This window comes from Moritella dasanensis ArB 0140, assembly GCF_000276805.1.
Taxonomy (GTDB): Bacteria; Pseudomonadota; Gammaproteobacteria; order Enterobacterales; family Moritellaceae; genus Moritella; species Moritella dasanensis.
Genome location: NZ_AKXQ01000032.1, coordinates 1 through 55,155 on the forward strand (window position 1 = coordinate 1; position 55,155 = coordinate 55,155).

Below are 55,155 nucleotides of genomic sequence, written 5' to 3' on the forward strand. Positions count from 1 at the left end.
CATTGATATAATATTTGGTCATTATATCTCTGCAAGTGCTCACACAGATTGCTTGAATAAATTGTTAAAGAGCGTACTGAGCGGCTGTTGCCGTGTCAGTGAGAGCGATTATAGAGAATTCGATCATATAGGCAAGTGTTATTAGGAAATAAGACAACAAACGGCAAGTGCTGTACGCATTTAGTACTAAAGTGTTTTTTTTCGATCTTAATCGTATGTAAATACCGCAGTATAGCGAATCGATACGTTATAAAAGTCTCCATTAGCGAACCTGATAACTAGTAATGTCAATTTATCGCGATACAATAACGTTAACCAAGGAGATAAACCTATGACTGAACTTAAAAAACAGATTATTGCAGAGATGAAAGTTAAACCGAGTATCGATATCGACGATGAGATCCATAGTCGCATTGGCTTTATCAAACAACAATTAGCTAACTCAGGATTAAAAAGTTTGGTATTAGGTATAAGTGGTGGTGTTGACTCATCAACTTGTGGCCGACTTTGCCAATTAGCTATTGAAGAGTTGAATGCAGAACAAAGCAGTGATGATTATAATTTTATTGCGGTACGCTTACCTTACTCTGTACAAGCAGATGAAGATGATGCACAAAAAGCACTTCGTTTTATTAATCCAAAAACATCAGTTACCGTGAATATTCAATCGGGCACAGACAGTATTCATGCTGAAGTTCTTCAATCCGTTAGAAATGCAGGCTTAGCTGAAACAACTGCATTTAATCAAGATTTCAATAAAGGCAATGTAAAAGCCAGAATGCGGATGATTGCTCAGTATGAAATCGCAGGCTTATATAGAGGGTTAGTTCCCGGCACAGATCATAGTGCAGAGAATATCTCAGGCTTCTTTACCAAACATGGCGATGGTGCTTGCGATCTCGCGCCTTTATTTGGATTGAATAAACGTCAAGTTCGAGCATTAGCTGAATATTTAGGCGCAGCACAAGATGTTTATCTCAAAATACCCACAGCTGATCTAGAAGAAGATCGTCCACAATTGGAAGATGAAATAGCGCTTGGGGTCACTTACGACCAAATAGATGATTTCTTAGAAGGAAAAAACATTGATGCTAGGGCTGAAGCTAAAATCATCGATACTTACAATAAAACGACGCATAAACGAAATCCAGTACCAACGCCCACTTAATTGAATTGTTATTGATGAAATGAAAGAAGCAGAAATATGATATCTCTGCTTCTGGCTCTGTAAATAATTCAGTGTAATTATTTACTTGATGATTTTAATTGGTTTCGGCCAATTCTTGATATGACGTTGTTTCACTCGCGTAATCACAAGTTCATCTGCAGCGACGTCTTTTGCGATAGTCGAACCAGCACCAACAGTGGCATTTTTTCCAATCGTCACGGGTGCAATTAACTGGCTATCAGAACCAATAAATGCACCGTCTTCAATAACAGTCTGGAATTTATTTACGCCATCATAATTACAAGTAATAGTACCTGCACCAATATTTACTTTTTCACCAATAATACTATCACCAAGATACGCAAGATGGCCGGCTTTAGAGCCTTTACCTAATGTTGTTTTTTTCAATTCAACAAAATTACCTACATGTGCATCATCTTTCAATACTGTACCAGGACGTAAACGTGCAAACGGACCGGCACTGCAATCAACACCTATTGTTGTTGATTCAATAATTGAATTTGGTTTAATTTCTGAGTTATCACCAATATGGCAATCTTTCAAAATACAGTTCGCACCAATAGTAACACCGCTACCAATAGTTACCTTACCTTCAATAATGACATTGATATCAAAAGTAACATCATTACCAACGCTTACTTCACCACGTAAATCAAAGCGGCGAGGATCAAGCATGGTAACGCCTTGCTCCATCAGTTTATAGGCTTGTAATTCTTGGTATGCGCGCTCAAGTTCAGCTAACTGCATACGATTATTCACGCCTTCAACTTCAATGTTCGCAATTGGGTGAACAGCGTTAATCTTACGACCAGCTTTATGTGCCAGTGCAATCACGTCAGTTAAGTAATACTCCGCTTGCGCATTATTGTTATCTAACAGTGACAGCCAATGTTGAAAGTCAGCGCCATTGGCAACTAAAATACCGGAGTTCACTTCATTAATCTTAAGTTGTTCGGCTGATGCGTCTTTCTGCTCAATAATACCAACAACGGTTTCTCCGTCACGAACAATACGACCATAGCCCATCGGATTCGCTAATTTCACCGTGAGCAAACCAATACCACCTTCAGGCTGTGATTGGCATAGATGCGTCAGTGTTTCTTGGCTAATCAATGGCACATCACCATACAGTACCAACACTTGTTCATCTGCTTTAAATCGATCAGCTGCTTGCTGTACAGCATGACCTGTTCCCAACTGTTCTGCTTGTAGTACCCAATCTAATTTGTCATCTTTGATTCGTGATTTCAGTAATTCAGCGCCATGACCATAAACTAAATGGATATCGTTAACATCTAACTGCTTAACGGTATCAATAACATGCTGAACCATTGGTTTTTTAGCGATTGGGTGAAGAACTTTTGGAAGCTCAGAACGCATTCGCGTTCCTTTTCCAGCGGCAAGAATAACAACACTAATAGGCATAATGGGCTCTTATCAAAAGATGAATAATTAAAATAAATAGTAGTTAGATTATAGGGAATAAAGTGGTTTAACAATATGAATAATTAAACGAAGATATAAAAAAAGCGACCCTAAGGTCGCTTTTTGACAACTACATGTGTTCGATTAAAACTTCAATTAATCTAACTAAGTTAAATTAATTGAATTTTTTAACCAATTTAAGCACACGAAGTTGAGCAATAGCATCAGCCAGTTGAATAGCTACTTGAGTGTAATCCACATCTTGATTAGTTGCAGAGTTATTAAGTAGTTCTTCAGCTTGTCTTTTGGCTTCTTGCGCTTTGGCTAAATCTAGATCTTCTGCACGAATTGCAGTATCAGCCAGCACGGTAACTTCGCCAGGTTGTACTTCACAAGTACCGCCTGAAACAAAGATAACTTCTTCTTTACCGTATTGTTTAACCAAGCGCACCATGCCAGGTACTATTCCAGTTAATAGTGGTGTATGTCCAGCTAAAATGCCGAACTCACCGCCAGAACCGGTAACTTGAATGCTTTCAACACGCCCAGAAAATAAAATCCCTTCAGCGCTCACAACATTCAAATCAAAAGTCATAGCCATAGTGCCCTCGCTTAGTTACATTTTCTTCGCAGCTTCAACAGCATCGTCGATTGAACCACAATACATGAACGCTTGCTCAGGAAGATCATCATAATCGCCCTCTAGTAAGCCTTTAAAGCCACGTAGAGTTTCTTTTAATGATACTAAAACACCTGGGTCACCAGTAAATACTTCAGCAACATGGTATGGCTGAGTTAAGAAACGTTGGATCTTACGAGCACGAGATACGATTTGCTTATCTTCTTCAGATAGCTCATCCATACCTAGGATCGCAATAATGTCTTTTAACTCAGTATAACGCTGTAGTACACCTTGAACGCCACGAGCGATGTCGTAATGTTCTTGACCAACTACTAGAGGATCTAACTGACGAGAAGTAGAATCTAGTGGGTCGATCGCAGGGTACATACCCATTGAAGCAATATTACGGTTCAGTACAACAGTTGCATCTAAGTGAGCAAATGTTGTTGCTGGAGATGGATCCGTTAAATCATCCGCAGGTACGTATACCGCTTGGATAGATGTAATTGAACCACTCTTAGTTGAAGTAATACGCTCTTGTAGGATACCCATTTCTTCAGCTAGTGTAGGCTGGTAGCCTACCGCTGATGGCATACGACCTAACAATGCAGATACTTCAGTTCCCGCAAGTGTATAACGATAGATGTTATCGATGAATAGTAATACATCTTTACCTTCGTCACGGAAGCGTTCAGCCATTGATAAACCAGTCAAAGCAACACGTAAACGGTTACCTGGAGGCTCATTCATTTGGCCGTAAACCATTGCTACTTTATCAAGTACGCCGGCTTCTTCCATCTCGTAGTAGAAATCGTTACCTTCACGAGTACGCTCACCAACACCAGCAAACACAGATAAACCTGAGTGAGCTTTAGCAATGTTGTTGATCAGTTCCATCATGTTTACGGTTTTACCAACACCGGCACCACCGAATAGACCGACTTTACCACCTTTAGCAAATGGGCAAATCAGATCGATAACTTTAACACCTGTTTCTAGCAATTCGCTAGAAAGTGACTGCTCTTCATAAGTAGGAGCTGTACGGTGAATTTCATAACGCACATCTGTTGGGATAGCGCCTTTACCATCAATTGGATTACCAAGAACGTTTACAATACGACCAAGACATTCGTCACCAACAGGCACGCTAATTGCGCTACCAGTGTTAGTTACTTTAAGGCCTCGGCGTAAGCCGTCACTTGAACCCATAACGATACAACGAACAACACCACCACCAATTTGTTGCTGAACTTCTAGCACCAATTCAGATAAGCTAGCGTCGTCAAACGTCAGTGCATCGTACACTTGAGGTACGGATTTCTGAGGGAACTCAACGTCCACAACAGCACCGATGATCTGGACAATAATACCAGTACTCATTTTAAATCCTCTAATCTTTACAAGTTTGCCTAAACCGCTGAAGCACCAGCACAAATTTCAGAAATCTCTTGTGTAATGGCAGATTGACGGGCTTTGTTAAAAATTAACTGCAGCTCATCAATAATGTCACCAGCATTGTCTGTTGCATTTTTCATTGCAAACATACGTGCTGCTTGTTCAGATGCTGCATTTTCTACAACACCTTGATACACTTGAGATTCAATAAATCTAACTAATAATTTAGTTAGAAGCTCAGCTGGTTCACCTTCATAAAGGTAATCCCAACCATGCTTTGGTAATGCTTCGTTTTCTTCCGATGCAGGCAACGGCAGTAGTTGATCGATAGTTGGTTCTTGCGTCATTGTATTAACAAATTTGTTATATACAACGAATAAGCGATCCAACTTCCCGTTATCGTATGCTTCTAGCATAACTTGAACAGAACCAATCAAATCTTCTAGCGTAGGTTCTTCACCGAGGTTTGCTGTATTAGCAACCACGTTTCCGCCTACGTTAGCGAAAAATGTACCCGCTTTAGCACCAATAAGGCCTAAATCGATCTCTACATTTTTCTCAGACCATCCCTTCATATCAGAGAGAGTCTTTTTGAAAAGATTGATGTTCAAGCCGCCACATAGACCACGGTCTGTTGAAATCACAATATAACCAACACGTTTCACGTCACGTTCTTCTAGGTACGGATGAGAGTACTCTAAAGAACCTTCGGCGAGATGACCGATCACTCTGCGCATTGTGTTAGCGTATGGGCGGCTAGCTGCCATGCGATCTTGTGCTTTACGCATTTTACTCGCGGCAACCATCTCCATTGCGCTGGTGATCTTCTGAGTATTAGTAATACTCCCGATCTTGTTTTTAATTTCTTTAGCGCCGGCCATTTGCTTCTCCTATTAAGCTAGCTGTGGCAGCAAAGGCTGCCACCGCTCTTACCAGGTTTGTGTAGACTTAAAGCTTTCAATTAAGCTTGATAGCTTAGCTTGAATATCTTTGTCGTACGCGCCTGTTTCATTAATAGAAGCAAGAAAATCAGCGTGTTCCGCTTTAGCATAAGCCTGCAAAGACGCTTCAAAGCTAACAATTTTGTTAACTGCAACATCTTCTAATGCACCAATTTCTGCTGCATATAAAGATAGCGCTTGTTCAGCTACGCTCATCGGCGCATATTGACCTTGCTTCATTAGCTCAGTAACTTTTGCACCATGATCAAGCTGCTTGCGCGTTGCATCATCAAGGTCAGAAGAGAATTGAGCAAATGCTGCTAATTCACGATACTGTGCTAGTGCGGTACGAATACCACCAGATAGTTTCTTAATGATCTTCGTTTGTGCTGAACCACCAACACGCGATACAGAGATACCTGGATCAACAGCAGGACGTGTGCCTGAGTTAAACAGTTCTGTAGTCAAGAAGATCTGACCATCGGTAATAGAAATTACGTTCGTTGGTACGAACGCAGATACGTCACCACCTTGAGTTTCAATGATTGGAAGAGCAGTTAAAGAACCAGTCTTACCTTTCACTTCACCTTTAGTGAACGCTTCTACGTAATCAGCGTTTACACGAGCGGCACGCTCTAGTAGACGTGAATGTAGATAGAAAACATCACCAGGGTATGCTTCACGGCCCGGCGGACGACGTAAAAGTAATGAAATTTGACGGTAAGCAACTGCTTGCTTAGACAAATCATCATATACGATTAGTGCATCTTCACCACGGTCACGGAAGTATTCACCCATAGCACAACCAGCGTATGGTGCTAAGTATTGTAGTGCCGCAGCTTCAGAAGCTGTTGCAACAACAAGAATAGTGTTTTCCATTGCGCCATGTTCTTCAAGCTTACGTACAACACTAGCAACGGTAGAAGCTTTCTGACCGATTGCTACGTATACACATTTGATGCCCGAGTCTTTTTGGTTGATGATTGCATCGATAGCGATAGCACTCTTACCAACCTGACGGTCACCAATAATAAGCTCACGTTGACCACGACCGATTGGGATCATAGCGTCAATAGCTTTGATACCGATCTGTACAGGTTGATCAACAGATTTACGTTCCATTACACCAGGTGCAATTACTTCAACAGGAGAGAAACCATCGTTGTCGATTGGTCCTTTACCGTCGATAGGCTCACCAAGTGTGTTTAAAACACGACCTAATAAGTTGCGACCTACTGGCACTTCAAAAATACGTCCAGTTGAACGTACTTTTTGGCCTTCTGCAAGACCCATGTAAGAACCCATTACTACCGCACCAACAGAGTCACGCTCTAGGTTAAGTGCGATACCAAAACGGTTGCCAGGTAATTCAATCATTTCGCCTTGCATACAGTCTGCAAGGCCATGAATACGAATAATACCATCGCTTACTGAAACGATCGTACCTTCATTTCTTGCTTCACTAACAACGCTGAATTTTTCAATACGTTGTTTGATCAGATCACTGATTTCTGTAGAATTCAGTTGCATGCTATTCCCCAATTACGATTGTAGCGCTTCCGCAAGTTTATTTAACTTACCGCGTACAGAGCCATCAATAACTAAATCACCTGTCTGAATAATCAAACCTGCAATTAAAGTGTTATCAACGTTGCAATTTAACTTAACTTTGCGTGCTAAACGTTTTTCCAACGCGATTACAATGTTTGCTTCTTGCTCTGCCGTTAATGGCATTGCAGAAGTTACATCAGCTTCAACAGATTTCTCATGTTCCGCTTTGTAGTGTGCAAATAAAGTAACAACGTATGGTAATACGCTTAAACGAGCGTTCTCGGCCAATATTTTAATAAAGTTTTGACCAGATTCGTTAAGTTGCTCATCAGCTACGTTGATAAAAATATCAGCAATAGTGTGTGCACTCACAGCGCCATTTAATAAGGTAGAAATATCTTTATTCACCGCGATTTCCGCCGTAAACGCTAACATTTCTTGCCATTTATCAATAGCCTGTTCCTTAACGGCAAAATCAAATGCAGCTTTAGCATATGGACGAGCAATAGTAGTCAAATCAGACATAAGCCCCCCAGTTGTTAAAGTTCTGCAACGATTTTGTCTACGATGTCGCTGTTTGCAGCTGCATCGATAGAACGTTCGATAATTTTTTCAGCACCGGCAATAGCTAAACCAGCTACTTGTTTGCGTAACTCTTCTTTTAGACGATTACGTTCTGCTTCAACTTCCGCTTCTGCTTGAGCAAGAATTTTAACTCGCTCTGCATGTGCTTCATCTTTAGCTTCATCGACAATTTGAGATTTACGCTTATTTGCTGCATCAATGATAGTTGCAGCTTGCGCTTTAGCATCTTTCAATTGATCTGTCGCTTTAGCTTCCGCCAGCTTCAGATCTTTAGCAGCTTTATCCGCACTTGCAAGACCATCTGCGATTTTCTTTTGACGTTCTTCGATGGCCGCAATTAACGGTGGCCATACATATTTCATACAAAATAGTACGAATAACGTAAATGAAATCGCTTGTCCTAAAAGAGTTGCGTTGATATTCACAACGAACCTCCTGGTTAGTGGTGGACCAAAAGCCGATTAAGCGATGAATGGGTTCGCGAATAATAGGAATAATGCGATACCAACTGCAATCATAGAGATCGCATCAAGAAGACCAGCAACAATGAACATTTTAGTTTGTAATGCTGGTGCCATCTCTGGTTGACGAGCAGAAGACTCTAGGAATTTGCCGCCTAAGATAGCGAAGCCAATTGCTGTACCGAATGCAGCAAAACCTAGTAAGATAGCAACAGCGAAAATAGTAGCTGATACAGTTTCCATTTTATTCTCCAATAAGATAAAAAATTTTAATTAAAATTTGTGTTTATAAATTAATGATCTTCACATGCACTGCTTAGGTAAACCATAGACAGCATCATGAAGATAAACCCTTGTAGAACGATTACCAAAATATGGAAAATCGCCCATGGCACACTTAGTCCCCACTGAAGGTACCAAGGCATAAGCGCGATCAAAATAAAGATCAGCTCACCTGCGTACATATTACCAAACAAACGTAGCGCTAATGAGATAGGCTTCGCCAGTAAAGTAACCATTTCCAGTGCAAAGTTAAAAGGAATAAATACCCAATGGTTAAATGGATTCATAGTCAGTTCACGAGTGAACCCACGAAAACCTTTAACCTTGATGCTGAAACCAACAATTAGCGCAAAAATACTTAACGACATAGCGAAAGTAGTATTTAAGTCTGTTGTTGGAACAACTTTCATGTAGTCGATTCCAATTGCTTTTGCTGCTTCAGGAATAAAATCTACAGGAATCAAATCCATTGTGTTCATCAGAATAACCATCATAAAGATAGTTAATGACAGCGGCGCTATTAATGCATTACGACCATGGAAAGATTCTTTCACAATGTCGTTTACAAACTCGATGCACATTTCAACGAAACATTGAAATTTACCCGGTACGCCCGTTGTCGCTTTCTGACCAACTCGATAGAATGTCCCTAAGAATAAAATCCCTAAAGCGAGGGTTACGAAAAGTGTGTCTAGGTGCCAAGTCCAAAATCCTTCACCAACCGCTAAATTAGTTAAGTGATGTTGGATATATTGGGTCGACGTTAGTGCTTCACCTGTTGCAGACATTTTTCATCCCAGTTTTTTGTTCATAAAATAAGGAGCAAATAATTGTGAACCTATCGCTAATGAAAATGTAACGTAAAGAGGAAGATAATTCACCTTAACGAAACCTAACACAACAATAAAGAATACAACTGTCAGTACCAATTTTAACGATTCACCCAATGCGAATGATGCGACTACATCTTTCATTTGTCTGGCGCCCATAAAACGGAAAGCCAAACGCGTAAAAATATAATTTGGTAACACATAAATGATGCCACCAAATACTGCAGAACGAGCAGAAAGCTCACCATCAATCAACAAAAAGGTTAACGCACAAATGGCCACTAATAGCACCTGAAACACAATCAACTTAATAGCTTGATTGAACGCATTCATTGCTAATTTATTTGACAAAATAAACCCCTAAAACAATCTTTTTGAAGCATTCAAAAAAAATATACAAAAACGCTTCTAAAAGCAGGATAAATTATACGTTGAAGTGGTGCTAATGCAACTGATTGCAAGCCGGATAAGGAAAGCTAAGTAGAATATTCTGAAAAATGAGATATAGCAGGCGTTACCCACTAATGAGTACCGCCCTTATAATATTAAATTCTAAACAAGGCCGTTATTATGAAATAAAGTTATTTTGATATATTAAGAAATATAAGCCTTTGATATTTCAAATGAAGATAATTATAAAGAAAAGCGAAAATCCCTGACCGAAGTGCATTTCAAGACTCATAAGTTCACTTTTAAAAATCTTAACTTAATTTGATCTTTATCACTTGAAGATTAAAATTTAACCTAATGTTGCAATTATATCATCCAATTCTGAGAGGCTAGTATAGTCAATTGTTAACTTTCCACAGCCATTTATACCTTGTTTAATGATAACTTTGGCTTTTAACCGTTCAGACAAGCGATATTCAAGGCTGACAACATCAGGATCTTTACCCTTTTCAGATGTGATCTCAGCCTTAGGTTCGAGTAATTTTCTGACTAATTTTTCGGTATCTCTCACCGTTAAACCACGTTGGGCAATGTTACTTGCCGCTTGTGATTGTAGCTCGCCTTCTAAGCCCAATAAAGCCCGTCCATGACCCATCTCAATGTCGCCATGCTCAAGCAAAATTTTCACGTCATTATTAAGGCTATTTAAACGTAATAAATTGGATACTGAAGCGCGTGATTTACCCACCGCATCAGCGACCTGTTGATGCGTTAATGAGAACTCTTCGATGAGACGCAGTAATGCTGTTGATTGTTCCATCGCGTTTAAATCTTCACGCTGGATATTCTCAATTAAAGCCATCGCCATTACCGCTTCATCAGCAGCATTTTTGACAATACAAGGGACTTGGCTTAAACCGGCGAGTTGTGCTGCGCGCCATCGGCGTTCACCAGCAATAATTTCATATTGTTGTGCACAGAGCTCACGCACAACGATAGGTTGAATAATACCTTGAGCGGTAATTGATGCAGCTAATTCATCTAGCGCATCTGTTGCCATGTCTTTTCGTGGTTGATATTTACCTGGGTATAACCATTCAACCGGTAATTTCTTCAGTTCATTTTCGACGACAGGGATCGCTTTAGATTGCTCATCAGCCGTTTGTTCTTTGGTTCTTGCCATAGCACTGGTACCAAGCAATGCATCCAGACCTTTACCTAAACCTCGTTTTTTCGTATTCATGCTTGTTCCTTTGCCTGTACGCTCTGTTCATTGGCTAATTCTTGACGACGAATGATTTCTCCAGCCAACGCTAAATAAGCTTTAGCCCCGCTCGAAGATTTATCATAATACATGGCAGGTGCGCCAAAGCTTGGCGCTTCCGCTAAGCGGACATTACGGGGGATCACAGTACGATAGACTTTATCGCCAAAATGTTGCTTAAGTTGTTCAGATACATCACACGCTAAGCGATTACGTGGGTCATACATAGTGCGAAGTATGCCTTCAATTTTCAGTTCTGGATTAACAGCTGCCGCCAATTTAGTGGTGGTATCCATTAATGCAGTAAGACCTTCAAGGGCATAATACTCACATTGCATTGGCACAATAATAGAGTCAGCTGCAGCCATCGCGTTAATTGTGAGTAAATTTAATGATGGTGGGCAATCAATAAAAATATAATCATAATAATCTTTCACTGTTGCTAATGCATTTTTTAAGCGTAACTCACGCGCAAAAAATGCCATTAATTTAATTTCAGCCGCGGTGACATCTTGATTCGCTGCGATCAGGTGATATTTACCTGATGTTTCAGTGATGACAACCTCATTAACCGGTTTTTCATCAACCAATAAGTCATAGGCAGAATACTCGACAGCATATTTGTCGACTCCACTGCCCATGGTAGCGTTACCTTGTGGATCAAGATCAATTAGCAATACCTTACGTTTAGTCGCCGACATTGAGGCTGCTAAATTGACACAAGTAGTTGTTTTTCCTACGCCACCTTTTTGGTTAGCTATTGCTATGATTTTGCCCACAAATGTTCCCTATTATTTAATCTCAGACATGACGATTAGATGACGTTCGCCTTCTAATCCTGGCACTGTTAGTTTATGTGCAACTTCCAGCTTAAATTTAGTATTCAATGTTTTGATTTCACCCGTTGGTCTTACTCCTTTCAACGCATAAAACAATCCATCTTGTTTTGGTAGATGCTTACACCAATGTAACATATCTTCTAATGAAGCAAACGCACGACTTAATACGCCATCAAATTTAATTTCAGGCTGATATTCTTCAACTCGTGATTGTACCGATGTCACGTTGGTTAATTTTAATTCGTGCACCGCCTGGGTGATAAAACGCATACGTTTACCCAAACTATCGAGCAATACAAATTCTTTATCTGGATTCAAGATCGCTAACGGTAATCCCGGTAAACCAGGTCCAGTACCTACATCAATAAAACGCTCGCCCTCTAGATAAGGACTTACCACAAGACTGTCCATAATATGTTTGACTAACATGTCGTCAGGATCACGTACTGACGTCAGGTTGTATGCTTTATTCCACTTATGTAACAAATTCACTAATGCCACTAATTGCTGCTTTTGGGTATCAGTAACAACCAAAGATGTTTGGGCTAATAATGCGTCGAGGCGGTTGATCATAGGTAGATTTACTCCGGTAAAACCCGATTATGTAAGTTAATATTAAATCGTAGAAAAAAAGAAAAAGACAACCTACTAAATAAGGTAAAGGTACCTTAGCTAAATAGTAGCATTGCAAATTAGGGAATGATGTCAAAAATGAGGATATATAGCCACCGATAAATGCGTTAACGGTGGCTATCGTAACTTATTATTTATTTATTGAGTAAGTTTTGCTTTTTCAAATAAATCAGTAGAATTGAGATTGCAGCAGGTGTGATACCTGAAATTCGTGATGCCATGCCAATTGTTTGCGGTTTAACGTCAATTAACTTAGCAACAACCTCATTAGATAGACCTTTAATTGAGGCGTAATCTAAATCCGTTGGTAACAAAGTATTCTCATGACGCAGTTGCTTTTCAATCTCCGCTTTCTGACGGTTAATATAACCTTCATACTTAATGGTGATTTCAACTTGTTCCGCAGCCGCTTCATGTTCTAGCTTAGGACCCAACTCTTCAATTGTCATCAACGCGTCGTAAGTTACTTCTGGACGACGAATAAGATCTTCTAGGGTATGTTCACGTGATAGTGGCGTCGCTAATAATGTATTGATCTTATCTGCAAACGCTTTTGTTGGATTGATCCAAGTTGAACGTAAGCGTTGTTGCTCGAGTTCAATGGCTTCCATTTTCTCGTTAAATATCGCCCAACGATGATCATCAACCAAACCAAGTTCACGACCTTGCTCGGTTAAACGTGCGTCAGCATTATCTTCACGTAACAATAAACGGTATTCGGCACGGCTGGTAAACATGCGGTACGGTTCTTTAGTACCTAGCGTAGCTAAGTCATCAACCAATACACCTAAGTAAGCCTGATCACGGCGTGGATACCACGTATCTTCTTCTCGGGCTGTGCGAGCGGCATTTAAACCAGCAAGTAGACCTTGGGCTGCAGCTTCTTCATAACCCGTTGTACCGTTGATTTGACCCGCAAGGAACAAACCTTCGATAAATTTACTTTCTAGCGTTAACTTAAGATCGCGGGGATCAAAGTAATCATACTCGATCGCATAACCCGGACGCGTAATATGCGCGTTCTCTAAACCGCGGATCGAACGTACAAGATCAACTTGCACATCGTAAGGTAAACTCGTTGAAATACCATTAGGGTAAACTTCATGTGTTGTTAAACCTTCTGGCTCGATAAAAATCTGATGAGATTCTTTATCTGAAAAACGCGTGATCTTATCTTCGATCGAGGGGCAATAACGTGGGCCAATACCTTCGATCATACCAGTATACATAGGACTACGATCCATACCGCTGCGGATCACATCATGCGTATTATTATTGGTATGGGTAATATAACAAGGAACCTGTTGGGGATGATCTTTACGGCTACCAATAAAAGAGAATACCGGCGTTGGATCATCTCCGTGTTGCTCTTCCATTACTGAAAAATCAATTGTGCGACCATCGATACGTGGTGGCGTACCAGTTTTTAAACGACCAGTACGAATTGGTAATTCACGTAGACGTGCAGCCAATGATACTGATGCAGGATCACCTGCGCGACCACCTGGATAGTTTTTCAAACCAATGTGGATAAGTCCGTCAAGGAAAGTACCGACGGTTAATACCACTGACTTGGCTCTAAACGATAAACCTGCTTGCGTCATCACACCGACAACTCGATCGTTTTCAATAATAAGATCGTCAACAGATTGTTGGAATATCGTTAGGTTTTGTTGATTTTCAAGTTTTTGTCGTACTGCTGATTTGTATAACAGACGATCCGCTTGTGCTCTAGTTGCGCGAACAGCAGGGCCTTTACTTGAATTTAATGTTCTAAATTGAATACCGCCGAGGTCGGTTGCTTGACCCATGATACCGCCAAGCGCGTCAATTTCTTTAACGAGATGGCCTTTACCGATACCACCAATAGCAGGATTACACGACATGTGGCCTAGCGTATCGATGTTATGGGTTAATAATAATGTCTTTCGACCCATACGAGCAGCAGCTGCAGCAGCTTCGGTGCCAGCATGTCCGCCACCTACGACGATAACTTCAAATTGTTCATGGTATGCCATGTATCACCTCGGTTTTGTTTAGCGGAAATATTCAGAGCGGCACAGTCTACGGTTTTCTCTAACAGATGCAAATGATCTTAATTATATTTTTATTTAGATCCAACTGTTGATCTTAAGATCTTAAAAGAGATCTTATAAGATCTATTATTAGGATCGCCTTGATCTGTTGATAACTCACTTTGATCTAGCAAGATCATGTATTTAGCGTCGATCACTTACTGTTAGTAAGGCTTGGGCTTGTTACGTATAAGCTGGGTGTAAATAGCCTAGTTATACACAGGGCTTCGAATGTAGTATTTATTCTACAAGGATAACTATAGGTTGATCACAAGAAAGATCTATAGTTATCCACAGAAAAATAAAAAAAATAAATTCGATCATGCTTATATTATAGCCAGTTATTCACCCATTGCGGATACCATCCGTCGATCGCATCTTCAGGGATCTGCGTTTCTACTGAGCAAATTTCAAAGGTTTCTGCGACCTTTTTAGCGTTCAATTTTGCTAGTTGAAGATCGATCATATGGCCAGCATGACAGAATTGATCATATGATTTTGAGCCTAGGGCGATCACACTGTACTTAATGAGGTTTAAATCGGGGCTAGATTGTTGCAGTTGTAGTGCGAAAGGGGCGATATTATCAGGGTAATCACCCGCACCATGGGTTGCTGTGCAAACGATCCAGGCGTGTTTGCTGTCGATCGGAAGACTTTCTAGCTTAGGATCGAGATGGATATTGACCTGAAAGCCTTGATCAATGAGTTTTTCTGCTAAATGATCGGCGGCATATTCAGCCGATCCCAACGTTGTGCCGACAATTATTTCGAATGTATACATAGTTTCCTCTTCTTTAAAAATTTGTTTGACTATTTTTGCTGTAAAATGTAGCACATAACTATATCAATTCAGGCTTATTAAGGCACTTATGGCTTCATTATTTCAACGTTTTCTTACTCTATTTAGTCGAACTCAAGCGACTAAAAAGATAACGTATACGTCTCTTAAACCGGTTATTAATAACGTTGCGACGATAAAAGTGAGTATACCTGATGTCGGTGTCGCGGATGAGATCATTGATACCAGCTCATTATTTTATGATTTGCTGTTTAATAATAAGGACGTTGCAACAGAGGTGAATGCTGGATTAAACCCGTTAGAGAAAAGCATCTTACTGAAAGTCGAAGGAAGTGTTAGCCGACCTGAAAACATTGCGTTAAATGTGGTGCGATTGCCTGAGGTGTTGCATAAGGTCTCGGCGTTAATTGACAGTGATAATTATACTGCAGAGCAATTAGCGGCATTGATTACCCAGGACCCGGTGCTCGCAGCTGATGTGATCAAGTTAGTGAACTCGGTGGGTTATCAGTTAGGGACTCAAGAAATCACCAGTCTACCAGAAGCGGTGGTCCGTTTAGGTGGCTTGCAGATTAAATCAATTGTATTGACGATCGTGATGCAAAATATGACCGACATCAAACCTATTTACTTTAAGTTATTTGGTCAGCATTTATGGCAGCACTCATTAACAACGGCCTTGTGGGCAAAAAAACTGGCGAAGAGTAGGGGAGAGGATCCTGAATTAGCTTATTTTTTAGGGTTAATTCATGATGTGGGTAAAATCGCGCTGTTTAAATTAATTGTGGATGAAATGAATATCAGTGACCCACAATTTAGACCCAGTTCTAAGGTTTTTCGACAGATGATGACCAAGCATTCATTACGCTTGTCTGCGTTGATAGCGCAATCTTGGTTATTGCCCGGCGTTGTGGTGAAAGCCTTGTATGAACAGTCTGAAACGGCCTTTATGCTGCATCAGACCGCTCCCGGTAAGTTATTGGTGGAAGCTAACTTATACAGTGAAATACACCTATTGCTGGCACAAGGCTATATTTCTCAGCAGCAGGCGGCTGCGTTCTGTACTGATCATGAATTAGATATTCAGGCGTGTATCGCAGGAGTATAAAGCAGCGATTATAGTCCGCTTATCAGGAGTTATGTACTGATAATATAGCGCAAATTGCAGGCTTATCCACACGTGTTTGGTCGTCTTTAAAGTTATCATTTATTGGGATTAAGTTGTGGGTAACTCTGTGGATGGGTTTGTAACGTGAATCTTATTGGATCGTTGCCGAAGTGTTTTAAATGTGGCTATTATGATCTGGCGTTGTCAGGTTGTGTTTAAGCTCGGTTGTTAATAAGGCACGATCCAAACTCGGATCGTGTCTTATTATAGACGTATTATTTACCGATACAGAATGAAGTGAAAATACGGCCGAGAAGATCGTCTGAACTAAACTCACCGGTAATTTCCGAGAGTTGTTCTTGGGCTAAACGTAATTCTTCTGCAAGCAATTCTCCCGCCATATAAACTTCAAGCTGTAGTTTGCCTGTCTGTAAGTGCTCATCGGCCTTCTCGATAGCGTCTAAGTGACGGCGACGGGCGATGAAGCCACCTTCGGTATTGCTTTGATAACCCATGCATTGTTTTAAATGATCTTTTAGTTCATCTAAACCAAGATTCTCTTTTGCTGATATTTTAAAGATCGAATGACCTTGATCTTCAACCGCGATTGGCGATTCACCAGTAAGATCCATTTTATTTCTGATCACAGTCAGTCCGATCGAGCTTGGTAGACGATCAATGAAGTCTGGCCAGATTTCGGCAGGATCCGTTGCATCTGTTGTGGTGCCATCAACCATGAAGAGTACTTGATCCGCGTTATTGATCTCTTCCCAAGCGCGTTCGATACCAATTTGTTCAACACGGTCTGGGCTGTCACGTAAACCTGCAGTATCGATAATATGCAGTGGCATACCATCAATGTGGATATGTTCGCGTAATACATCACGCGTGGTACCGGCGATGTCGGTAACAATAGCCGATTCTTTACCGGCTAATGCATTGAGCAAACTCGACTTACCTGCATTAGGACGACCGGCAATCACCACTTTCATACCTTCACGAATAATGGCGCCTTGCTTGGCTTCTTTTTGCACCGCGCTAAGATTATCCATGATGCTGTACAGCGCTTGGGCTATTTTACCGTCAGCCAGAAAGTCGACTTCTTCTTCAGGAAAATCAATTGCAGCTTCAACGTAAATACGTAAGTGAATTAAACTTTCGGTTAGAGTATTAATTTTTTTCGAAAACTCACCTTGCAGTGAATTCATTGCTGATTTTACTGCGCGCTCTGACGTTGCATCGATCAGATCGGCTATCGCTTCGGCTTGGGTTAAATCCATTTTATCATTGAGGAATGCGCGTTCTGAGAATTCACCCGGACGGGCCATTCTGATGCCGTCAATTTTTAGAATACGGCGCATCAACATGTCCATGATCACGGGACCACCATGACCTTGTAACTCTAAAACATCTTCACCGGTAAATGAATGCGGTGCTTTGAACAAGATGGCAATGCCTTGGTCTATTGTCTGCTGTTCTTCATCCAAGAAAGATAAGTAATCGGCCTTACGCACGGTCGGAATTTTATTTAAAACGATTTGTGCGACTAACTCTGTTTTTGCTCCAGAGATACGAATAATACCAACACCACCTCGTCCTGGCGGTGTGGCTTGTGCAATGATAGTTTCATTAGTTAGCATGTGATTACCCGAAGATAGTATATTTTTTAGATGAAAAAAGGCGGCACAAGGGCCGCCTTGATAAGATTAGCAAGCTTATTTCTTACTGTGCAAACCTTGTTTTTCCAACGCTCGGAAAATAATAGTTTGTTGGATAATTGTAACTACGTTACTCATTAACCAATATAGAACTAGACCTGCAGGGAACCACAAGAAGAAGAATGTAAACATGACTGGCATGAATTGCATCACTTTTTGTTGCATTGGATCCTGAACTTGTGTCGGAGACATTTTCTGGATCATGTACATAGTAACACCCATTAATAGCGGTAATACGTAGTACGGGTCTTGTGCTGATAAATCATTAATCCACAATGCGAATGGTGCGTGACGTAATTCCACACTTTCCATTAATGCCCAGTATAATGAGATGAAAATAGGCATTTGAATGATCATTGGGAAACAACCACCTAATGGATTTACTTTCTCTTCTTTATACAATGCCATCATTGATTGCGACATTTTTTGTTTGTCGTCACCACATTTTTCACGCAATGCAGTTAATTTTGGTTGTAGTAAACGCATTTTCGCCATTGACGTGTATTGCGCTTTTGTTAGCGGATACATTGCACCACGTACGGTAAACGTGATCATGATTACCGCAATACCCCAGTTACCCACTAAACCATGGAAGAACTGTAGTAATTTAAAGAGCGGTTGCGCAATGAACCATAACCAGCTGTAATCAACAGTAAGGTCAAGACCTTCAACTAATTCACCCATCTGATCTTGCAGTTTTGGACCAACCCAAAGTTTCGCTGAGATAGTTGCTTCGCTGTTTGCTGCAATCGCTTCAACAGGTTGTTTGAAACCGATAATCGCTTGACCTTGAGTAAAGTCAGTACGGCCAATATTCAAACTATAGAACTGGTTTTGGCTATTGCCTGGGATCCAAGCTGTTACAAAGTAATGCTGTAACATGCCAACCCAACCAGCAGTGGTTGTGCGGCTTAGGTTTGCATCGCTAATATCACTGAAATCGTATTTTTCATAGCGTTTATCAGTCGTACCAAGTGCGGCACCACGATAAGCTTTCATCATCATGCTGCTGCCTTCGTCAGTGCTAAGATCAATATTTTGTTTCAATTGACCGTACATTTGCACCGAAATTGCGTTAGCAGATTGGTTGTTTACTTGATAGCTTACTTCAACGTCATAACTGCCACGTGTAAGGGTAAATACTTTCGTAAATTTAACCCCATTTGCATCTGTATATGACAGTGGGATACTTAATGTATCACCTGAAATAGTGAAGTCTTGCGCTGTCGTCGTATATTGAGGACGACCATTCACGTTTGCATCTGGACCGTTCGCGCCAATAAGACCACTTTGTGCAACGTAAACATTTGTTGCATCATTTTGTAATAAAGTGAAACGTTCTTCAGAATCTAACTCTGTTGCATGCTCAAGTAAGTCTGCATGAACAATATCACCACCTAATGTATCGACAGTTAGTTCAAGTACGTCTGAACTGATGATAATCAGATTGTTTGATTGCTCGCTGATTGGTGCGTCAGTTGATGAGTCACGGCCTGCTGGTACATCGCCAGTTAAACCATTGGTGATCGCTTGAATCGTTGTTGGTACTGCAACCGGGTTGTCTTTATTTTGCCATTCAGTGAATAGCAAAAAGCTGACAAACAATAATCCGATGACAAGTAAATTACGTTGGGATTCCATAATCTAATTAATCTCTTTGTTTGGGGTCAGGTACAGGATCGTAACCATGTTTATTACTAAAAGGATGACATATTAATAGACGTTTGGCTGTGAGCCAACAACCTTTTGTAAATCCGTGGAGTTTTATTGATTCTATCGCGTATTGAGAACACGTTGGAGTGAAGCGACAGCGAGGACCAATCATCGGACTAATGAATAATTGGTAACCTCGTATTAATTTGGTGCCTAACCATTGCAACGGCGACAGAGTTTGCGCCATAACTTCTCCAATAATGCATCGATTTCTGCATTTTCCAAGTTTGCAATACCAGATTTAGCAATAACCACGATATCAACATTCGGAAAATCATGATGGCGTGTCCGAAAACTTTCTCTAATTAGACGTTTAACTCGGTTACGGCCGACAGCAAGTTTAATTGCTTTTTTAGGTACCGCTAAACCAAGACGAGTATGTCCAAGTGAGTTATTTTTGGCAAGTATAGTTATATGAGGTGAGGCTGATCGCACAGGGTCTGCGAATACGTTTTTGAAGTGTTCGGGAGTTAACAAACGTAACTCCCGAGGAAAGCTCTTATCTATCACGTCTGATGATTAAGCGCTTAAAGTCTTACGACCTTTTGCACGGCGACGTGCAAGAACCTTACGGCCACCTACAGTTGCTTTACGTGCGCGGAAACCGTGTGAACGTTTACGCTTAAGGTTACTTGGTTGAAAAGTACGTTTCATAGCTTTATCCGTTATAAATTAACTGTACAGTTATGTTGAGTCAGTCAAGAAATAATGACCGGTCGTCAACTTGACTAACACAAAAAGAGGCGGAATTTTAATCATTGTTGTAAAACAAGTCAATAATTAATCAGCTTTCGCCTCGTGAAAATAGCAATATCATACTTAAATTCGATATTCTCGACCGATTATGATGCGATTGGATACATGACATAATTGGCTAAATTCTTATCAGTATAGATAAAAATTATAATTCGGTTTAATAATTGCTGTTATTCCAATCTGATCACAAGGGATCAAGCGGGGAATTATACAGGCTATTTACTAACTAACAAGTCAGCGCTGCTAATTTATCCACTTTATAGCGCCTGATTATTGATTTACTCGCTGTAAAAATGTACGAGTACGGGGATCTTGCGGGTTATTAAAGATCATATCCGCGGATCCTTGTTCAATAATCTGACCTTGATCCATAAAAATCACCCGGTCTGCGATCTCTTTTGCAAATTGCATTTCGTGCGTCACTATCAGCATTGTTTGCTTTTGTTTGGCTAGTTGGCGCATTAATCCAAGTACTTCACCGACCCACTCAGGGTCTAACGCAGACGTTGGTTCATCAAACAAAATGACTTTACTTTGTGCCGCCATTGCGCGTGCAATGCCGATACGTTGTTGCTGACCGCCTGACAATGCAGAAGGGTAGTAGTCTTGCTTATCGGCTAAACCAATGCTTTTCAGGATTGCTTGTGCCTCTTGTTTGGCTATGACTGCTGATTTACCTCTGACGGTAATTAAACCTTCGGTAATATTCTCAAGTGCCGTTTTATTGGCAAACAGGGCATAGTTTTGAAACACGAACGCGGTTTTTTTTCGTAGCGCGGTGATTTGTTTTTTAGTCGCACTATTGGCATCAACAACTAAGTCATCAATGGTAATTGTAGCGCTTGTTGGGTGTTCTAGAAAGTTAAGGCAGCGTAACAGTGTCGATTTACCTGTGCCTGAGGGGCCGATAATAACCGTTGTCTCGCCTTCTTTGATATCCAAATCAATTTGGCGTAATACCACGTTATCACCAAAATGCTTACTTAAATTAGCCACTTTGATCATGTTAATACGCCTTATTGAGGTAACGTTCTAAGTGTACTTGTAGTTGGGTAAATATTAGCACCACACCCCAATAAATAAGAGCAACAGCAAGGTAACTTTCGAAAAAATAAAAACTTGATGAAGCTTCCATTTGGGTTTTTGCCATTATTTCCGTCACACCCAAGGTAAACGCTAACGAAGTACTTTTAATCATATCGATAAAGTAATTCATCAACGATGGCGTCGCGATACGTGCTGCTTGTGGCAGGATGATACGGCGCATTGCTTGACTAGAGGTCATACCGGTACTTAATGCGGCTTCCATCTGCGATTTATCGACAGCCATGATCGCGGCGCGAATACTTTCTGCTTTGTAAGCGGCAAAGTGCAGTGTTAAGCCAATCACAGACGCGGTAAACGCGTCCATATTAATCAATATTGGGAACACCCGAGGCAAACCGTAATACAGCAAAAATAGCTGCACAAGGAGCGGGGTACCACGGAAAAATGAAATAAATAACATCGCTAATTGATTGAGCACAGGTACTTTGAATGTGCGTACAACCGCTAAGCCGATGGCTAATATCAGGGCAAAGACGACACCTATTAGTGCCATCTGCATGGTTGTTCCCAAATACTTAAACAGTATTGGGAACAGGTTTAGCATGTACTCAAAATTAAATGGCATTTATTTTACTGTGATATCCGTTTTGAACCATTTTTCTGAAATTGTCGCAAGTGTGCCATCGGCACGCATGTTATCCAGCGTTGTATTTACTTTTAGGCGCAATACTTCTTGTTTTTCTGTTTTCAAAAATGGCATCGCATTTTCGATTGTTTCAAACGTTGGGCCTGCAAGTTGCAACGGTAATGGTGATTTGTTAATTAGTTCAAGTGATGATAAACGATCCATCACAAACGCATCTGTACGACCTAATGCTACATCACGTTCGATACCTGTGTCGTAAGTTTTAATCGTAATATTTTTGTCGGTATCGTATTTGCGTAATAAATCAGCAAAATTTGAGCCTAAATTTACACCAACCGTTTTGTTTGCTAAGTCGCTAATACCGTTAATGTCTTTATTACCTTTTTTAACGACAACTTGCGCACCGTCATAAACATAAGTTTGGCTAAATGCGTATTTAGCCGTACGTGCTGGGGTGATCGTTACTTGATTTGAAATAGTATCAATTCGGCCTGTTTCTAGCATACCAAACAGACCTGAAAAATTAACTGTGATGAATTCTACTTTTGCATCATTACGTTTCGCGATCTCTTTCCATAAATCAACTTCAAAGCCTTGTAGCTGATCATTTTTTGAAAAGGTAAACGGGAAGTAGTTGCCTGACATACCGACTTTAATGGTTTCTTGTGCTTGTGCAAAGGTCGTTAATGTTGAGCTCACAAGTACTGCAGCTGCTAATAATAGTTTTTTCATGGTCCATCCTGTTGACGCGAATTATAAGTTTAATGCGTGCATGATATTCTAATGTAAATTGAATTATAAATAGCGTTTAGTTATAAGTAATTGCTAAAAGATAGTGTGATTAATTATATTGACCGGTTTTATTGTTCGTATTGACACGTTATCGGTTTTTATTTTACTTTTGTGTGGATAACTGTTTATTCATGCTAGCGCTTATGCACAATTAGCAGTAAAATAATGCCTTATTCTTTATTATTAATCTGGAGTGTGGAGAGTGTCAGTTTCTCTTTGGCAACAATGTCTTTCGCGCTTACAAAATGAGCTTTCCGCTACTGAGTTCAGTATGTGGTTACGCCCTCTGAAAGCCGAACTTACCGATAGTACTCTCACCTTGTATGCTCCGAACCGTTTTGTCCTTGATTGGGTTCGTGATAAGTACCTCAATTCAATTACTGCATTATTCGATGAGTTTTGTGGTGCTGACGCGCCAATTTTACGTTTTGATATTGGTGGTAAACCAACGACTATCACGCAGCCGACAACGAGAATTGATCGCGTCGTGACAGCCAAAGTGGTTTCAAGACCACAACTGGACCCGTGGGAATCAAGCTCACTACAGCAACCCGCGATTAATCATCGCAGCAATGTTAATTTAACCTACACCTTTGAAAACTTTGTTGAAGGTAAATCTAACCAATTAGCACGTGCAGCTGCTCAGCAAGTCGCGAGTAATCCTGGTGGTGCTTATAATCCATTGTTTTTATATGGTGGTACCGGTTTAGGTAAAACGCATTTATTACACGCGGTTGGTAACGGCATTAAAGCGCAAAAAGCCAATGCGAAAGTAATTTATATGCATTCTGAGCGTTTTGTTCAGGATATGGTGAAAGCCCTGCAAAATAATGCCATTGAAGCGTTTAAAAATTATTACCGCAGTGTTGATGCATTATTGATTGATGATATTCAATTCTTTGCGAAGAAAGAACGTTCACAAGAAGAGTTTTTTCATACCTTCAATGCGCTACTCGAAGGTAATCAACAAATTATTCTTACGTCAGATCGTTATCCAAAAGAAATCGATGGCGTAGAAGATCGATTGAAATCGCGCTTTGGTTGGGGCTTAACGATTGCCATCGAACCACCTGAACTGGAAACGCGTGTTGCGATCCTAATGCGTAAAGCAGTAGAAAGTAATATTCATTTACCGGATGAAGTGGCGTTCTTCATTGCCAAACGTTTACGTTCAAATGTACGTGAGTTGGAAGGGGCATTGAATCGCGTGATCGCCAATGCTAACTTTACTGGCCGTGCGATTAATATTGATTTTGTTCGTGAAGCATTACGTGACTTATTAGCGTTGCAAGAGAAGTTAGTAACGATTGATAATATTCAGAAGACAGTTGCTGAGTATTATAAGATTAAAATGGCGGATTTATTATCCAAGCGCCGTAGTCGTTCTGTGGCAAGACCACGTCAAGTTGCAATGGCATTAGCAAAAGAATTAACCAACCACAGTTTACCTGAAATCGGTGATGCGTTTGGTGGTCGTGACCATACGACGGTACTTCATGCTTGCCGTAAGATCGTACAACTTAAAGAAGAAAGTCACGATATTAAAGAAGATTATTCAAACTTGATTAGAACACTGTCGTCGTAAAACGTCGTCGTAAAAAAGGTTATATTAAATGCAGTTTACAATTAATCGCGAAGCGTTATTACGACCGTTACAGTTAGTATCGGGTGCGTTGGGTAATCGCCCAACTTTGCCAATCTTAGGTAATGTGTTGCTTGACGCCAAAGAAGGTAAGTTATCGTTAACCGGTACTGATCTGGAAGTTGAGTTAATTGGTCAGGTTAATCTTGAAGGCGACTATAGCGAAGGGCGTACCACGGTACCGGCGAAGAAATTTCTCGATATCTGCCGTGGTTTACCTGACGGTGCACAAATTCAAGTAACGTACGCTGCAGATCGTATTGTGGTTAAATCTGGACGTAGTCGTTTTTCGTTATCGACATTACCGGCCACTGAATTCCCAAATATTGAAGATTGGGAAAACAACATTGAATTTGACCTGCTGCAAGGCTCTTTACGTCGATTGATTGATAACACCCAATTTTCGATGGCGAGTCAAGATGTGCGTTATTACCTTAACGGCATGTTGTTTGAAACTGAAGGCAATATGTTACGTACCGTGGCAACCGATGGACACCGTCTGGCTGTCGCAAGTTGCGAACACGATGCTAACTTAGCGCAGCAACAAGTGATTGTGCCGCGCAAAGGGGTGCTAGAATTAGTGCGCTTGTTAGACAGTGAAGAAGACATGGTTAAGATTCAAATTGGCAGTAATAACATTCGCGCTATCACTAGCGGTTTTGTTTTTACCTGTAAATTGGTCGATGGTCGTTTTCCTGATTACCGTCGGGTATTACCAAAGAATGCCGATAAGATGTTAATATCGGGTCGTGAAGAATTGAAACAAGCATTCTCACGCGCGGCTATTTTATCGAATGAAAAATTCCGCGGTGTACGTCTCAATATGAATCAAGGTCTGTTAAAGATCACGGCAAATAACCCAGAGCAAGAAGAAGCTGAAGAACTACTTGATGTTGAATTTGGTTATGATGAACTTGAGATCAGTTTCAACGTTAGCTATGTATTGGATGTATTGAACACGCTTAAGTGTGACAAGGTTAAAATGTCATTATTGGATGCCAACAGCAGTGCGTTGATTGAAGATGAGCAATCTGATCAAGCCTTGTATGTTGTTATGCCAATGCGGTTATAAGTTTAAGATGGCACTGGTTAAGTTAAATCTCACTGATTTTCGTAATATAAAACAAGCATCCATGCTACCGAGCAAGGGCGTTAATATTATTTTGGGTGAGAATGGTAGTGGTAAGTCAAGTGTACTTGAAGCAATTCATTACCTTGGCTTAGGGCGATCTTTTCGCACCCATTTAACCAGTCGTGTTGTGCAACATGGTGAGAAAGACTTTACGCTCTTCTCGCAATGTCAGCAGCGTTTAAACGATGAGCAAATTACTACGATTGGTTTAAAGAAATCAAAAAATAGTGATACAGAATTAAAAATTGCCGGACAACGAGCTGAACGACTGGCTGAGTTACCCGGTATATTACCGTTACAATTAATTCACCCTGAGAGTTTTACCTTACTTTCAAGCGGCCCTAAATTACGTCGACAATTTATTGATTGGGGCGTGTTCCACGTGGAACCAGAGTTTTTTGCAACATGGGCAAAGTTAACCCGATTATTAAAACAGCGTAATGCGATTTTAAAATCAGGTAAGCGTTATGCCGAGCTAGCATATTGGGATAAGGAGTTTGCAGTCCAGGGGACTATTATTGCGCAAATGCGTCGTCGTTACCTTGAACAGCTTAATCCGATAATTAAATCTGCCTTGGCAGACTTCTTACCCGAGTATGACTTTGATATTCGCTACCATCCTGGATGGGATAGTGATATTGAGTTAGCCGAATTACTAAAACAAAATTTTATGCGTGATCAACAGTTAGGTTATACTAGCCTTGGTCCGCAAAAAGCGGATATCCGAATTAGAGCGAACGGAGTACCGGCACACGATATTTTATCAAGAGGTCAATTGAAATTGGCCGTGTGCGCAATGCGATTAAGTCAGGGACTTTTTTTAAGTCAGCATAGCAATAAGCGATGCACTTTTTTAATCGATGACTTTTCTTCAGAACTTGATGGCAGTAAACGGAAGTTGCTGGCGCAGTATCTGATTGAAAGTAAGGCTCAAGTATTTGTTACGGCTATTGATAAAAGTCAGGTAACAGCACTTCTTACAGAAGGCTGTAAAATGTTTCACGTGGAACATGGCAAATTAATTGAATTTTAAATATAAAGGCGCGAGAGCTAACTATGTCTGAAAATAACTACGACTCTTCAAGTATTAAAGTACTGAAAGGCTTGGACGCGGTGCGTAAGCGCCCCGGTATGTATATTGGTGATACGGATGATGGTTCTGGTTTACACCACATGGTATTTGAGGTTGTAGATAACTCTATCGATGAAGCATTAGCGGGTCACTGTACTGATGTTGTGGTCACGATACACGAAGATGGTTCTGTATCAGTTAGTGATGACGGCCGTGGTATTCCTGTTGATATTCACGAAGAAGAGGGTGTCTCTGCTGCCGAAGTTATTTTAACGGTACTGCATGCCGGTGGTAAGTTCGATGATAACTCATATAAAGTATCAGGTGGTCTGCACGGTGTTGGTGTTTCTGTTGTAAATGCATTATCAGAAAAATTAGAATTAACCATTTATCGTCACGGTCATATTCATCAGCAAATTTATCGTCATGGTGTACCACAAGCACCGATCGGTGTGATTGGTGATATTGATACAACGGGTACGGTATTACGTTTCTGGCCTAGTCATGACACGTTCACCAATACATTATTCCATTACGATATTTTAGCAAAACGTTTACGTGAGTTGTCTTTCTTAAACTCAGGCGTATCAATTAAACTAATTGATGAACGTGAAGACGGTAAATCTGATCACTTTGTGTATAAAGGTGGTATTAAGGCATTTGTTGATTACTTAAACGTAAACAAAACGCCAATTAATAAAGAGGCTTTCCACTTCTCTACAGAACGTGAAGATGGCATTACCGTAGAAGTTGCTATGCAATGGAACGATGGTTTCCAAGAAGGCATTTATTGTTTTACCAATAACATCCCGCAACGCGATGGTGGTACTCACCTTGCTGGTTTCCGTGGTGCATTAACGCGTACGTTAAATAACTACATGGAAAAAGAAGGCTTCTTGAAAAAAGCCAAGTCTAGCACTGCGTCAGGTGATGATGCGCGTGAAGGTCTAACTGCGGTTATTTCAGTGAAAGTACCTGATCCTAAGTTCTCTTCACAGACCAAAGATAAACTGGTTTCTTCAGAAGTTAAATCTGCTGTAGAACAATCAATGGGTGAAAAACTAGCAGAGTATTTGTTAGAAAATCCAAAAGAAGCGGCTACGGTTGTGACTAAAATCATTGATGCATCGCGCGCACGTGAAGCTGCACGTAAAGCACGTGACATGACTCGTCGTAAAGGTGCATTAGATTTAGCTGGTCTGCCAGGTAAACTTGCGGATTGTCAGGAAAAAGATCCTGCACTTTCTGAACTGTACATCGTGGAAGGTGACTCCGCTGGCGGCTCTGCTAAGCAGGGGCGTAATCGTAAAAACCAAGCAATTCTACCGTTGAAAGGTAAAATTCTAAACGTAGAAAAAGCACGTTTTGATAAGATGTTATCTTCACAGGAAGTTGCAACGCTGATCACTGCAATGGGCTGTGGTATTGGCCGCGATGAATATAACCCGGATAAAACGCGTTATCATCAAATCATTATCATGACCGATGCCGATGTGGATGGTTCACACATTCGTACGTTATTATTAACTTTCTTCTTCCGTCAAATGCCTGAATTGATTGAACGTGGTTATATTTATATTGCTCAACCACCACTCTATAAAATGAAGAAAGGTAAACAAGAACGTTACCTCAAAGATGATGCAGACTTAACTCAATACCTTACTACTATTGCGTTAGATGGTGCAGGCTTGTTTGTGAATAAAGATGCGCCTGCTATTCAAGGTGCAGGATTAGAAGATTTAGTGAATGGTTACCGTAAAATTGAAACATTAATGGCGAAGCTAAATCGTAGTTTACCAAAAGTGTTCACTAACGAAATGATTTATCAATCACCGTTAACCGCTGAAATGCTGACTGATGAAGCGCTAACGATGGATTGGGCTGAAGAACTCGTTGCTACGTTAATCGCGAAAGAAATGTCGGGTACCTTGTACTCTGCACGTATTGCACAAGATGAAGAAAGTCAGTTATTCTATCCAGTGTTGTCTATCCGTCAACATGGTTTAGATACGAACTATGACTTCACGCCTGGCTTCTTTAAGTCAAAAGAATACGCGACGCTTACTGGTTTAGGTATCGCCAATTTACTTGAAGATGGCGCTTATATTAAACGTGGTGAGAAGAGTCGTGAAGTAACTGATTTTGTTGAAGCGCTTAACTGGTTAATGGCTGAATCGAAACGTGGTAGTTATATCCAACGTTATAAAGGACTGGGTGAGATGAACCCGAGTCAGTTATGGGAAACAACCATGGATCCTGAAACACGTCGCATGTTACAAGTACGTATTGAAGATGCTGTTGCAGCCGATCAATTGTTCTCTACCTTAATGGGTGATCATGTTGAACCACGTCGTGAGTTCATCGAAGAGAATGCATTGAAAGTAGCTAACTTAGATTTCTAATTTTGCTAGAAATGATTAGTTTTTGAATATGAAAAAAGGAGCTTAACAGCTCCTTTTTTGTATCTGCAATTTAGCTTTTGTGTTTTAGATACTCAGTAAATCTATTAAGCTGTCGCGGTACTGATAACCACTATTTCAGCGTAAGCTTTTTGTACTTCTTCTGCAATGATCACAATACCACGTTGTACTGCATCATCGGGTTGCGAATAGTTCATGCGGATACATTCATCGGTATGACGCCATTCTTCATCGAGACCTGGGAAGAAGTGATGACCCGATACGATGAGCACACCACGGGCCTTTAAACGTTCATACAACTCTTGGCTGCTGATTGGCAAGTCTTTAAACCATAACCATAAGAAGATTGCGCCTTCAGGTTTATGGATACGGAAGCGTTCATCAGTGATACTTTGTTGTAACCAGTTTACCGCTTGCAGCGCTTTGCCATGATAGTAAGGTTTTATCACGTCTTCACTTAAGCTAATGATGTCACCTGACTCGACTAGATTTTGTGCCAGCATAGGCCCTAAACTACCCGGTGCTAAATTAATAATTCCGCTTAGATTCGAGATAGCAGAAATAACTTCCTCATTACCAATGACGATACCGCAACGCGTGCCGGGTAAACCGAGCTTCGACAGACTCATGCATAAAATAGTATTGTCGTTATAAATCGGTTCTACCGGCTCAAATATAATATTTGGGAACGGTGTGCCGTAAGCATTATCGATCAGTAGGGGAATTTTATGTTCTCTGGCTAGTACATCAAGACGCTGCATTTCTTCATCGGTTAATACATTACCGGTCGGATTCGTTGGACGTGAGACACAAATTAAACCAATATCTTCGGTAATATGTAGGTTGTCAAAATCAACATGGTATTTAAATAAACCATCATCGAGTAATTCTATTTTTGGTTTTACCGTTTCAAAGAAATCATCACTGAGTGCGGTATCGGTATAACCGATATATTCTGGTGCTAATGGGAATAGTACCTTCTTTTTCTTATTGTCGGCGAAGTCACCTGCAAATAAGTTGAATAGATAGAAGAAAGCGTTTTGGCTACCATTGGTCAGAGCGATGTTTTTATCGGTTAATTCCCAGCCATAAGTTTTGTTTAATAAGGTGGCAAGTGCTGTTGTGAAACTGTTCTTTCCTTGTGGGCCATCGTAATTCGACATAGCTGCCACGAGATCACCACTGCTTAATAATTGTTGTGCTTCACTGTTGAATCGTGCCAGCATTTCAGGGATCTGAGCGGGATTACCACCACCTAACATGATGACATCATCACCGCTGCGGATACCTTCATTTAGATCATGCATTAACTGCGTGATCCCCGAGAATTGAGTAAATCTTTGACCAAACAATGAGAATTCCATATCAGCACTTCTTGTAATTATTTAAAGGGTAAACAACCAACATAGCGGAACTTTCCCCTGTTGTCGATAGCACTAGAGAGGCAAATTAAGTTTTCTTAATGGTGATGTTTCACGTGAAACAAATGTGCTTTTACTGTTGGCGATTTAGATGATGTTCCACGTGGAACATCATCTAAAAGAGGTATTATCATCCTCTGCTTATAGCAAAAAGTACTGAATATCAAAGCTGTAATAACAAAAGAAATAGACTAGGCATTATGTATTTATTGTCCGGGATAGATAAGGTAAGGTTGAAGTCCAACATTACAATAATAGCCTTTTAAAAAGGCATGAAGAGTTTATTACTATGCAAAGAAATTTGTTGTCAGAACGTATTGAAACACTAATAGATCATCTTTCTTATGGTATTTATGAACGCCGAGATGCCATAAGATTATGTTTATTAGCTGCTTTGAGTGGCGAGAGTGTGTTTTTATTAGGCCCACCTGGTATTGCTAAAAGTTTGATCGCTAAACGTATGATTGAAATTTTTGAGGATGAAAGTTACTTCGAATATTTAATGACACGATTCTCAACGCCAGAAGAGATTTTTGGTCCGCTATCAATTAAAGCCCTAAAAGATGAAGGTAAATATGTCCGTCTAACGAAAGGCTACTTACCAGAAGCAGAAGTGGTTTTTCTGGATGAGATCTGGAAAGCTGGTCCGGCAATTTTAAATACGTTATTAACCGTGATTAACGAGCGTACCTTCCATAACGGTATTGATCATCAGAAAGTGCCGATGCGCGTTATTGTCTCGGCATCGAATGAATTACCCAGTGCCGACTCTGGTTTAGAAGCCTTGTATGATCGGATGTTATTACGTTTGTATTTAGAGCCGATTCAAGACAAACGTAATTTCAAAGCCATGTTAATTCAAAAACCATTACGCCAAGTAAACGATAATATCGTTAAGGTGAGTAATGATGAGTTCGAACTTTGGCAGCAAGAGATTAATCAGGTACGCCTGAGTGAGCATTGTTTTGAAATCATCTACGAGCTTAAATTGTTTTTAGAGCAGCGTAATACCAGCGGTGACATGATAGAAAACGTTGTGTATGTATCAGATCGTCGTTGGAAAAAATCGATGCGCCTGTTACAAGCCTGTGCTTACTTCAATGGTCGAGATGAAGTCACCGAGACTGATTTATTCATTCTTAAAGACTGTATTTGGCACGATCTAGAATCACGTGATGTAATTATTGAAGCCACACATCAATTTGCCAGTAAGCGATTCTGCGACCAAGATGAAGTGAACTTGGCATTGGCGAGTATCAAGAGTCGGCTGATTAAACTTGATGGTGAGTTTATCGATCGCTTTGCGACACGGTTAACCTCGGATGTATTATTGACTAAGTTACGCTATAAATTAGATCGTGAATATGTACGCACATCTAGCCTTAATGGTATCCCTGGTTTATGTAAGATTGCACTATTGGGTGAGTACGATGTATTAGAGCAGGGCTCACAAGAAACGGCAAAATGGGTACATGTTGGCCTCGATGATTTCCAAAAACAGATAAAGTCAGGTTCTTGTTTGGTCAAAGGGTATGTGAATGACCATCGTAACGATGTGTGGTTAAATTTTTCAGTCGATGCTAATCAGCATTTACAGGTGCAAAACTTTGCCAATAAGAGCATTCCTGTTGCTGTTATCATCGCTGATGCAGCCCTGAACATTGACGTAAATTGGTTACAGCCGTTAGCAGAAATTGATAAAGAGATCACGGTGATCGCGGATAAACTGAAAAAAAGTCAGCGTGAATTTAGCCTAACCAACCATAATATTTTTGTTAGTGATGACTTTATGGATGATGTCGCAAGCAGTCTAGGGTCATTATCATTAGAGCTAAATAATTTAGTGCAGCATAAAGCGTCATTATTAAATCGTTTAAATGCTATTGCGCATTTATTTGAACAAGGCTAATTGGCATGGCTCATCCTCATAATAACAGTACGGTAACCATGGCTATGCGTCAGCTGGTTGATGATGCCGTGTTGGATATTACTGCGCATGATCGAGTAACTAGTGATATTAAGTCGGCGTACATTAATGACTGGAAACAGCTGGTCACGAGTTTATTAGCGGACATGCCATTACCGCCTGGCTTAAGTAATGAGATACATTTATGTGAAACGGCTCGGCTATTGAGCCCTATTAATTTTAGAAATAAAGTTGAAGGGATCCTCAATAAAATAAAAATCGATTCGGCATTTTATGATACTGGCTTAAATATCTATCAGCAAAATAGGGCTATGTCGGATGATGTGTTCTTTGCGGTTTTTTTAGATAATTGGCAGCAAGCTATTGAGTTGCAATTATATCAGCAACAAAGCCTGTTAATCGAGGAGCAACGTGAACAACTATTGATTGAACTTGCAGAGCGCGAGGAAACGATAGAGCAGTTAGAAGATGTGCTTGATAGTGATTTGTTATGTAGCGGTGAGCGTTTATGGGATTTAGCCAAAGGTAAGTTGACACATCTGGATACTAAGTTATTACAACGTTATGCGACTAATTTACGCAAGAATAAAGAAGTAAAACAAATAGCCTCTGAGCTTGGGCGTATGGCACTGGCGCATATTAATCCTGAAGAAACCCCCAACAGTTATGAAACCTGGGTGCTGGATAATAGCTATCAAGACAACGTGCCTGATGACATGCAGGGCGTAACTTACAGTGATGAAATATCACGTATGTTGCAAACTGAAGCGGTTAATTTAACGTTCCCAGAATTGGAAATCATCTTCTATAAACGCTATCTTGAACGGCATTTATTAACGTATCAGTATCAAGGTGCATTGCAGCAGTATAAAAAAGTGACTCAGTATCGCGATATTACCGATGCTGATGAGCAAACGGGAGGGCCTTTTATTATCTGTGTTGATAGTTCAACTTCGATGCAGGGCTTTCCGGAACTGACGGCTAAATCGATTTGTTATGCACTATTGCAAGTCGCTTTCCAACAGGATCGCCAGTGCTACTTGATGATGTTTTCCAATGAAGTGGTTACTTTCCCGGTGACTAAAAGTACCAGCTTATCGACTATGCTTACATTTTTATCGTCGAGCTTTCGTGGGGGAACTGATCTGCAACCTGTGATTGAAAAATCGCTTGAGCTAATGAGTTCTGCACAATATAAAAATGCTGATACCTTGGTTATTTCTGATTTTATTGCCCAAAAACTACCAACCCATGTGGCTGATAAAGTCAGAGCGATTAAGACGAAGCAAAATCGTTATCATGCTATTTCATTATCCTCACAAGGTAACCCGGAGTTAATGAAAATATTTGATCATGTTTGGCGTTATTCAGCTGGTTTAACAGGGCGCTTGAAGAAAATAAAATAACCGATGTTCCACGTGGAACATCTATTTATGCAATATTATGTGGATAGATTATTTGCTAATAAAAAATTTGCTCATAAAAAGTTAGATAATAAAAAAGCCAGTATCAATGATACTGGCTTTTTTGATCGTACAATTTTAAATTAACAATTACTTCTGTAGAACACGTTACTTTTGTAGAACAGAGATATCAGCTACATTTAAGAATTGATTACGCAGCGTATTAAGTAATGTTAAGCGGTTAATTTTAAGCGCTTCATCATCAGCCATTACCATTACGTTGTCGAAGAATGTATCTACAACATCACGTAATTCAGATAACTCTGTTAGTGCTTGCTGATAATCACCAGCAGCAAATAATGGCGCAAGTAATTCAACTTTAGCTGCTACTGCAGAAGCTAATGCTTTTTCAGCATCTTCTTGAAGTAGTGAAGCATCAACTGTCGCGTTTAGTTCACCTTCAAATTTAGCCAGGATATTACCAACACGTTTGTTTGCTGCTGCTAGCGTTGCTGAAGCATCTAAACCACGGAAGTGATTTACTGCTTTAACACGCTTGTCAAAATCAGCTGGTTTAGTTGGGCGACGAGCAAGTACTGCTTGGATAACATCAACGCTGATACCAGCATCTCTGTACCATGCAGGGAAACGACCAAGTACAAACGCAACAACATCCGTTGATACATTTTGGTTTGATAGTTTGTCACCGAATAATGCTTTCGCAGTATCAACTAAATCAACAAGATCTAACGGTAAGTCTTTTTCGATAATGATACGTAGTGTACCAATCGCAGCACGACGAAGTGCAAACGGGTCTTTATCACCTTTAGGGATTTGACCAATACCGAAGATACCAACGAGCGTATCAAGTTTGTCTGCAAGTGCTACTGAGCAAGCAACTAATGATTCAGGTAGGCGGTCACCAGCATAACGAGGCATGTACTGCTCGTTAAGTGCAACAGCCACTTCTTCTGCTTCACCGTCGTTGCGTGCATAGTGCATGCCCATAACACCTTGAACGTCAGGGAATTCTACAACCATGTCTGACATTAAGTCAGCTTTAGCTAATAGACCTGCGCGCTGTGCGTGCTCGGTATTTGCTGAGATTTTACCGGCAATAGCGGCGGCTAAATCTGCAATACGTTGTGATTTTTCTTTTAATGTACCTAGCTGTTTTTGGAATAAAACAGACTCTAGGTCAGCAAGACGACTTTCTAACGTACGTTTCTTATCTGTATTAAAGAAGAATTCAGCATCTGCTAAACGTGGACGAACAACTTTTTCGTTACCTTCAATTACTTGTCGAACATCTTTACTGATGATGTTTGAAACAAAGATAAATTTAGGTAAAAGCTCGCCGTCAGTGCTTAACATTGGGAAGTACTTTTGGTTGTCTTTCATCGTATAGATCAAAGCTTCCGCTGGTACGTCTAGGTAACGTTCTTCAAAGTTACCGACTAATGTTACTGGCCATTCTACTAGAGACGTTACTTCTTCAAGTAAGTCTTCTTCGATTTCAGCAACACCGCCGTGCTCGCTTGCAGCAGCAATAACTTGCTTACGGATAACATCTTTACGACGTTCGTAATCAACCATTACCATGCCGTGATCTTCAAGCATATCAACATAGTTGTCAGCGTGTAGTAATTCAAAATCACCTTTACCTAGGAAACGGTGACCGCGAATAGTACGCGCCGCTTTAATACCTAAGATTTCGCCTGCAAGCGCTTCAGCACCAAATAACATGGTAATTGTATGCACTGGGCGGATGAATTGAATCGGGCTATCGCCCCAACGCATTGGCTTGCTAACTGGCAGTTTAGCTAAAGAGGTTGCAACCATATCAGCAACAAGTGCTTGAGTGGCTTTACCTTTAACTTCAGACTTATGCAGTAACCATTCGCCTTTATCTGTTTTGACTCGGCCAGCTTGTTCAACAGTAATACCGTTGCCGCGTGCCCAGCCTTGAGCCGCTTTCGTTGCGTTACCGTCAGCATCAAATGCAACAGAAACAGCAGGACCGCGTTTTTCAATGACTTTATCAGCTTGTGCATCAGCAAGTGCTGTGATTGTTAACGCTAAACGGCGAGGTGCAGCCATCCAGTTAACATCAGCAAATTCTAAACCAGCTTTTTCTAGCTCTGCTTGGAAGTTTGCTGCAAATGCTTCAGCTAAAGTACGTAACGATTTTGGTGGTAACTCTTCAGTACCAATCTCGATTAATAAGTTTTCAGTTGCCATGCTACTTCCTATTTGTCTTTTTTACATAACGGGAAGCCTAGCGCTTCACGAGATGCGTAATACGCTTCAGCAACACCTTTAGAAAGGGTACGAATACGTAAAATATAACGTTGACGCTCAGTCACTGAGATTGCGTGACGCGCATCTAGCATATTAAATGCATGGCCAGCATCAAGAATACGTTCGTATGCTGGTAGTGGTAGCGGCACTTCTAAATCTAGCAGTTTTTGCGCTTCTTTTTCACTTTCATCGAATAGAGTGAATAGGAAATCAACATTAGCATGTTCGAAGTTATAAGTTGATTGCTCAACCTCATTTTGGTGGAAAATGTCACCGTATTTAACAACACCCAGTGGACCATCAGTCCATACTAGATCGTATACGCTGTCTACTTCTTGGATATACATCGCAAGACGTTCAAGACCGTAAGTCATTTCGCCAGTAACAGGTGTACATTCAAGGCCACCAACTGCTTGGAAGTAAGTAAACTGTGATACTTCCATACCGTTTAGCCAGATTTCCCAACCTAGACCCCAGGCACCCAATGTTGGGTTTTCCCAGTTATCTTCTACGAAGCGAATATCGTGAACCAATGGATCAAGGCCAACTTCTTTCAGTGAGTTCAAGTATAATTCTTGGATGTTCGCTGGAGACGGTTTGATCACTACTTGGAACTGATAGTAGTGTTGTAAACGGTTTGGATTTTCACCATAACGGCCATCGGTAGGACGACGTGATGGTTGCACGTAAGCATAAGCCATTGGCTCTGGACCTAATGAACGTAAAAACGTCATTGGGTGAGAGGTGCCGGCACCTACTTCCATATCGAATGGTTGTACGATCGCACAACCTTGACGAGCCCAGTAATCCTGCAGTGCTAGGATCAGCCCTTGAAAAGTTTTAACGTTATAATTTGACATGATATCTGCACAATAAAGCAAAGAAATAATAGCTAAAGTATACCTGTTGAGCAGATATGAATATAGGATAAATTACAAAATTTGACTTGGTTAGTGCGGTTTTTTCAGCTATTTGGGTTAGTGCGGTAATTTAAGGTGAAAAAAGTGGCTGCAGAGGAGGTGAATACGCGAATATATTATCTTTATATTCGCGCCTTAAAGCGGACTAATTAACGCCTTTTTTTATCAGATATTGATACGGTAATTGCTCGGTTTGGCTCGCCACTAATGTGTGATCCATAAACTGACAAAAGCTAGGAATGTCACGCACCGTTGCTGGATCGTCGGCAATAATCAGTAATGTCTGGCCATCATCGAGTTTTCTTACTGTTTTTCGTACCATCATCACAGGTTCTGGACAGCGTAAACCAAGGGCATCTAGTTCATGTTCTGGATTCGAAAATAATGGGTTCATCAGGTTTTCTCTATGTGGTCAATATACGTAAATAGACTAGTATTAATGAGTAGCGGTAATTATATATTGGATAATCACCATTATGTTGTTAAATTGTTAATAACCGCGTGATACTTATCTTGCGCCGTTAAGTAACCATCAACAAGGAGTGTGTATGTTACTACAAGCCAGTGGCAGACTAAAAGTATATTCTTCAATCGCTTTTTTTTCTTTGCTAATCATGCTTATGGAAGTCCCTATTGCCGATACAGGTACTTGGCTCGGGGTATTAAGCATTGTTGGGATCGCAGTTTGGGTTGAATTAAGTGATTACTTTGTCGAAGAAGACAGTTCTGAACATAAAGCTGAAAAAACCGAACACAAAGACGATACTAAATAATAAATATGACGTAATAACAGAGGGGATATCACCCTCTGCTTTACTTTCTGTGTCGTTATCTCGCCTGCAATACCTCACCTTGAAATTGTAAAACTGTAATTGTTATCTAAGCTTAATTCTACTACCTGTATATTGGAGTTAATTATGAAAGGTAACACTCAGGTTATCGCCAGCTTAAATGGTTTATTACACAATGAGCTAGCTGCGATAGATCAATATTTTACCCATTCTCGGATGTATCAAGATTGGGGGTTAGAAAAACTCTACCAACAAATGAATCATGAAATGGAAGAAGAGATCACCCATGCAGATGCATTAATCAAACGAATTTTATTTCTGGAAGGTATTCCTAACTTAAAAGATCGTCGAGACCTGCTCATCGGTGATGATGTCCCAAGTATGTTAAAAAATGATTTAGTGTTAGAAATAGAAGTCGTTGCCGCGCTTAAAGCGAGTATTAAGTTGTGTGAAAATGAAGGCGATTATCAAACGCGTGAAGTGCTTTTACCCTTGCTTGCTGATACCGAAGAAGACCATGTTTATTGGTTAGAAAAACAACTCGGCCTGATCCATAAAGTTAGTTTAGAAAACTATATCCAATCCCATATCGATATCTAAATAATAGTTAACGTCGTTACAGATAAACCATGATTAAGGAACTGTTTATGCAAGGCGAACATCATATTTTGACCTTATTAAATAAAGCGCTGGCCTGTAAGTTAGTCGCGATTAATCAATATTTTTTGCATGCGCGTATGTACCGAAATTGGGGATTGGAACAGCTTGATAAGGCTGACTACAAACAATCTATTTTAAAAATGAAACAAGCGGATAAATTTATTAATCGGATCCTATTTTTACAAGGTTTGCCTAATTTACAAGATTTAGGGCGGCTGGCGATTGGCGAGGATGCGCCGGAAATGTTACACCTTAATATGGAACTTGAGTTGAATATAAGGGGGGTATTACAAACCCTTATTGCCGAATGTGAAAAAAGTCAGGATTATATTAGTCGAGATTTGGCTGCTGACATATTGGAAGAAGTCGAAGAACAAATTGATTGGATTGAAAGCCAAGAATATTTGATCCGTCATGCTGGTTTAGATAACTACTTACAGTCTCAGATGTCGTGAATAATGGTTGATGTGTTTAAGCGACCATTGGCTGTTGTTGTGCTTGTTTGATTAAGGTTTGGTTTAAAATTTTTTTCGCACACTGACAGCATTTACCACATTGACTGCCGATACCATGCTTAGTACTTAGCGCTTTCATCGTGGTAGCCCCTTCATCAATGCTATTAATTAATTGCTTATCGGTAATTCCGCGACAAATGCATACGTACATAAATAACCACTCCGTTTTGAATTTACGCCGATGTTAATATGAATGAGAATGATTATCAAGCCGCTAAACGGCAAAAACTTTGGCTTTTACCATGTCGCGGTATTGTTTTGGAGCCATATCAAAGTGTTGTTCGAATTTCTTTTTGAAATAATAAGCATCACGAAAACCCACTTGCTCGGCTACATCGCACATCGTCAGACCAAAGTCGCGTAATAATACTTGTGCGGTTTCTAATCTCAGCGTTAACAAAAACTGATTTGGGGTTTGTCCTACCTGTTCTTTGAAGCGACGGTTGAAAGTACGCAGTGGTAATTGGCATACATCAGCCACCATTTGATTGGTGATCACTTTCGCCATGTTGCGTTGCATCCAATCTTGCGCGAGGGCAATCGATTCATCAAATTGTATTTGCCCGCCTATTTGGTAGAAAGGTTGTTGCTCAGTCCGTGATATTTCATGAGAAAAATGATTTTCAATGACGCTGGCGATCTTCTTGCCAAACATTTCGTTAATCAAGAACAACATCATTTCTGACTGTGAGTTAATACTACCTGCACAATATAAGCCATTTGCAGCCGTGATGGAGGCTTGGCGATTTAGTTTTACTTGTGGATAGTGTTGGCTAAATTGGTCGTAAAAATACCAATGAGTGGTTGCGGGCAATCCATCAAGTAATCCCGCTTCAGCTAACCAACAAACGCCAGTACCTGTTGATAGAATTTTGGCTCCCTTATTATATTGCTGATGTAACCAAGGAATAACTTCAGGGTGTTTAATAATTGATACTAAAGGGTTTCCCCACATTGGTGGAAAGATAACAAGATCAAAATCTTGTTCACACTCAAAGGTGAGGTCGGGTTGTAAGCGTAATCCGGCCGTGAGCGACTTAGCGTCTAAACTGGTCGAAATTAATTTTATCTCTAACGGATCTTGATGCTGCGTTTTTCGATCGCGTAAACGTGATGCACCCGACAGCATTTCAGCCGCTAAGGAGATGCCAGTGACTAACGCTTTATCATATAGTACAAATCCAATTTTCACATCAAGCTCCGATTCTGGGTGTTGTAAATTGAGTCTATTTATTTGTTTATGGTTCTAGGCTTTGTTTTTATAGGCTTAAAAACTGTGTTGGCATGTTAGTCAGGGTTATTGGCACAGTTGAAAGTGTATTGTTAGTATAACTTGCTAGACTAGCTAGCAATAGCTTAGATTCGAATGAGATGTAATAAAATGGCAAAGTTACCGTTAATTGTTGGTTTGGGTGGTATTAATGCAGCTGGACGTAGTTCTGGTTTCCACAGTTATAAACGTTTAGTGTGTGATGCGCTGCAAGATGATGTCATGGCTAGTACGTGGCAAGATCTCGCTCAGCGTATGGGACTTGATGCGAGCGATATTAATGCTGATGTTATTGCGCAAATTAAAGCGGGTACCTTAGTGCGACGTACCACCACATTTGATCCAAAAGCGGTGCCTTTTCAGCGTAAAGCCAAGTTAACGGCAGGTGCTGAGCCAATTACATTTCAATTAAAAAAATCGAAATTGCCACATACAATCCCAGCGAATTGGTCACTTACTGATATTGATAATAAAACCGTGATGGTGACTGTAGAAGGTGACTTTGATGTGTTAATTAATGATGCTATCGATTATCCGGTATCAAGTGCGGGTAATATTCCCACCGGTTTTGATTTAGATAAATTATATAATTCTCGCTCACATCCACGTGGTTTAAAGCTAACGGTATACGGCGCGTCAGATGCGCTTAACTCATTGGGTGTCGATTGGGATTCAATCCTTAAATTAATTAATCCAGATGAAGTCTCTGTTTATGCTGGTAGTGCGCTTGGTCAAGTGGATGAAAACTCATTTGGCGGTATGCTGTCTGCTTATTTCAAAGGTGGTCGTGTTAGTACCAAAATGATGGCGATGGCGTTAGCAGAAATGCCTGCTGACTTTATTAATAGCTACGTGATCAACAGTGCGGGTACGACGGGAACGAATATGGGCGCTTGTGCTAGCTTCCTGTATAACTTGCGTCAAGGTATGTTAGATATCCAATCTGGCAAGTCAAAAGTTGCTATCGTGGGTAACGCTGAAGCACCTGTTGAAACGGGGGTGATGGAAGGTTTCCGCGTGATGGGTGCATTAGCTGAAGATGATCAACTTAAAGCATTGGATAGCAGTGATAGCGTGGACAATCGCCGTGCTTGTCGTCCATTTTCATCTAACGCTGGCTTTACCATGGCGGAATCAGCACAATTTGTGGTGTTGATGGATGATGAATTGGCCTTAGAGTTAGGCGTGACCATTTACGGTTCTGTTGCCGATGTATTCATTAATGCCGACGCCAATAAAAAATCAATTTCAGCACCGGGTATCGGTAACTACGTGACAGTGGCGAAAGCGACGGCATTAGCGAAAGCGATTTTAGGCGAAGGTGGTTTACAGCATACTTTTGTTCAAGCGCACGGCACGGGCACACCACAAAACCGCGTTACTGAAAGTCATATTTTGAGTGAAGTTGCGGCTAGCTTTAATATTACCAATTGGCCTGTTACGGCAATTAAATCATATGTTGGTCATTCAATGGGCGCTGCAGCGGGCGATCAATTAGTTGCATCGCTTGGTGTATGGCAGCATGGTTGGATCCCGGGTATTAAAACCATCGATCATATTGCCGATGATGTTCATCAAGCTCACCTTAATATTTTAACTGACCATCAGTTTGTTGGCGATAAAGGCCAAGAGATGAAAGCGGTATTGTTGAATGCGAAAGGGTTTGGCGGTAATAACGCGACTGGCTTGGTATTATCTCCTCAACAAACCTTGCTGATGCTTGAAGCTAAGTACGGTGCGTCAGTAGTGAATGCTTACCAAGAAAAGAACAACCAAATCCAACAAACGGCAGCAACAGCTGATCGCAATGCTTGCGCGGGTGATGAAAAAATCCGTTATGCATTTGGTAATGCGGTGATTGATGAAACTGGCGTTAACATCAGTACAGAAGAAGTGCGTTTACAAGGTTTTGCAAACGCCATCAAGTTAGCACAAAGTAATCCATATCAAGATTATAGCTAGTACGATTAAACTCACGATTATCGCTGAACCGCTATAATCGTGAGTTGGTTTATCCCCTTATGCATGGGGATATACGACTAGATTCATATCATCTGCCATCACTTGTAATTCTTCCGTTATCTCTACTATTTGCTTCAGCTTCTGAATTAATAATAATGTATGTTTATGGCCATCATTTTCATAGCGTTTCAGTAATGCTTCGATCTCACTAATATAAGCTTTATCGACGTTAACTGGCGATAAAATTGTACTTTGTGTTTGTTCTAGCGCACTGCTAATGAGTTGTGCTACCAAGGCTAAATCCTGCTGTAATTGCGGATCAATAATTTTATTTCTGTGTACGCCTAACGCGGACAATGCCGATAACATGGCATGGTTACGACGTGAAATATCGTAAACGTGATTTAGTTTATGGCGTTTATCGTTGGGTTCAACTTGCATGTCTTTCCACGACGCGATCAAGTGACTGTCGGCAACATAGGCTTGACGACGAGAGACTCGGTAGGGTAAATCATTATTTTTACCTGACTCGTATTGCTTAATGATCTCGTGGAAATAGTTTTGGTTAGCGGTAATTGCTTCGACTAAGTATTTAGGGAATTGCTTATACTGCCAGTTAGGGAGTACTAACTTAGCGAGTAAGAACGCAATACTACAACCGGTTAAGGTATCTATGATCCGCGGTATCGTAACGACGTAACCTTGTTGGTAGAGTACATTAAATGCCAATAATACCAGTAAGGTAATATAGGTCACTGCTCGACTGTAATTTTGACGTAAATAGTAAAAGAACAGAAATGCCGATATCGCTAATAAAAATAATTGGCTGCGCTCTGTTGGGAACAGGTACAGCAAGGTTGCCCCTATAATAATGCCCATCAGTGTGCCACTTATACGTTGTTTTAGTTTTACTCGCGTGGCGCTGTAACTCGGCTGTAGTACAAATAATGTTGTTAATACCACCCAGTAACCATGCAAATCAGACGCTAAAATAATACCAATGCCTAAGGCTATACCTAAGGTTAAACGGATCGCGTGACGAAGTACTGGACTCGATAAGTGTAAGGCATTACTGAGGCGCTGTATTACCGGCAGTTGTTCACGTGGTGCCATGACTAAGAACGCTTGATCGTTTTGCGGTTCGCTGTTAATTAATAATTCATCGGCTTTACGTAAATTCCGAAATAACAGTTTTAAAGGGCCAAAGAGTTGCCATTCCAACGATGTTTCTAATGTCAGTAATTCTTGTTTTAAAATGGCTAATGACCAAGTTAAGCCATGATCATGTTGATAAGCTTGCTTGTATAACGTTGCGTGACCACGTTGGGTACAGGCGCTGGCAAGTTGTTTTAGTACTTGTTCGAAACCAGCAATAATTAAATCATTATTCAAATTACGTTTTAACGACCCATAATGAAAATGGCTCGAGGTCATTTTTTCATGCAGTTCTTGGGCTTCTTGATAAAGATGGATCAAGTGCTGGAGTTCATGAGAAATATCTTTTTCACCGACATGGTAATCGATATTGGTTCGACACTCGGACATTGCATTGACTATATTAATATTCAAGGTCGATAAGGTATGGCGAATGGTTTTATGATCATCGTTAGCTTGAGAAAAAAACTTCGATTTTTCTTGTTGATATAAGCCTAAAGAAAAATAAATATCGGCTAATCGTTCGCGGATCGGATTATATAAAGTGACCTTAAGCAGTACCGTCGAGATGATGAAGTACCATGCTGCACCCGCAATAAGTAACAATGAGTTGAGATTAAAATCATTGCCGCTAAGTGCCGTTGCCGATTCAGCATCATGGCTTAAGCTGAGCATGGTATAAACGGCAATCATCAACGTCGCAAAACTGATGGTGACATAACGCTTACCTAACGAGCCTAAAATAATGATCGCAAAGCTAAACAGGCAGCTGCCCAGTAAAAATAGCAGTGGGTAGGGGAATAATAAACTGACTAATAACGAGGATAAAGTAAAACAAACAAGCGCTAACAAGCTATTGATAATACGCTGCTTAATACTGTCGTCACCCTCAGAAATAACAGCCGCTACAATACCCAGTACTGCGGTCACTGCAAGTTCAGAAAAACCCAGGAAGTAACCCGGGATCAGTAATGTAATTGAAGCTAGAAATGCTTTTAAGGCAATAAAGAAATTACTGTTGGCGGTCAAATAAGTCAGCTTTTGCCATAATATCAGCATGTGTAAGGCGCTCCAAATAAGGTGAGGTAAATCATCATGGCTATTGTGCTGCTTTTATCGCGTTAGTTAATTGGACAACAGCGGCTTCATTGCTGATGCTTTTGTCATAAATGAAATTACTAATAACCTGGGTTATTGCTGATTGCACATAGGTTGTGGTTGCCATTGCTTGTGAGAATGTCGGCACTAACGTATGGTTTTTTGTGGCTTGTTGATAGTCGTTATATGCTTGCTTGCTGCAGGTATTTAAGTTGTTATTATCCATCGTGTTGACTATCGGTAATGACCCTTTCTTGGCATTGAAATCACGTTGTAACTCGGGGGTTAAGATGATGCTTGCTAAGGTATTCTGCGCTTTTTTAACGTCTGGAGAGACACTTTTTAATTTGAAAAAAGCAAAACTATCGACGTTGTAGCTAAATATACCTTCACTGCCTGGAAATTCGATACAGCGGATCTTGGTATTTAACTGCTGCTTTTCTTGCAGTAATTTACCAGCAACCCAATCTCCCATTATTTGTATTGCAGCTTGGTCGTCAATAAGCAGTTTGGTTGATTGTTCCCAAGTGCGATTTTTGGCATTTTTATCAATATATAACGATACTTTTCGTAGTTGAGCAAAGGCGTTGATCATAGCTGGTGAAGTGAGTACTTGCGGATTGAGTTCGACAAAGGCTTGCTTGTATTGCTCTGCCCCCAGTATGGATAAACTAATGGACTCAAATAAGATCGCATCAGCCCATGGCTCTGAGGTGTGAGCTATTGGTAAATATCCAGCGGCTTCCAATAGTGGTAGTGCAGTGATCAGTTCATTTAAATCGGTCGGTATCGCAATTTTGGCTTGCTCGAATACTGCTTGGTTCAGCCATAACCAATTAATGCGATGTATATTAATCGGCACCGCAACATAGTGACCTTTATATTTCATCACTGGTTTAATGAACTCAGGCAGTTTACTGTCCCATTCTTCACGCTTGGCAATATCGTCGAGCGAAGTAAGGAAACCTAATTTGGCCCACTCTTGAATATTGTGGCCCTTAATTAACGCGGCTGTTGGCGGATTACCAGACACAGCTCGCGAGCGTAATACCGTTAAGGCACTGTTACCACCGCCACCTTTAATCGCAAAGTCTAGCCAGGTATTATCGGTTTCTTCGACTTTCTCTTGTAACTCACTGAGGGCATCAAGTTCTCCCCCTGAAGTCCACCAATGTAATACTTCTACTTGGCTTGCTGAGGCGGGAAATATGAATAAAATATTCAATAATATAAACAGTCGTGGGATGCGATTACGGATGATGATATTCATGACTGTGCTCGTGATGAAGGTTTATGCGGGAGTCGTAAGATAACTTTAAGTCCTGAATTTTCTCGATTATGTAAGGTCAATGTACCTCCATGGGCACTGGCAATATTACGGGCAATGCTTAAGCCTAAACCGGAACCATCAGTGTCCTGGGCAATGCGCGTATAGGGCGTAAATATATCTTCTAACATGTCTTCTGGAATACCGGGTCCGGAATCAATCAAACAAATAACGATATGTTCTTGTTGCTGCTCGATAATTAGATGTAAAAAATCACCATATTTGATCGCGTTCTCAACCAAGTTGGTTAAGCAGCGTTTAATCGCTAACGGTTTACCGTGATAGTGGATCTCAATTTTAGGGAATTCAAACGTGACTTTTTCTTCATTGAGATTATGGTGTTCGGTAATTTCATAAAGCAGTTCTTGGATGTCTATTTGTGCATTGTTCTCATGAATGTCAGTATCTTTTACACATTGTAACGCTCCCTTGACCATCATTTCTAATTGGTCGAGGTCATTATTAAACTTGGCTGTCTTGGCATCATCATTAAGTAATTCTGCGCGTAAACGTAATCGAGTGATGGGAGTTTTTAAATCGTGAGAGATGGAACGAAATAAGCGTTCGCGATCGTCGATATAGCGTTTAATACGTAAATGCATGCGGTTAAATGCTTTGGTGGCGATGACTAATTCCGATGCTCCTTTTTCTGCGAGTAAGGGCTGGTCTAAATCTTGACTTAATGTTGCAGCCGCAGCGGCCAATTTTTTAAGCGGTTTGGTTTGCCAGCTTACTAATACGTAAATCATCCACATTAAATTGGCGGTGATTAAAAAGATAAAAAATAGTTGTTCATTACTGACTAAATTGTCATTAAGTGAGACGTAAGGGCTGGGTAACAATGCCGCAATGTATAGCCATTCATCTGGTGCTAGCATCATTTGTATTACTAATACTGGCGGATTTAGCGGTTCTAAGGTCAATGAATAATGTGCCCAAGAGCGGGGTAATTCCGATAGTAGGGTATCGTTGTTAAGTACGTGTAAGGTTTTAGGATGTGAAAACTCGGTTTTAATCACGATATTATTGCCCAGTTTGTCACCTAGCACACGTTGAAACTCATCGAGTACTACGCGTTTCATTTCGCTATTTTCAACTGGGTCGATATCAATTTCGACTTCATTTAATGATACAAAATAGCGACTGCCACCAAAATCGCGTAATTGTTCTAGGACGATGTGGCGATATTGCAAGGGTAAAGAATTAAAGAAGGTTGCGGTTGAGGCGATATTTTGCGCCATACCTTCTGAGGTGTTTTTTAAGCCTTCTAGTTCCTGATCTTTACTGAAGTTATACCAAATACTGGTTGAGATTAATTGCGCTGTTACGATTGATAACAGCGTTAGTAATAACATTCTCGAGACCAAAGAACTGGGTAATTGGCGATAAATATGTTCTTTAATCGTCATAAGAGACTTCGGTGATCAACACATAACCACGTCCGCGAATGGTTTTTATTAACGTTGGACTTTTACTGTTATCGCCGAGCTTTTGGCGTAAACGACTAAGCTGAATATCAATACCGCGCTCCAATGGTAATGCTTCACGACCTCGGGTTGCATCCGAAAGCGCATCTCGATCGAGTACTTGATTGGGATTGGTCACAAACAGTTTTAGCATATTAAATTCACTGCCAGATAATTCCGTCGCATTGTTATCGGTTAAGCTAATTAATTGGCGTGTTAAGGTATCGAGTTTCCAATTGGCAAAAATAAAATAGCGGCCTTGCGTTGGTTTGGTATAACTTGAACGGCGTAATAAAGCTTTGATACGTGCGAGTAACTCTCGAGGACTAAAGGGTTTCGCCATGTAATCATCAGCGCCAATTTCGAGCCCGACAATACGGTCGGCTTCATCGGAGTTTGCGGTGAGCATTATGATCGGCACTTGCGAGGTGCGACGAATTTTTTGGCATAAGGTAAACCCATCATCGCCAGGCATCATCACATCTAAGACGATAAGATCGGGCGTATTGGTGGCTAATACGCGTTGCATTTCTTTGCCTTCGCCAGCGGTTAGCACTGAGAATCCAGCTTGGTCGAGATATTCACTGAGTAACTCTTTGATCTCAACATCATCGTCAACGACTAATATTTGCTTTTTTGTGCTCATGCCCAATCCATTATTTACATTGCGTAACGTGTATTGAACAGCTTGGAGCGGGAAATTTCAAGAAGAACATTTTAAGAAGACATAAAAAAGCCAACTATCGTCATAGTTGGCTTGATATAGATTAAATAACCGTATTTTTTGTACAGTCTTTATTAGTCTTCGATACGCTCAAAGATAGTCGCAATACCTTGACCAAGACCGATACACATAGTCGCTAGACCGTATCTGCCGCCTTGCACTTCAAGTTCGTTGACTAGTGTTGTTGAAATACGAGAACCAGAACAACCGAGTGGGTGACCTAATGAAATAGCACCACCGTTAAGGTTGATTTTAGTCTCAACAACATCTTCTAAGCCAAGATCTTTAACACAAGGTAAAGATTGGGCTGCGAATGCTTCGTTTAATTCGAATACATCGATATCGTTAATCGTTAGACCTGCACGCTTAAGCGCTTTCTTCGTTGCAGGTACAGGACCGTAGCCCATGATTGATGGATCACAGCCAGCAACAGCCATAGACACAACTCGAGCACGAGGCTTAAGGCCCAGTTCTTTGGCTTTGTCTGCAGACATCAGCAACATTGCAGAAGCACCATCTGATAATGCAGATGAAGTACCCGCAGTTACAGTACCGTTTACTGGATCAAATACGGGACGTAAACCTGCGAGGCTTTCCATTGTTGTTTCTGGACGAATTACTTCATCGAAATCATACAATTTTAAAATACCATCAGCATCGTGACCTTCAATAGGTAGAATTTCACGTTTGAAACGGCCTGAAACAGTCGCTGCTTGTGCTAATTTGTGTGAACGTACTGCAAATGCATCTTGTTGTTCACGTGTAATGCCGTGCATTTTACCTAGCATTTCAGCCGTTAGACCCATCATACCCGCTGCTTTAGCTGTAGATTTAGCTAGACCAACGTGGAAATCAACACCGTGGTTCATTGGTACGTGACCCATATGCTCAACACCACCAATGATCATCACATCGCCGTCGCCCATTGCGATAGCACGTGTAGCATCATGGATAGCTTGCATTGATGAACCACATAAGCGGTTAACGGTTGTTGCGCCTGCTGTGATTGGAATACCAGCAAGTAATGAAGCATTACGGGCGATATTAAAACCTTGCTCTAGCGTTTGCTGAACACAACCCCAATAAACATCTTCGATGTCATTTGGATCAACTTCAGGGTTACGGTCAAGCAAGCCGCGCATTAATTTTGCAGATAGATCTTCAGCACGAACGTGACGGAATGCACCGGCTTTAGAACGACCCATAGGTGTACGTAGACAATCGACTACAACTACATCTCTCATTTTATTATCCTCGTTCGTGTCTTAGTAAAAAGTTTTGCCGTCAGCTGCGCGTTGACGCAAGCCATCAGTTACTTGGTAAAGTGGTCCTAAATCAGCAAATGAATCTGCTAATTCAATGTATTTATCTAGACCCATAGTATCTAGGTAACGGAATACACCACCACGGAATGGAGGGAAGCCAATACCATAGATAAGTGCCATATCAGCATCACCAGGTGTAGCAACAATACCTTCTTCAAGACAACGAACAACTTCGTTAATCATCGGGATCATACAGCGAGCAATTATATCATCTTTAGTGAAGTCAGCTTTTTCGCCAGCGACTTCAGCAAGTAGTTCATAGCTTTTCGCTTCTGGTGTTTTCTGTACGCGACCACGACGGTCTTTTGCATAAGAATAGAAACCAACACCATTTTTCTGGCCATAACGTGTCGCGTCAAACATCACATCGATTGCATCTTTGCCTGTTTTCGCCATACGCTCAGGGAAACCCTCAGCCATAACAGCTGCGGCATGGTGACCAGTATCAATACCAACAACATCGAGTAGATATGCTGGACCCATTGGCCAACCAAATTGTTTTTCCATTACTTTATCAACAGCAACAAAATCAGCGCCATCAGCGATTAATTTTGAGAATCCGAAGAAGTAAGGGAACAATACACGGTTTACAAAGAAACCAGGGCAGTCGTTTACAACGATAGGCGTTTTGCCCATTTTAGCTGCGTATGCAACAGTCGTCGCAATTGTTTCATCTGATGATTTCTCACCACGGATGATTTCAACTAATGGCATTTTGTGTACAGGGTTGAAGAAATGCATACCACAGAATTGTTCTGGGCGTTTTAAGTTCTTCGCAAGTACATTAATTGGGATGGTAGATGTGTTTGACGTAATGACTGTGTCAGCACTGACATTATCTTCTAATTCAGCTAGTACTGCGGCTTTAATTTTTGGATTTTCAACAACCGCTTCAACAATAATGTCAGCTTCATCAACTGAGTTATAGCTTAGCGTCGGCGTGATTGAAGAAATAACTTTCGCTAGTTTAGCGCCGTCAATACGACCGCGTTTCAGTTGCGTTGTTAATAAACCAGACGCTGTCGCCATACCAAGATCTAATGCAGCATCGTTGATATCTTTCATGATAACTGGTGTGCCTTTAACTGCTGATTGGTAAGCGATACCGCCACCCATGATACCAGCGCCAAGTACAGCGGCTTTATTGGTTGCTTTACCTGCTTTTGCCGCTTTCTTTGCGCCAGCTTTTAGTGCTTGGTCGCTCAGGAATAGGCCAACTAATGCTTGTGCTGCATCTGTTTTAGCAAGTTTAATGAATGTTGCTGCTTCTGCACCAAGTGCACCGGTACGGTCCATTCTTGCTGCTGCTTGAATTGTCTTCACTGCAGCCGTTGGTGCTGGGTAATGTTTACCTGCTTTCGCGTATACCATACCAAGTGCAGTAGAGAAACTCATGGTCGCTTCAATTTTATTTAGACCTAACGGCGCTTGTTTTTGCGCACGACGTGATTTCCAGTCTAGTTTGCCTGCAATCGCATCTTTAATCATAGATAGTGCAGCATCACGTAATTTCTCGGGTGCTACAACCGCATCTACAGTGCCAAACTTAAGGGCCGCAGGTGCTTTATAATCTTTACCAGTTGTGATCCACTCAACGGCATTATCAGCGCCGATTAGACGTGGTAAACGTACTGTGCCACCGAAACCAGGCATGATACCTAATTTAGTCTCAGGTAAACCGATACGTGCCGTCGTGTCTGCAACACGGAAGTCAGTCGCTAGAATTGCTTCACAGCCACCGCCAAGTGCATGACCGTTTACTGCTGAGATTGTTGGATATGGCAGGTCTTCAATCGCATTGAATACTGCATTTGCTTGTTCCAACCAACCTAATAGTTCAGCGTCTGGTAGTTTAAACAGCTCGAGGAATTCAGTGATATCAGCGCCAACGATGAATGCACCTTTGCCTGATGTTTGAATTAATCCTTTAATATCTGAATTAGTCTGTAATACTTTTACAGCTTCAGTTAATGCTTGTAATGTTGCTTGATCAAATTTATTAACAGGGCCTTTCGCGTCATATTTTAATTCTGCGATGCCATCTTCTAATAGAGTGACCGAGAGTTGTTCGGCTTGGTAAATCATTACGTTTCTCCTTGCTAAAGCGATGGTGATCATCAGCTCCGTTTGCTATTTACCAGCTATGTAGGGTACTGGTTGATCTCATTCTGTCGATAATTTCACAATATTTCAACACTTATTTTAAACGACCGTTTAACTTTTTCTTGATCGGATTACCACCAACTAGTCACTAAGTAGTATTAATGGCGTCAAGATGAAGATCGAGATAATGCGAGCGAAATAACTTATTTACCTTTGAAACTGACTATCGGCACTCAGTTTAAGGGATTTTTAAGTGTTTAATTTCTTATTGTTAGGTTTATTGAGTTTTATTAACTGTAAAGTGTTCAGCTTACAACTGTTTTTAATTGTTGGATGTTTGTTGATGAATGTTTAATGAAGATAAATTGGTCATCACTTAACTTTTAAAAATTGTGATCCTGAACCTGCTATTATCAACAAGCATATAACAGTAGAATGGTGATGTTCACCTTTTATAGTAGAATATACTCAGGATATAAATGACAGCGAATAGTCCTTATTTTGTTTTAGAACAGACTTATGAATACACTGAAGAAATAAAAAAAAGCCGTTTTATCACTTACCTTACGCCGACCAAAGGACGCCAAGCGGCGGAGCAATTGGTGCGGGAGATTAAAGCGCTGCACCCTAGTGCGCGTCATCACTGTTGGGCGTTTGTTGCTGGTAGACCAAGTGATGGTCAGCAATATGGTTTTAGTGATGACGGTGAACCTTCAGGTACTGCGGGCAAACCTATCCTTAATTGTTTACTTGGTAGTGATGTTGGTGAAATGACCGCTGTTGTTGTGCGTTATTATGGTGGTATTAAATTAGGCACTGGCGGATTAGTGCGTGCTTATGCTGGCGGTGTGCAACAAATACTTAAGTTAATAGAACCGATTGAATGTCTTATATATACAGAACTTAACTTAACATGTGATTATGCCCAAATAGCAGCAATAGAGAGTTTATTTTCAGTATATAATGGTAAATTAAGACATGCTGAATATGGTGAGCGAGTCGTCATGCAGCTTGATGTTGATGCGAGGCATGTTCAAGCCTTCATTACAGCTGTTAAAAATAAAACCAATGGCCAAGTTAATGTCAAAGTGGTCGATTAATATTTAGGGATAAAAATAATAATGCAATTCAGGGCAATTTTAAGAATTGTAGGGATATTGGTTACTCTTTTTAGTGTAACGATGATATTCCCCGCACTGATCGCGGCAATATACAAGGATGGTGGTGGTCTTGTCTTCATTAACTCGTTTGTTTTTTGCATCGTATTAGGCAGTATCTTATGGTACAAAAACCGTAATTATAAAAAAGAATTAAAGGCCAAAGAAGGCTTTTTAATTGTGGTTTTGTTTTGGACTGTACTGGGTAGTATCGGTGCCTTACCTTTTATTCTTTCTGAACAACCGAATCTCAGTGTTGCGGGGGCATTTTTTGAATCCTTTTCGGGTTTAACGACAACTGGCGCGACCGTTATTGTTGGACTGGATGAATTACCCAAAGCGCTATTGTTTTATCGCCAGTTTCTACAGTGGTTAGGTGGTATGGGAATCATTGTTCTTGCTGTCGCAGTGTTACCTGTTTTAGGTATTGGTGGTATGCAGTTGTATCGTGCTGAAACCCCAGGGCCAGTAAAAGACTCGAAGATGACCCCCCGAATTGCCGAGACTGCGAAAGCACTTTGGTATATTTATTTATGCCTTACAGTTTTTTGCGCTATGGCATTTTGGCTGGCGGGTATGACGATATTTGATGCTATTTCACATAGTTTTTCAACGATTGCGATTGGTGGTTTCTCTACTCATGACAGTAGTATGGGCCATTTTGATAGTCCAGTGATTAATATGATCACTGTGGTGTTCTTAATTATTGCGGGGATTAATTTCTCTCTACATTTTGCTGCATTTTCTATTAAAGGTTTTAAACCAGGCACGTATTTTCGTGATATAGAATTACGGGCCTTTTTATTCGTACAATTGGCGCTAGTTGCTATTTGCTTCTTTATACTACTCGCCAAAGGTGTCTATGATTCACCTGAGATGGCATTGGATAAAGCATTGTTCCAAGCTGTGTCTATTTCTACTACCGCAGGCTTTACCACGACTAGTTTCCAAGATTGGCCGTTGTTCTTACCCGTACTATTAGTATTCTCAAGCTTTATTGGTGGTTGTGCTGGTTCAACCGGTGGCGGCATGAAGGTCGTGCGTATCCTGCTACTTTATTTACAAGGTATGCGTGAAATGAAGCGTTTGGTTCATCCACGTGCGGTCTACAAGATTAAGTTAGGCAAGAAAGTATTACCCGATCGTGTTATCGATGCCGTTTGGGGATTCTTTTCAGCATACGCCTTAGTATTTGTTATTTGTATGCTGGCTTTAATCGCAACTGGAATGGATGAGTTATCGGCATTTTCAGCTGTCGTAGCAACGTTAAATAACTTAGGGCCAGGACTTGGCCAAGTTGCGGTGCATTTTGGAGACGTGAATGACAGTGCTAAATGGATCTTAGTGGTTGCTATGTTATTCGGTCGTTTAGAAGTATTTACCTTATTAATTTTATTTACCCCAGCTTTCTGGCGTAGTTAAGTGGAACCTATAATGAAAAAAATGCTAGTTCTGTATTCGACTGTTGATGGTCAAACGCTCAAAATAATTAAAGTAATCGAAGCGGCTATTGCTCATGAGTATATTTGCGAAGTGATGAGTATTGATGAATGCCAACATATCGACATGGCTATCTTTGATAAGGTAGTTATTGGCGCATCTGTACGTTATGGCCATTTGAATAAAAAACTCTATAAATTTATAGCGGCTAATAAAGCGCAATTAGAAGCGAAAGACAATGGTTTTTTCTGTGTTAATTTAACCGCAAGAAAGGCAGAGAAGAATACGCCGGAAACAAATGCATATATGCAGGCGTTTTTAGTTAAGTCAGATTGGATACCAAAACAGCAAGCTGTCTTTGCTGGCGCACTGTCGTACTCAAAGTATAACTGGTGGCAGACTCTCATCATTCAACTGATTATGAAGATAACCGGTGGCAGTACGGATAAAAGCAAAGATATAGAGTTTACAGATTGGGTTAAAGTCACCGCTTTTGCCAAAACATTATAAGTTAGGCTATAACTGTACTAAAAGTGATATTTTCGAGATGGTTAATGTCACTGTTTAGTGATAAACCTATAATGCTAAGGTTGTCGCTGGTAAAAGCATTGTATTATTTAGCGTGGTATCAACGCCATTGCTGTATTTGCATACTAGAAAGATCGAAAAGAAACGCTTTAGTGCTAATTTTGTACAGTGAACGCTATTTATAATGTTTATTTTCAAAACTACTTGCCAATAAACCTGAGTTGTCTATAATCGCTCCCACTGACACGGCAACGGTCGTTCAGTATGCTCTTTAACAATTTATTCAAGCAATCTGTGTGAGCACTTGCAGAGGTATAATGACCAAATATTATATC

Annotated in this window: 50 protein-coding genes; 15 read left to right on the forward strand and 35 right to left on the reverse strand. The window is 40.6% G+C overall.

The window, feature by feature from the left end:
• Positions 1–331: 331 nt before the first annotated feature.
• Positions 332–1,168: an ammonia-dependent NAD(+) synthetase gene (gene nadE, locus A923_RS0119600; RefSeq protein ID WP_017223394.1), complete on the forward strand. Its 837-nt coding sequence runs from the start codon at positions 332–334 to the stop codon at positions 1,166–1,168.
• 81 nt (positions 1,169–1,249) lie between these two features.
• On the opposite strand, the gene glmU is transcribed toward nadE, so the two are convergent.
• The 15 genes from glmU to mioC form a co-directional block, all read right to left on the reverse strand.
• A complete protein-coding gene (glmU, locus tag A923_RS0119605) occupies positions 1,250–2,614 on the reverse strand; it encodes a bifunctional UDP-N-acetylglucosamine diphosphorylase/glucosamine-1-phosphate N-acetyltransferase GlmU (protein WP_026006375.1) in 1,365 nt (454 codons plus the stop codon).
• Positions 2,615–2,789: 175 nt separating this feature from the next.
• Positions 2,790–3,215: a F0F1 ATP synthase subunit epsilon gene (locus A923_RS0119610; protein WP_017223396.1), complete on the reverse strand. Its 426-nt coding sequence runs from the start codon at positions 3,213–3,215 to the stop codon at positions 2,790–2,792.
• Between the two features lie 15 nt (positions 3,216–3,230).
• Positions 3,231–4,616 (reverse strand): F0F1 ATP synthase subunit beta, encoded by a 1,386-nt coding sequence (atpD, locus tag A923_RS0119615; RefSeq protein WP_017223397.1) that lies wholly within the window; start codon positions 4,614–4,616, stop codon positions 3,231–3,233.
• A 29-nt stretch (positions 4,617–4,645) separates the two neighbouring features.
• Positions 4,646–5,512, reverse strand: coding sequence for a F0F1 ATP synthase subunit gamma (gene atpG, locus A923_RS0119620; RefSeq protein WP_017223398.1), 867 nt, complete (start codon positions 5,510–5,512; stop codon positions 4,646–4,648).
• Between the two features lie 48 nt (positions 5,513–5,560).
• Positions 5,561–7,102, reverse strand: a complete 1,542-nt coding sequence (gene atpA, locus A923_RS0119625) for a F0F1 ATP synthase subunit alpha (protein WP_017223399.1) — start codon at positions 7,100–7,102, stop codon at positions 5,561–5,563.
• Positions 7,103–7,114: 12 nt separating this feature from the next.
• Complete coding sequence (atpH, locus tag A923_RS0119630; protein WP_017223400.1) at positions 7,115–7,648, reverse strand: F0F1 ATP synthase subunit delta; 534 nt, start codon at positions 7,646–7,648, stop codon at positions 7,115–7,117.
• A 14-nt stretch (positions 7,649–7,662) separates the two neighbouring features.
• Positions 7,663–8,133, reverse strand: coding sequence for a F0F1 ATP synthase subunit B (atpF, locus tag A923_RS0119635; RefSeq protein ID WP_017223401.1), 471 nt, complete (start codon positions 8,131–8,133; stop codon positions 7,663–7,665).
• 36 nt (positions 8,134–8,169) lie between these two features.
• Positions 8,170–8,412 (reverse strand): F0F1 ATP synthase subunit C, encoded by a 243-nt coding sequence (atpE, locus tag A923_RS0119640; RefSeq protein ID WP_017223402.1) that lies wholly within the window; start codon positions 8,410–8,412, stop codon positions 8,170–8,172.
• A gap of 50 nt (positions 8,413–8,462) precedes the next feature.
• Positions 8,463–9,239 (reverse strand): F0F1 ATP synthase subunit A, encoded by a 777-nt coding sequence (gene atpB, locus A923_RS0119645; RefSeq protein ID WP_017223403.1) that lies wholly within the window; start codon positions 9,237–9,239, stop codon positions 8,463–8,465.
• Positions 9,240–9,242: 3 nt separating this feature from the next.
• On the reverse strand, positions 9,243–9,632 hold the full coding sequence (locus A923_RS0119650; protein ID WP_017223404.1) for an ATP synthase subunit I: 390 nt from the start codon (positions 9,630–9,632) through the stop codon (positions 9,243–9,245).
• 388 nt (positions 9,633–10,020) lie between these two features.
• On the reverse strand, positions 10,021–10,914 hold the full coding sequence (locus tag A923_RS0119655) for a ParB/RepB/Spo0J family partition protein (RefSeq protein ID WP_017223405.1): 894 nt from the start codon (positions 10,912–10,914) through the stop codon (positions 10,021–10,023).
• Positions 10,911–11,714: a ParA family protein gene (locus tag A923_RS0119660; RefSeq protein WP_017223406.1), complete on the reverse strand. Its 804-nt coding sequence runs from the start codon at positions 11,712–11,714 to the stop codon at positions 10,911–10,913. Before A923_RS0119660 ends, A923_RS0119655 begins: the two co-directional genes overlap by 4 nt.
• A 12-nt stretch (positions 11,715–11,726) precedes the next feature.
• On the reverse strand, positions 11,727–12,347 hold the full coding sequence (gene rsmG, locus A923_RS0119665; protein ID WP_017223407.1) for a 16S rRNA (guanine(527)-N(7))-methyltransferase RsmG: 621 nt from the start codon (positions 12,345–12,347) through the stop codon (positions 11,727–11,729).
• Between the two features lie 194 nt (positions 12,348–12,541).
• A complete protein-coding gene (gene mnmG, locus A923_RS0119670) occupies positions 12,542–14,425 on the reverse strand; it encodes a tRNA uridine-5-carboxymethylaminomethyl(34) synthesis enzyme MnmG (RefSeq protein WP_017223408.1) in 1,884 nt (627 codons plus the stop codon).
• Between the two features lie 388 nt (positions 14,426–14,813).
• The gene (gene mioC / locus A923_RS0119675) at positions 14,814–15,263 is read right to left on the reverse strand and encodes an FMN-binding protein MioC (protein WP_017223409.1); all 450 of its coding nucleotides are present in this window, start codon (positions 15,261–15,263) and stop codon (positions 14,814–14,816) included.
• An 88-nt stretch (positions 15,264–15,351) separates the two neighbouring features.
• Here mioC and A923_RS0119680 point away from each other — a divergent pair, with 88 nt between their 5' ends.
• The gene (locus A923_RS0119680) at positions 15,352–16,389 is read left to right on the forward strand and encodes an HDOD domain-containing protein (protein ID WP_017223410.1); all 1,038 of its coding nucleotides are present in this window, start codon (positions 15,352–15,354) and stop codon (positions 16,387–16,389) included.
• A gap of 275 nt (positions 16,390–16,664) precedes the next feature.
• Here A923_RS0119680 and mnmE read toward each other — a convergent pair whose 3' ends face one another.
• The 8 genes from mnmE to A923_RS0119715 all read right to left on the reverse strand — a co-directional run bounded on the left by mnmE (position 16,665) and on the right by A923_RS0119715 (position 23,001).
• The gene (mnmE, locus tag A923_RS0119685) at positions 16,665–18,029 is read right to left on the reverse strand and encodes a tRNA uridine-5-carboxymethylaminomethyl(34) synthesis GTPase MnmE (protein WP_017223411.1); all 1,365 of its coding nucleotides are present in this window, start codon (positions 18,027–18,029) and stop codon (positions 16,665–16,667) included.
• Between the two features lie 75 nt (positions 18,030–18,104).
• On the reverse strand, positions 18,105–19,748 hold the full coding sequence (gene yidC, locus A923_RS0119690) for a membrane protein insertase YidC (RefSeq protein WP_017223412.1): 1,644 nt from the start codon (positions 19,746–19,748) through the stop codon (positions 18,105–18,107).
• A gap of 7 nt (positions 19,749–19,755) precedes the next feature.
• Entirely contained in the window at positions 19,756–20,007 is a 252-nt protein-coding gene (gene yidD, locus A923_RS22815; RefSeq protein WP_083849993.1) for a membrane protein insertion efficiency factor YidD, read from the reverse strand.
• Positions 19,974–20,297 (reverse strand): ribonuclease P protein component, encoded by a 324-nt coding sequence (rnpA, locus tag A923_RS0119695; RefSeq protein ID WP_017223413.1) that lies wholly within the window; start codon positions 20,295–20,297, stop codon positions 19,974–19,976. Before rnpA ends, yidD begins: the two co-directional genes overlap by 34 nt.
• A gap of 42 nt (positions 20,298–20,339) precedes the next feature.
• Positions 20,340–20,474 (reverse strand): 50S ribosomal protein L34, encoded by a 135-nt coding sequence (gene rpmH, locus A923_RS0119700; RefSeq protein ID WP_006034071.1) that lies wholly within the window; start codon positions 20,472–20,474, stop codon positions 20,340–20,342.
• A gap of 372 nt (positions 20,475–20,846) precedes the next feature.
• Entirely contained in the window at positions 20,847–21,581 is a 735-nt protein-coding gene (locus A923_RS0119705) for an amino acid ABC transporter ATP-binding protein (protein WP_017223414.1), read from the reverse strand.
• Position 21,582: 1 nt separating this feature from the next.
• Entirely contained in the window at positions 21,583–22,248 is a 666-nt protein-coding gene (locus A923_RS0119710; RefSeq protein ID WP_026006377.1) for an amino acid ABC transporter permease, read from the reverse strand.
• Positions 22,249–23,001 (reverse strand): amino acid ABC transporter substrate-binding protein, encoded by a 753-nt coding sequence (locus tag A923_RS0119715; protein WP_017223416.1) that lies wholly within the window; start codon positions 22,999–23,001, stop codon positions 22,249–22,251.
• A gap of 262 nt (positions 23,002–23,263) precedes the next feature.
• On the opposite strand from A923_RS0119715, the gene dnaA reads away from it, so the two are divergent.
• Genes dnaA through gyrB form a run of 4 tightly spaced genes read left to right on the forward strand, consistent with a single transcriptional unit; the run spans position 23,264 to position 29,309 of the window.
• Positions 23,264–24,646, forward strand: coding sequence for a chromosomal replication initiator protein DnaA (dnaA, locus tag A923_RS0119720; protein WP_026006378.1), 1,383 nt, complete (start codon positions 23,264–23,266; stop codon positions 24,644–24,646).
• Positions 24,647–24,674: 28 nt separating this feature from the next.
• Positions 24,675–25,775 carry a DNA polymerase III subunit beta gene (gene dnaN / locus A923_RS0119725; protein ID WP_017223418.1) on the forward strand — a complete coding sequence of 367 codons (1,101 nt, stop codon included), beginning with the start codon at positions 24,675–24,677 and terminating at the stop codon, positions 25,773–25,775.
• Positions 25,726–26,868, forward strand: a complete 1,143-nt coding sequence (gene recF, locus A923_RS0119730) for a DNA replication/repair protein RecF (protein ID WP_237716249.1) — start codon at positions 25,726–25,728, stop codon at positions 26,866–26,868. Before dnaN ends, recF begins: the two co-directional genes overlap by 50 nt.
• A gap of 23 nt (positions 26,869–26,891) precedes the next feature.
• Positions 26,892–29,309, forward strand: coding sequence for a DNA topoisomerase (ATP-hydrolyzing) subunit B (gyrB, locus tag A923_RS0119735; protein ID WP_017223420.1), 2,418 nt, complete (start codon positions 26,892–26,894; stop codon positions 29,307–29,309).
• A gap of 104 nt (positions 29,310–29,413) precedes the next feature.
• Here gyrB and A923_RS0119740 read toward each other — a convergent pair whose 3' ends face one another.
• Positions 29,414–30,691: a valine--pyruvate transaminase gene (locus A923_RS0119740; protein WP_017223421.1), complete on the reverse strand. Its 1,278-nt coding sequence runs from the start codon at positions 30,689–30,691 to the stop codon at positions 29,414–29,416.
• Positions 30,692–31,037: 346 nt separating this feature from the next.
• Between A923_RS0119740 and A923_RS0119745 the strand changes: the two genes are divergently transcribed.
• Positions 31,038–32,657 (forward strand): AAA family ATPase, encoded by a 1,620-nt coding sequence (locus tag A923_RS0119745; RefSeq protein WP_017223422.1) that lies wholly within the window; start codon positions 31,038–31,040, stop codon positions 32,655–32,657.
• Between the two features lie 5 nt (positions 32,658–32,662).
• Positions 32,663–34,081, forward strand: a complete 1,419-nt coding sequence (locus tag A923_RS0119750) for a vWA domain-containing protein (RefSeq protein WP_017223423.1) — start codon at positions 32,663–32,665, stop codon at positions 34,079–34,081.
• 165 nt (positions 34,082–34,246) lie between these two features.
• Here A923_RS0119750 and glyS read toward each other — a convergent pair whose 3' ends face one another.
• The 3 genes from glyS to tusA form a co-directional block, all read right to left on the reverse strand.
• A complete protein-coding gene (gene glyS, locus A923_RS0119760) occupies positions 34,247–36,319 on the reverse strand; it encodes a glycine--tRNA ligase subunit beta (protein ID WP_017223425.1) in 2,073 nt (690 codons plus the stop codon).
• Positions 36,320–36,327: 8 nt separating this feature from the next.
• A complete protein-coding gene (glyQ, locus tag A923_RS0119765; RefSeq protein WP_017223426.1) occupies positions 36,328–37,239 on the reverse strand; it encodes a glycine--tRNA ligase subunit alpha in 912 nt (303 codons plus the stop codon).
• Between the two features lie 205 nt (positions 37,240–37,444).
• The gene (gene tusA, locus A923_RS0119770) at positions 37,445–37,693 is read right to left on the reverse strand and encodes a sulfurtransferase TusA (protein ID WP_017223427.1); all 249 of its coding nucleotides are present in this window, start codon (positions 37,691–37,693) and stop codon (positions 37,445–37,447) included.
• Between the two features lie 154 nt (positions 37,694–37,847).
• Here tusA and A923_RS0119775 point away from each other — a divergent pair, with 154 nt between their 5' ends.
• From A923_RS0119775 to bfr (A923_RS0119785), 3 genes are all read left to right on the forward strand, one after another.
• Positions 37,848–38,072, forward strand: a complete 225-nt coding sequence (locus tag A923_RS0119775; RefSeq protein WP_017223428.1) for a hypothetical protein — start codon at positions 37,848–37,850, stop codon at positions 38,070–38,072.
• A 144-nt stretch (positions 38,073–38,216) separates the two neighbouring features.
• A complete protein-coding gene (bfr, locus tag A923_RS0119780) occupies positions 38,217–38,690 on the forward strand; it encodes a bacterioferritin (RefSeq protein ID WP_017223429.1) in 474 nt (157 codons plus the stop codon).
• 47 nt (positions 38,691–38,737) lie between these two features.
• Positions 38,738–39,205 carry a bacterioferritin gene (bfr, locus tag A923_RS0119785; RefSeq protein WP_017223430.1) on the forward strand — a complete coding sequence of 156 codons (468 nt, stop codon included), beginning with the start codon at positions 38,738–38,740 and terminating at the stop codon, positions 39,203–39,205.
• Between the two features lie 16 nt (positions 39,206–39,221).
• Here the strand turns inward: bfr (A923_RS0119785) and A923_RS0119790 are convergent, their stop codons facing one another.
• A complete protein-coding gene (locus A923_RS0119790) occupies positions 39,222–39,416 on the reverse strand; it encodes a (2Fe-2S)-binding protein (RefSeq protein WP_017223431.1) in 195 nt (64 codons plus the stop codon).
• A gap of 63 nt (positions 39,417–39,479) precedes the next feature.
• Positions 39,480–40,457 (reverse strand): GlxA family transcriptional regulator, encoded by a 978-nt coding sequence (locus tag A923_RS0119795; RefSeq protein WP_017223432.1) that lies wholly within the window; start codon positions 40,455–40,457, stop codon positions 39,480–39,482.
• A gap of 189 nt (positions 40,458–40,646) precedes the next feature.
• On the opposite strand from A923_RS0119795, the gene A923_RS0119800 reads away from it, so the two are divergent.
• Positions 40,647–42,497 carry a beta-ketoacyl synthase gene (locus tag A923_RS0119800; RefSeq protein ID WP_017223433.1) on the forward strand — a complete coding sequence of 617 codons (1,851 nt, stop codon included), beginning with the start codon at positions 40,647–40,649 and terminating at the stop codon, positions 42,495–42,497.
• A gap of 57 nt (positions 42,498–42,554) precedes the next feature.
• Here A923_RS0119800 and yccS read toward each other — a convergent pair whose 3' ends face one another.
• The 6 genes from yccS to fadB form a co-directional block, all read right to left on the reverse strand.
• Positions 42,555–44,711, reverse strand: coding sequence for a YccS family putative transporter (gene yccS, locus A923_RS0119805; RefSeq protein WP_017223434.1), 2,157 nt, complete (start codon positions 44,709–44,711; stop codon positions 42,555–42,557).
• Positions 44,712–44,751: 40 nt separating this feature from the next.
• Entirely contained in the window at positions 44,752–46,020 is a 1,269-nt protein-coding gene (locus A923_RS0119810) for an ABC transporter substrate-binding protein (RefSeq protein WP_017223435.1), read from the reverse strand.
• Positions 46,017–47,486, reverse strand: a complete 1,470-nt coding sequence (locus A923_RS0119815; RefSeq protein ID WP_017223436.1) for an ATP-binding protein — start codon at positions 47,484–47,486, stop codon at positions 46,017–46,019. Before A923_RS0119815 ends, A923_RS0119810 begins: the two co-directional genes overlap by 4 nt.
• Complete coding sequence (locus A923_RS0119820) at positions 47,476–48,189, reverse strand: response regulator (RefSeq protein ID WP_017223437.1); 714 nt, start codon at positions 48,187–48,189, stop codon at positions 47,476–47,478. The genes A923_RS0119815 and A923_RS0119820 overlap by 11 nt, the downstream gene beginning before the upstream one ends.
• Before the next feature lie 152 nt (positions 48,190–48,341).
• Entirely contained in the window at positions 48,342–49,511 is a 1,170-nt protein-coding gene (fadA, locus tag A923_RS0119825; RefSeq protein WP_017223438.1) for an acetyl-CoA C-acyltransferase FadA, read from the reverse strand.
• Positions 49,512–49,532: 21 nt separating this feature from the next.
• Positions 49,533–51,677 carry a fatty acid oxidation complex subunit alpha FadB gene (gene fadB / locus A923_RS0119830; protein ID WP_017223439.1) on the reverse strand — a complete coding sequence of 715 codons (2,145 nt, stop codon included), beginning with the start codon at positions 51,675–51,677 and terminating at the stop codon, positions 49,533–49,535.
• 497 nt (positions 51,678–52,174) lie between these two features.
• Between fadB and A923_RS0119835 the strand changes: the two genes are divergently transcribed.
• The 3 genes from A923_RS0119835 to hemG are packed head-to-tail and all read left to right on the forward strand — an operon-like array spanning position 52,175 to position 54,802.
• On the forward strand, positions 52,175–52,795 hold the full coding sequence (locus A923_RS0119835; protein WP_017223440.1) for a YigZ family protein: 621 nt from the start codon (positions 52,175–52,177) through the stop codon (positions 52,793–52,795).
• A 21-nt stretch (positions 52,796–52,816) separates the two neighbouring features.
• Entirely contained in the window at positions 52,817–54,274 is a 1,458-nt protein-coding gene (locus tag A923_RS0119840) for a TrkH family potassium uptake protein (protein ID WP_026006379.1), read from the forward strand.
• A gap of 12 nt (positions 54,275–54,286) precedes the next feature.
• Positions 54,287–54,802, forward strand: a complete 516-nt coding sequence (gene hemG, locus A923_RS0119845; protein WP_017223442.1) for a menaquinone-dependent protoporphyrinogen IX dehydrogenase — start codon at positions 54,287–54,289, stop codon at positions 54,800–54,802.
• The last annotated feature ends 353 nt before the right edge of the window (positions 54,803–55,155 follow it).

What these genes read in the sequence shown, in the direction of transcription:
- nadE (WP_017223394.1), top strand. Translation starts at nt 332, where the DNA reads ATGACTGAACTTAAAAAACAGATTATTGCAGAGATGAAAGTTAAACCG.
- glmU (WP_026006375.1), bottom strand. Translation starts at nt 2,614, where the DNA reads ATGCCTATTAGTGTTGTTATTCTTGCCGCTGGAAAAGGAACGCGAATG.
- A923_RS0119610 (WP_017223396.1), bottom strand. Translation starts at nt 3,215, where the DNA reads ATGGCTATGACTTTTGATTTGAATGTTGTGAGCGCTGAAGGGATTTTA.
- atpD (WP_017223397.1), bottom strand. Translation starts at nt 4,616, where the DNA reads ATGAGTACTGGTATTATTGTCCAGATCATCGGTGCTGTTGTGGACGTT.
- atpG (WP_017223398.1), bottom strand. Translation starts at nt 5,512, where the DNA reads ATGGCCGGCGCTAAAGAAATTAAAAACAAGATCGGGAGTATTACTAAT.
- atpA (WP_017223399.1), bottom strand. Translation starts at nt 7,102, where the DNA reads ATGCAACTGAATTCTACAGAAATCAGTGATCTGATCAAACAACGTATT.
- atpH (WP_017223400.1), bottom strand. Translation starts at nt 7,648, where the DNA reads ATGTCTGATTTGACTACTATTGCTCGTCCATATGCTAAAGCTGCATTT.
- atpE (WP_017223402.1), bottom strand. Translation starts at nt 8,412, where the DNA reads ATGGAAACTGTATCAGCTACTATTTTCGCTGTTGCTATCTTACTAGGT.
- atpB (WP_017223403.1), bottom strand. Translation starts at nt 9,239, where the DNA reads ATGTCTGCAACAGGTGAAGCACTAACGTCGACCCAATATATCCAACAT.
- A923_RS0119655 (WP_017223405.1), bottom strand. Translation starts at nt 10,914, where the DNA reads ATGAATACGAAAAAACGAGGTTTAGGTAAAGGTCTGGATGCATTGCTT.
- rsmG (WP_017223407.1), bottom strand. Translation starts at nt 12,347, where the DNA reads ATGATCAACCGCCTCGACGCATTATTAGCCCAAACATCTTTGGTTGTT.
- mnmG (WP_017223408.1), bottom strand. Translation starts at nt 14,425, where the DNA reads ATGGCATACCATGAACAATTTGAAGTTATCGTCGTAGGTGGCGGACAT.
- mioC (WP_017223409.1), bottom strand. Translation starts at nt 15,263, where the DNA reads ATGTATACATTCGAAATAATTGTCGGCACAACGTTGGGATCGGCTGAA.
- A923_RS0119680 (WP_017223410.1), top strand. Translation starts at nt 15,352, where the DNA reads ATGGCTTCATTATTTCAACGTTTTCTTACTCTATTTAGTCGAACTCAA.
- mnmE (WP_017223411.1), bottom strand. Translation starts at nt 18,029, where the DNA reads ATGCTAACTAATGAAACTATCATTGCACAAGCCACACCGCCAGGACGA.
- yidC (WP_017223412.1), bottom strand. Translation starts at nt 19,748, where the DNA reads ATGGAATCCCAACGTAATTTACTTGTCATCGGATTATTGTTTGTCAGC.
- yidD (WP_083849993.1), bottom strand. Translation starts at nt 20,007, where the DNA reads ATGGCGCAAACTCTGTCGCCGTTGCAATGGTTAGGCACCAAATTAATA.
- rpmH (WP_006034071.1), bottom strand. Translation starts at nt 20,474, where the DNA reads ATGAAACGTACTTTTCAACCAAGTAACCTTAAGCGTAAACGTTCACAC.
- A923_RS0119705 (WP_017223414.1), bottom strand. Translation starts at nt 21,581, where the DNA reads ATGATCAAAGTGGCTAATTTAAGTAAGCATTTTGGTGATAACGTGGTA.
- A923_RS0119710 (WP_026006377.1), bottom strand. Translation starts at nt 22,248, where the DNA reads ATGCCATTTAATTTTGAGTACATGCTAAACCTGTTCCCAATACTGTTT.
- A923_RS0119715 (WP_017223416.1), bottom strand. Translation starts at nt 23,001, where the DNA reads ATGAAAAAACTATTATTAGCAGCTGCAGTACTTGTGAGCTCAACATTA.
- dnaN (WP_017223418.1), top strand. Translation starts at nt 24,675, where the DNA reads ATGCAGTTTACAATTAATCGCGAAGCGTTATTACGACCGTTACAGTTA.
- recF (WP_237716249.1), top strand. Translation starts at nt 25,726, where the DNA reads ATGAGCAATCTGATCAAGCCTTGTATGTTGTTATGCCAATGCGGTTAT.
- gyrB (WP_017223420.1), top strand. Translation starts at nt 26,892, where the DNA reads ATGTCTGAAAATAACTACGACTCTTCAAGTATTAAAGTACTGAAAGGC.
- A923_RS0119740 (WP_017223421.1), bottom strand. Translation starts at nt 30,691, where the DNA reads ATGGAATTCTCATTGTTTGGTCAAAGATTTACTCAATTCTCGGGGATC.
- A923_RS0119745 (WP_017223422.1), top strand. Translation starts at nt 31,038, where the DNA reads ATGCAAAGAAATTTGTTGTCAGAACGTATTGAAACACTAATAGATCAT.
- A923_RS0119750 (WP_017223423.1), top strand. Translation starts at nt 32,663, where the DNA reads ATGGCTCATCCTCATAATAACAGTACGGTAACCATGGCTATGCGTCAG.
- glyS (WP_017223425.1), bottom strand. Translation starts at nt 36,319, where the DNA reads ATGGCAACTGAAAACTTATTAATCGAGATTGGTACTGAAGAGTTACCA.
- glyQ (WP_017223426.1), bottom strand. Translation starts at nt 37,239, where the DNA reads ATGTCAAATTATAACGTTAAAACTTTTCAAGGGCTGATCCTAGCACTG.
- tusA (WP_017223427.1), bottom strand. Translation starts at nt 37,693, where the DNA reads ATGAACCCATTATTTTCGAATCCAGAACATGAACTAGATGCCCTTGGT.
- A923_RS0119775 (WP_017223428.1), top strand. Translation starts at nt 37,848, where the DNA reads ATGTTACTACAAGCCAGTGGCAGACTAAAAGTATATTCTTCAATCGCT.
- bfr (WP_017223429.1), top strand. Translation starts at nt 38,217, where the DNA reads ATGAAAGGTAACACTCAGGTTATCGCCAGCTTAAATGGTTTATTACAC.
- bfr (WP_017223430.1), top strand. Translation starts at nt 38,738, where the DNA reads ATGCAAGGCGAACATCATATTTTGACCTTATTAAATAAAGCGCTGGCC.
- A923_RS0119790 (WP_017223431.1), bottom strand. Translation starts at nt 39,416, where the DNA reads ATGTACGTATGCATTTGTCGCGGAATTACCGATAAGCAATTAATTAAT.
- A923_RS0119800 (WP_017223433.1), top strand. Translation starts at nt 40,647, where the DNA reads ATGGCAAAGTTACCGTTAATTGTTGGTTTGGGTGGTATTAATGCAGCT.
- yccS (WP_017223434.1), bottom strand. Translation starts at nt 44,711, where the DNA reads ATGCTGATATTATGGCAAAAGCTGACTTATTTGACCGCCAACAGTAAT.
- A923_RS0119810 (WP_017223435.1), bottom strand. Translation starts at nt 46,020, where the DNA reads ATGAATATCATCATCCGTAATCGCATCCCACGACTGTTTATATTATTG.
- A923_RS0119815 (WP_017223436.1), bottom strand. Translation starts at nt 47,486, where the DNA reads ATGACGATTAAAGAACATATTTATCGCCAATTACCCAGTTCTTTGGTC.
- A923_RS0119820 (WP_017223437.1), bottom strand. Translation starts at nt 48,189, where the DNA reads ATGAGCACAAAAAAGCAAATATTAGTCGTTGACGATGATGTTGAGATC.
- fadA (WP_017223438.1), bottom strand. Translation starts at nt 49,511, where the DNA reads ATGAGAGATGTAGTTGTAGTCGATTGTCTACGTACACCTATGGGTCGT.
- fadB (WP_017223439.1), bottom strand. Translation starts at nt 51,677, where the DNA reads ATGATTTACCAAGCCGAACAACTCTCGGTCACTCTATTAGAAGATGGC.
- A923_RS0119835 (WP_017223440.1), top strand. Translation starts at nt 52,175, where the DNA reads ATGACAGCGAATAGTCCTTATTTTGTTTTAGAACAGACTTATGAATAC.
- A923_RS0119840 (WP_026006379.1), top strand. Translation starts at nt 52,817, where the DNA reads ATGCAATTCAGGGCAATTTTAAGAATTGTAGGGATATTGGTTACTCTT.
- hemG (WP_017223442.1), top strand. Translation starts at nt 54,287, where the DNA reads ATGAAAAAAATGCTAGTTCTGTATTCGACTGTTGATGGTCAAACGCTC.